Source organism: Ruegeria aquimaris (assembly GCF_025751555.1).
In the GTDB taxonomy this organism is placed as follows: domain Bacteria; phylum Pseudomonadota; class Alphaproteobacteria; order Rhodobacterales; family Rhodobacteraceae; genus Ruegeria_B; species Ruegeria_B aquimaris.
Window position 1 is genome coordinate 1 of sequence record NZ_JAOWLB010000028.1, and the last position, 46944, is coordinate 46944.

Below are 46944 nucleotides of genomic sequence, written 5' to 3' on the forward strand. Positions count from 1 at the left end.
TTGCCAAGGCGCCGGTCACGACCGAGGTGGTCCGCTTTTACTCCGCCCAATGGCCGGAAATTGCGCCGCCGTTGACACCGATCGCCCTTGGCTATGAAATCCCCGCTCCGCGAGCGCGTTGCCAAGGCCCTTTAGACTATCGCTGCGCGCCCAGGCGTCTTGAAGAACAGCTTTGATCTCACGCGGGTCGAGCTTCTGGCGCTGTGCTTGCTGCCATTCTTCGCGAGAAAAACTCAGCGGGCTTTTTCCGCCAATTGTCTTCAGCCCGTCAGGCAGACGCCAGCCATGCTCTAGATAAAGCTCCTTCGACACTGCGGTGAGCTTGTTCTTGGAGAAAGGTAGATTGATCGCTTTGAGATTGTCGCCGTCGATCCGGGACCAGACGACATGGGCATGCCGTCGCCCGTTCTTTTCGTGCATGACAATCGCGCGGGGTTGACCAGTTAGACCGAGCTCTTTTTCGGCCTTATCTGCCGCTGCGATGAAGGCAGCCTCCCTCACCTCCGCTTCCTTGGGCGGATTGAGAGACAGCGCAAACATGAACTGTTTGCACTTGGTTGCCTTGGCGACAGCCTGAATCTCTTGTAGCGCGCCAGTCAGATCGCCAGAGACAAAGCCGCGCAGCTCCAGCGTCGTGACATGATCATTGTCACGCGTATTCAGGAGATGCCGCGAGAGATTGCCCGCGCCTGCCCGTTGAGCTCCTTTGAGGATCATTGCTTGTTCCCCGGCTTTGGGAACATCGAGGGCCGTCTGGCCGCTGTCCGGTTGAAGCTCTGGGTCGTACTTTCTTTCGGCTTATCCGTCTCAGGCTCATCCACCTGGATACCAAGGCCACGCATGAGCAGAACGCGCATGGCATGCACGTCATCACAGGCGCGATTGAGGGCGATCTTCGTTCCCTCATCGCAATAGAGCGAGCCGGAGTTTGCGGCCTTTGCGAGCTGGTTCAAGTTGTTCGACAAGCGGGATGCGCCAAGACAGGCGAGCAGCTCAGCCAAGAGCTTCTCGTCGGCGGCTGGTGCACGCCGTCTCTGCCGGTAAACCGGTGCATCATCTGCAAACAGCAAGGATTTGATGTACGCCGATAGCGGCATACTCCCTGCTTGATGTTCAAGTTTTGCCCGTTCCTCGAAGGACAGGCGCAGCGAAAATGGGGCTTCGCGTTTCCCGATTGGTGTTTTTGTCATGGTCTGCTCTCCAGCCCATGACTGACCAACGATCTGAATTCGTTGGAAAAGACTGACCCTAGAGGTCAGCCCTTAGCCGACCTCTTCAGAGCATCCGTCAAGTCAGGGGCATTAAAGAGCAGGCCCAGAAAGTTGATTTCACGCTGTGAGGCTTGGTTGTAGCGGTGCGCAAGGTTGTGACCAAAACGCCCTCCCGCAACCAAACCCCCAAAGAAATACACCAAAAAAACAATGGCTTAACGCCTCCGCTCAAAAAGCGATCCTCGCCTGAACCCGCCCGTATCAGCCTCTCCTTGTACCGCACAACTCGCGAAGAAATTGCAAGCGTTCGGTCCGACCGCTACCCGTTCCATCGCCAGGGCAGTGAACCGCGCCGGGTTTGCCCGTGGCTGATTTGTCTTGGGTACCTGTCACCGAGATCATAGGGACCTCAGAAGAAGTCCCAGGTGATTGGCGTCACGCCCGGGTTCAACGCGCTGGGTAAAGCCAGTTCCACGGCATCGACACCGGACAAAAGGCTAACGGTCGCGATCAGCCGCAGGTTGGGTTCGCCTTCGCCGCGATACAGGATATCAAGCGCCGACGAGGTGCGATTGCCATCGGCGTCATAGATCTCTCCATCACCGCCCGCCCGCGCAAAAAAGGAATTCCGTGCGTAGAGATCGCCATCGACAATCAAACGATCCCCCTCGACGGGGTTGAAATCGACGATCGTCAGTTGACCCATGGGGTTCAGCAGAAAGGTATCCGCTCCCGCGCCGCCCTCGGCCATGTTGAGGCCAAAGTCGCCATACAGGAAATCGTCGCCATCGCCGCCATAAAGGCTGTCGTTGCCATCGCCGCCGGCCATCGTGTCGTTTCCGGCACCGCCGTGCATCTCGTCCTGGTGGCTCCCGCCCCGCAACTCGTCATTGCCATCGCCGCCGTCGATCGTGTCGTTGCCGTAGGCACCCTGCACGGTGTCGTTGCCTTCGCCGCCTTCGATCCGGTCAAAGGAACCCCAGTAATCCCAGATCTCCCAGGACTCGGCCAGCAGGTCGTCACCTACACCGCCATAGATCGTGTCGCGGCCTGCACCGCCCTCAATCGTATCGTTACCGTCCTGACCGCTGATCTGGTCATCGCCGCCCCCGCCGGTGATCGTGTCGGCACCCGCGCCGCCCGCGATGGTGTCTTGCGACAGGCCGCCGTCGATCTCGTCATTGCCGTTGCCGCCATCCAGCATGTCGGCGCCATCATTGCCCTGGATCGTGTCATCGCCGCCCAGCCCGTTCAGCACATCGCCCCGCGCGGTGCCGATCATCAGGTCGGCTTCGGGGGTTCCGTCCTCGATCAGACCGGGTTCCAGCACGCCATCCACGATGCGATACTGCCAGACCCCGGCAATCCCGGTATTGCCCGGCGTGTCGTCCAGCTCATAGCCGGGGATGCCGGAATCCCAGTGCTCGAAGACAACCGAGGATCCCCATTCCGCCGTCAGGCCGGCACTATACCATGGATCCCCCGTCTCGCCCATGTCGGCATAACGAAAGATCACCTCGGCATCACCCTCGCCCCGGTCGAGCAGCTCCATCTGGAATGTAAGAGGGGGATCGTAGTTCTGATAGTACCGCCCGATAAGGTTCCAGGTCACCACGACCGAATCCCGTTCGGTATTCAGGTCCACGAAAACACCGCTGGCCGGGTCGGGCGGGGTCCGGCTATCCAGGTCGCGTTGGAATGGAGCGATGTTGAAGGGGTCCCTCGGCGACGACCAGCTATCAGGGCCATTGAAAGACACACCGCCATTGGTCGCGACCCAGAAACTGTTGAAGGTCTCGCCACCGAACAGGAACCCATCCTCGAAGATTTCGCCAAGGAATAGCTCCGCAGATACGTTGTCATCCCCGCGCGGGATCTGCGCATCACCAAAGGGCAGCAATGTATTGTCGGTTACGGGTGTATAGTCGGTCATTGGAACCTCGCTTCTAAAAAATGGTCGCCTCACCTTGGGTGATGCGTCGGTGGAAATATTCTTGGATTATGGAATATGAGCGCCGGGAAACCGAGTCGTATTTCCCCGGTCTCCCGCCCCCGCTTCACAACAGCCACAGCCATGCCGCCGCTGCATGGCGGCTAGACCAAAGCGTCCCTTGCTGATGCTGCAATGCAGCACTATCTGCCTCTCATCAATGAAACGACCAAAATTCAGGCAGTTGGGAGAGGCCCTGCTGCATTCGTAAGAGGTAAGAAAATGGCATACGCAACCGTTACCGCTGACCGCGCACCGTCGATCGCCGCCCGCATCCTGGCCGCCGTGAAATCCACGCGCGACGCATGGGCAAAGAACGCGTCCTACAAGCGCACGTTCAATGAACTCGATCGTTTGTCGAACCGCGAACTGGCCGATATCGGCATCCGTCGCTGCGACATCAACGATATTGCCCGGTTCCACGTCTACGGCCGCTGATACGGCCTACAGACCGGACGCTGCACCGCCCTCGGAAACCCGGGGGCGTTCTGCTTCTCGGGGTGCTTGCATGCGCGGCGCACAGCGTCTATACGCCCCCGGTGGCCCTCTGTGGCTGCAGAATCAACAATCAAGAAACGCCGTGGTTGGCCTGTCACGCTTCGTGGGTCACATCCGGCAAGGAGAAGCGACATGAAACTGCATGAACTGCGCGACAATCCGGGCGCTGCCAAGAAACGGATGCGCATCGGCCGCGGCCCGGGCTCGGGCAAGGGCAAGACCGGTGGCCGGGGTATCAAGGGTCAGAAATCCCGTTCGGGTGTGGCCATCAACGGCTACGAAGGCGGCCAGATGCCGCTCTATCAGCGCCTGCCCAAGCGCGGCTTCAACAAGCCCAACCAGAAGAAATTCGCCGTCGTCAACCTGGGTCTGATCCAGAAGTTCGTCGAAGCCGGCAAGATCGATGCATCGGCCGCCGTGACCGAGGACGCCCTCGTCGCTTCGGGCCTCGTGCGCCGCAAGCTGGACGGCATCCGGGTTCTCGCCAAGGGTGACTTCAGCGCCAAGCTGAACATCGAAGTCACCGGTGCATCGAAAGCGGCTGTCGAGGCCGTCGAGAAAGCGGGCGGCTCGCTGAAGGTCACAATCGCTGCTGCGGCAGAGTAACGGGTTGTGAGCGGGCAAAGACCCGCTTACATAGACACCCAAGTTTTCCCGAAACGCCGCCCGAGCCGGAAAACGGTTCCGGGCGGCGTTTTTATCCAGAGAGACCGAGAATGGTATCAGCAGCAGAACAAATGGCGGCCAACACAAGCTGGGCTGCCCTGGGCAAGGCCACCGATCTGCGCAACCGCATCCTGTTTACCCTGGGGCTTCTGATCGTCTATCGCCTCGGCACGTTTATCCCCGTGCCGGGAATCGACGGCGTGGCCCTGCGCGAGTTCATGGAGCAGGCGGGGCAGGGCATCGGCGGTATGGTGTCAATGTTCACCGGCGGCGCGCTGGGGCGGATGGGCATCTTTGCGCTCGGCATCATGCCTTACATCTCGGCCTCGATCATCGTTCAGCTGCTGACGGCCATGGTCCCCTCGCTTGAGCAACTCAAGAAAGAGGGCGAACAGGGCCGCAAGAAGATCAACCAGTACACCCGTTTCGGCACCGTGGCGCTGGCCACCGTGCAGGCCTATGGGCTGGCCGTCTCGCTGGAATCGGGCGATCTGGCCACCGAACCGGGCATGTACTTCCGCTTTGCCACCATGATCACGCTGGTGGGCGGCACCATGTTCCTGATGTGGCTGGGCGAACAGATCACCGCGCGCGGCATCGGCAACGGCGTCTCGCTGATCATCTTCGTCGGCATCATCGCCGAGGTCCCCGCCGCTCTGGCCCAGTTCTTTGCCTCCGGCCGCTCGGGCGCCATCAGCCCCGCCGTGATCATCGCCATCATCCTGATGGTGATCGCGGTCATCACCTTTGTCGTGTTCATGGAACGGGCCCTGCGCAAGATCCACATCCAGTATCCCCGCCGCCAGGTGGGCATGAAGGTCTATGACGGCGGCTCCAGCCACCTGCCGGTCAAGGTCAACCCCGCAGGCGTGATCCCGGCGATCTTCGCAAGCTCGCTCTTGCTGCTGCCGGTCACCATCTCAACCTTCAGTCAGGGCTCGGCCAATGGCCCGATCATGTCATGGCTCCTGGCGAACTTCGGCCCGGGTCAGCCGCTCTACCTGCTGTTCTTCGTGTCGATGATCGTGTTCTTCGCCTATTTCTACACGTTCAACGTCTCGTTCAAACCCGATGACGTCGCCACCAACCTCAAGAACCAGAACGGCTTTGTGCCCGGCATCCGCCCCGGCAAGAAGACCGCCGAATACCTGGAATACGTGGTCAACCGCATCCTGGTGCTCGGTTCGGCCTATCTGGCCGCCGTCTGCCTGCTGCCCGAGATCATGCGCGGCCAGTTCAACGTGCCGTTCTACTTCGGCGGCACCTCGGTGCTGATCATCGTTTCGGTGACCATGGACACGATCCAACAGGTCCAGAGCCACCTGCTCGCGCACCAGTACGAAGGTCTGATCGAAAAATCGCAGCTTCGCGGCAAGAATCGCAAGCGCACGAACAGGAAGGGACCCGCGCGTCGATGAACATCATTCTGTTGGGACCCCCGGGGGCGGGCAAAGGCACCCAGGCACGGCATCTGGTCGAAACCCGTGGCATGATCCAGCTGTCGACCGGCGACATGCTGCGCGAGGCGCGCACCTCGGGCACCGAAATGGGCCAGAAGGTCGCCGCCATCATGGATGCGGGCAAGCTGGTCACCGACGAGATCGTCATTGGCCTGATCGAGGAACAGCTGACCACCAAGAAAGGTGCCGGTTTCATCTTCGACGGGTTCCCCCGTACCCTGGCCCAGGCCGACGCGCTGGCCGCGCTGCTGGCCAAGCATGGTCAGTCGCTGCATACCGTGATCGAGATGCGCGTCGATGACGAGGCGCTGGTCAGCCGGATCACCGCCCGTTCGACCTGTGGCGGCTGTGGCGAGGTCTATAACGATATCACCAAGCCGATTCCGGCCGACGGCAAGTGCAGCAATTGTGGCAGCACCGAGTTCAAGCGCCGCGCCGACGACAACGAGGACAGCCTGCGCACCCGGCTAATGGAATACTACAAGAAGACCTCGCCGCTGATCGGCTATTACTATGCCAAGGGCGATTTGCGCCCGGTCAACGGACTGGCGGAAATCAAGGAAGTGACCGCCTCGATCGAGGCGATCCTCGGCTGATATTGGTTAGGGGCTTGACGGCCCCGCCAAAAGCCCATATCGACCCCCATCCCCTATGGGAATCAACCGCGCGGACGGGATTCGTTTCATTTGCGCAAGACCACCTCAAAATGCTGGACCCTCTGGCGCCGCTGCCACGGTCAAGCGTTGTGAAAAAAGGTTCTGGAGCTACGGAACCGCAACGAAAAGGAAAGTGACACGTGGCACGTATTGCCGGCGTAAACATCCCGACTGCCAAACGGGTACCCATCGCCCTCACCTATATCACCGGTATCGGCCCGGCATCCGCCAAGGCCATCTGCGAAGCGGTGAACATCGAACAATCCCGCCGTGTGAACCAGCTCAGCGATGCTGAAGTTCTGGCGATCCGCGAGTTTATCGACGCCAACTTCACCGTCGAAGGCGACCTGCGCCGCGAAGTCCAGATGAACATCAAACGGTTGATGGATCTCGGCTGCTATCGCGGTCTGCGTCACCGCCGCAACCTGCCGGTTCGCGGTCAGCGCACCCACACCAACGCCCGTACCCGCAAGGGCCCGGCCAAGCCGATCGCCGGCAAGAAGAAGTAAGGGGGGCTGATCAATGGCACGCGACAAGACCCGCATCACCAAGAAAAAAGAGCGTAAGAACATCGCAACGGGCGTGGCCCATGTGAACTCGACGTTCAACAACACCAAGATCCTGATCTCTGACGTGCAGGGCAACGCCATCTCGTGGTCGTCGGCTGGCACCATGGGCTTCAAGGGATCGCGGAAATCGACCCCCTACGCCGCTCAGCTGGCCGCAGAAGATGCCGGCAAGAAGGCGCAGGATCATGGCGTCAAGACGCTCGAAGTCGAAGTTCAGGGCCCCGGTTCGGGCCGTGAATCGGCTCTGCGCGCTCTGGCTGCCGTGGGCTTCAACATCACGTCGATCCGCGACGTGACCCCGATCGCCCACAACGGCTGCCGCCCGCCGAAGCGTCGCCGCGTCTAAGCGACTCAGAATTTACGCTGGGGCTGTGTTTCGCACACGGCCCCAGTCCGCCGTTTGAAACCTCGGGCGTTTGCACCTTCCTGGACATGGGGTGCGAACAGGAATGGAGGGATTACATGATCCACAAGAACTGGGCAGAACTGATCAAGCCGACCCAGCTTGAGGTCAAGCCGGGCAACGATCCGGCACGCCAGGCCACCGTCATTGCCGAACCGCTGGAGCGTGGTTTTGGTCTGACGCTGGGCAACGCGCTGCGCCGCATCCTGATGAGCTCGCTGCAAGGCGCGGCCATCAGCAGCGTGCAGATCGACAACGTCCTGCACGAGTTTTCGAGCGTGGCCGGTGTGCGCGAAGACGTCACCGACATCATCCTGAACCTCAAGCAGGTCTCGCTGCGCATGGACGTCGAAGGGCCCAAGCGCCTGTCGATCAATGCCAAAGGTCCGGCTGTTGTCACCGCCGGTGACATCAGCGAAAGCGCCGGTATCGAGGTTCTGAACCGCGACCACGTGATCTGTCACCTGGACGATGGCGCCGACCTGTTCATGGAGCTGACCGTGAACAACGGCAAGGGCTATGTCTCGGCCGACAAGAACCGCCCCGAAGACGCACCCATCGGCCTGATCCCGATCGACGCGATCTATTCGCCGGTGAAAAAGGTCGCCTATGACGTGCAGCCCACCCGCGAGGGCCAGGTGCTGGACTATGACAAGCTGACCATGAAGATCGAAACCGATGGCTCGATCACCCCGGACGATGCCGTGGCCTATGCCGCGCGGATCCTCCAGGACCAGCTGTCGATCTTCGTCAACTTCGACGAGCCGGAATCGGCGAGCCGCCAGGACGACGACGACGGTCTGGAATTCAACCCGCTGCTGCTCAAGAAGGTGGACGAGCTGGAACTGTCGGTGCGTTCGGCCAACTGCCTCAAGAACGACAACATCGTCTATATCGGCGACCTGATCCAGAAGACCGAAGCAGAGATGCTGCGCACTCCGAACTTCGGCCGCAAGTCGCTCAACGAGATCAAGGAAGTGCTCTCGGGCATGGGTCTGCACCTCGGCATGGATGTCGAGGACTGGCCGCCCGACAACATCGAGGATCTCGCCAAGAAATTCGAAGACGCGTTCTAAACCGTCTTCGGGCGTGGCGGCGGGCTGAAATCGCCGCCACGGGTTTTGTACAAAACGGTCAATCCGGGTTCCGGGACCAGTACAAAACGGTCAAAACGATGGGCAATTCCGCCCCAAGGAGAGCGGCCCACACGCAGGGTCGCCGGACAAAGCAAAACACGAAAGAAGGATTGAAATCATGCGTCACGCACGTGGCTACCGCCGCCTGAACCGCACCCACGAACACCGCAAGGCCCTGTTTTCCAACATGGCCGGCTCGCTGATCGAGCACGAACAGATCAAGACCACCCTGCCCAAGGCCAAGGAACTGCGACCGATCGTCGAAAAGCTGATCACGCTGGGCAAGCGCGGTGACCTGCACGCCCGCCGTCAGGCCGCGGCCCAGCTGAAGGAAGACAAGGACGTCGCCAAACTTTTCGACGTACTTGCAGCTCGTTACAAGGACCGTCAGGGCGGCTATGTCCGTATCCTGAAGGCCGGCTTCCGCTATGGCGACATGGCGCCGATGGCGATCATCGAGCTGGTCGATCGCGATGTCGACGCCAAGGGTGCCGCCGACAAGGCCCGCGCCGCAGCAGAAGAGCTGGCCGCCGACGAATAAGCATTCCGGGACCTGTCCCGATGCAACCCCGTCCGATCTTTCGGACGGGGTTTTTCTTTGTTTTGCAAGGCATTGGATGTTGCCTCGCGGCCTCTCCGCCGGTTAGGGTCCGATCATGCCGAAACCCATCACCGCTGGATACTCGGGCAAACCGCTCTGGCAAAAACTGGGGTTCAAGCCCGGTTGGACCGTGTGCCCCGTCAATCCGCCCGCCCATTACAAGGACCTGATGACCGGGGCCGATGGCGTACTGTTCGACCCCGCGGCCACTGCTGCAAATGCCGCTCACCTGTTTCTCCACTGCCCCGAGGCAATCGCGACCGCAGCGGCGCAACAGATATCCCGACTCAGCCCCGGGGGCATGCTCTGGCTGTCCTGGGCCAAGAAATCCTCGCCCCTGCACACGGGCGTGACCGAAGACCTGCTACGCGCCGAAGTTCTGCCGCTGGGCTGGGTCGATGTGAAGGTCTGCGCCGTTGACGCGGATTGGTCGGGTCTGAAATTCCTGCGCCGGAGGAACTGACCGCGCGACTTGCATTTGCCGGGGCAACCCCGCATATCCGTTTGGCAGACGAAATCGGAGTTCCCATGATCCGCGCAACCCTGATCGCCCTGTCTATCCTGCTTTCCTTGCCCGCGAACGCTGAAACCCGCGTGCCCAATTCGCAGGCGGAAATCGGTCTCGGCTTTGCCCCGGTGGTGAAAAAGGCAGCGCCCGCCGTGGTCAATATCTATGCCAAGATCATCTCGGCCGGACGCGGCAGCACAATGTTCAACGATCCGTTTTTTCAGGATTTCTTTCGCGGTTTCGGAACGCCGCAACCCCGGGTGCAGAACTCGCTCGGTTCAGGTGTGATCCTGTCGGATGACGGCTTTGTCGTATCTAACTACCATGTGGTCGGCATGGCATCCGAGATCCGCGTGGTCACCACCGACCGCCGTGAGTTCACGGCTCGGGTCGTCTTGGGCGATGAGGAAAGCGATATCGCAATACTGCGGCTGGACGACGCGCGCGACTTGCCGAACCTGCCGCTGCGCGACAGCGATCATGTCGAGGTGGGAGAACTGGTGCTTGCCATCGGCAACCCGTTTGGCGTGGGCCAGACGGTGAGCAGCGGCATCGTCTCGGGCCTTGCCCGATCGGGAACTGCCACCGGCAATGCGCGGGGCTATTTCATCCAGACCGATGCGCCGATCAATCCCGGAAATTCGGGCGGCGCCCTGATCGACGTGAACGGCGACCTGATCGGCATCAACACCTCGATCCTCAGCCGGTCGGGCGGGTCGAACGGGATCGGCTTTGCCATCCCCGCCAATCTGGTGGCCGAGTTCCTGCGCCAGGCGCGCCAAGGCAATACCAGTTTCGCCCGCCCCTGGGCCGGTATGGCAGGCCAGCCGATGACCGCAGACATCGCCGAGTCGCTGGGCCTTTCGATCCCCGAGGGCGTGGTCATTTCCGACCTGCATCCGCAAAGTCCGCTGGCTGTGGCAGGCTTCTCAGTTGGCGACGTGATCACCGAGGTGGACGGGCAGCTGGTCAACTCGCCCTCTGAGATGAAGTTCCGCATGTCCGTCGCGGGTATCGGCGGTACGGCCAGGATGACGCGATTGCGCCAGGGCGAGCGGAGCGAGCTTCCGGTCGCCCTGACAGAGGCGCCCGACGATCCGCCGGCACAGGAAACCACAATGGGTGAGCGCACCGTCCTGCCGGGCCTGACCGTGGCCCGGTTGAACCCGGCGGTGATCGCGCGGCTTGGTCTGCCACTGTCGGCAAGCGGTGTCGTGGTTCTGGACCCCGGCCCCTATGGCGCGCGGGCGGGCGTACAGCCGGGTGATGTTCTGGGGGCGATCAACGGCGAAGAGATCGAGAGCACCGCCGATGTAGAGCGGGCGTTGACCGAGACCGGGCGTTGGGTGCGGATGGACTTGCAGCGGCGCGGCCAATGGGTGTCGCTGCGGTTCCGGCTCTGACCCATGGCGGACCTGTTCGATACCGGGGCCGCACGGCCGGAAAGAGAGCCGCCGCGCCCGCTGGCGGACAGGTTGAGGCCGCAGAGCCTGGCCGAGGTGATCGGGCAACAGCAGGTGCTGGGGCCCGAGGCACCTTTGGGCGTGATGCTGGCCTCGGGATCGCTGTCCAGCCTGGTGTTCTGGGGGCCGCCGGGGGTGGGCAAGACCACCATCGCGCGGCTGCTGGCGCAGGAGACCGACCTGCATTTTGTGCAGATCAGCGCCATTTTTACCGGGGTGCCGGACCTGAAGAAAGTGTTCGAAGCGGCACGCATCCGGCGTGGCAACGGGCAGGGAACCTTGCTGTTTGTCGACGAAATTCATCGGTTCAATAAGGCGCAGCAGGACGGGTTCCTGCCGCATATGGAGGACGGCACTATCCTGCTGGTGGGCGCCACGACCGAGAACCCGTCGTTCGAGTTGAACGCCGCGCTCTTGAGCCGGGCGCAGGTGCTGGTGCTGGAGCGGCTGAGCGCCCAGGATCTGGAGCATCTGACCGCACGGGCCGAGCGCGAGTTGGGCCGCGAATTGCCACTGACGCCCGAGGCGCGGCTGGCGCTTCAGGAAATGGCCGATGGCGACGGGCGCGCGCTGCTCAATCTGATCGAACAGGTGGCGGCGTGGAAGGTCGCGGCTCCGCTTGAGCGCGAGGCGCTGGCAGCACGGCTGATGCGCCGGGCCACCAAATACGACAAGAGCGGGGACGAGCATTACAACCTGATCTCGGCCCTGCACAAATCGGTGCGCGGCTCGGACCCGGACGCGGCCCTTTATTGGCTGGCGCGGATGCTGACCGGGGGCGAGGACCCGCGTTTCCTGGCGCGCCGGATCACCCGCATGGCGGTCGAGGATATCGGGCTGGCCGACCCGCAGGCACAGTCGGTCTGCCTGCATGCCTGGGAGGTCTACGAGCGGTTGGGCAGCCCCGAGGGCGAGTTGGCACTGGCGCAGGCGATTGTCTATCTGGCATTGGCCCCGAAATCGAACGGGGCTTATGTGGGTTACAAGGCGGCGATGCGGCTGGCCAAGCAATCGGGTTCGGCACCGCCGCCCAAGCACATCCTGAACGCGCCCACCGGGTTGATGAAGGATCAGGGCTATGGCGCGGGCTATGCCTATGACCATGATGCCGAGGACGGATTCTCCGGTCAGAACTACTTTCCCGACGGGATGGAGCGGCCGACGCTCTATCAGCCGGTCGAGCGGGGGTTCGAACGGGAGCTGAAGAAGCGGCTCGACTATTTCGCCCGACTGCGGGAGCAGCGGAACTGATAGGCGGGCAGCCTGCGGGCGCCCCACCCGCGCCCGCAGGCTGCCCTTGGTCCCTTGACTCTCGATGGTGTGCGGGCGACAGACGGCGATGTTTTCTTTCGATCAAGATATGCGCGTTGTCCGGTGTACCGGCCGGGATGCGCGGAGGATGCCTGCATGAGCGGCGTACAGATCATCACCGTAGAAGCGGGCGAAGGCGACCAGCGGTTGGACCGCTGGCTGCGCCGCCGGTTTCCGCATGTCGGGCAGGGCCGCATCGAGAAGATGTGCCGCAAGGGCGAGTTGCGGGTCGATGGCGCGCGGGCAAAACCGGCAACCCGTCTGGAAGAGGGGCAGCAGGTGCGAGTGCCGCCGCTGCCTGCCGAGGGGGAAAAGCCGCCGGTGCACAAGCCGCGAGTCTCGGAGGCGGATGCGCGGATGATCCAGGCCTGCGTCATTCACCGCGACGACCATGTGATCGTGCTGAACAAGCCCGCCGGTCTGGCGGTGCAGGGCGGCAGCGGCCAGAGCCGACATGTCGACGGGTTGAGCGAGGCGTTGCGCTTTGGCAATGACGAGAACCCGCGTCTGGTGCACAGGTTGGACAAGGACACCTCGGGTGTGCTGGTGCTGGCCCGCACGCGCGAGGCCGCGACCCGGCTGACCGCTGCGTTTCGCCACCGCAACACGCGCAAGATCTACTGGGCGCTGGTCGCAGGTGTGCCGACACCCTATCTGGGCGAGATCAAGACCGGTCTTGTCAAGGCGCCCGGCCACGGCGCGCGTGGAGAGGGCGAGAAGATGAATGTCGTACACCTAAACGATGTCGAGAGCACGCCGGGGGCGAAACGGGCGCATACATATTATGCCACGCTGTACCGCGTCGCCGGGCGCGCGTCCTGGGTGGCGATGGAGCCGGTTACCGGTCGTACCCACCAGTTGCGGGCGCATATGGCCGGGATCGGACATCCGATCATCGGTGACGGCAAATACGGTGGATCGGGGCAGGAGAACCTGGGCGATGGCTGGGGCGCACAACTTGGCGGCATCATCAGCAAGAAACTGCATCTGCATGCCCGCAGCCTGTCGTTCGAACATCCGGGCACGCGCAAGGTTGTCACCTATACCGCGCCGCTGCCGGAGCATATGCAACAAAGCTGGGAAACCTTCGGCTGGACCGAGGACCTAGCCGCGGACGATCCCTTTGCGGAGTTGATGTGAGCGACAAACTGCGTCTGATCCTGTTCGACGTGGATGGTACACTGGTCGATAGCCAGGCTGCCATCGTCAGTTCGATGACGTCCGCCTTTGACGCGCTGGGCCTGCCGGCGCCCGCGCGCCCGGCGATTCTGTCGATCGTCGGGCTTTCGCTGCCTCAGGCGATGGCGTGTCTGGCGCCGGAACTGGAGTCCGGCACTCAAAACAGGTTGGTTGAAGCTTACAAGCATTCCTATCACCAGACCCGGTTGGCACAGGGGGCCGCGCACTCGCCGCTGTTTCCCGGTGCGCGCGAGGTACTGGATGCCCTGCACGCGGTGCCGCATTTCCTGCTGGGCGTGGCGACCGGTAAATCCAAACGCGGCCTTGACGGGTTGATCGAGGCGCATGGTTTGGAGAAGTACTTTGTCACCCGGCAGGTGGCGGACCATCACCCGTCAAAACCGCACCCGTCGATGATCGACACAGCGCGGGCGGAAACAGGCGTGCGCGCCTGCGATACGGTGATGATCGGCGATACGAGTTTCGATATGGATATGGCCGCGGCGGCAGGTGTTCCGGGCATCGGGGTCAGCTGGGGGTACCACCCGCCGCAATCGCTAACGCGCGCGCAACATGTCATCGCGGCATTTGACGAGCTGCCGAACCTGTTGAACGAAGTCTGGACATGAACCGATGAGCGACTGGAAACCGAAACGATTCTGGAAACAGGCGACCGTGGAAGAGCACGATGGAGGTTTTGCCGTCGAGCTCGACGGGCGTCCGGTGAAAACCCCAGCCAAGACCCTGCTGTCCCTGCCTACGCGTCCTATGGCAGAAGCGGTCGCCGCCGAGTGGGATGCGCAGGAGAAAGAGGTCGACCCGCGCACGATGCCATTTACCCGGTCGGCCAATGCCGCGATCGACAAGGTTCGCGTTCAACATGCCGAGGTTGCCGACCTGTTGGCGGCCTATGGCGATTCGGATTTGCTGTGCTATCGCGCCGTCCACCCCGCCGAATTGGTCACCCGACAATCACAAATCTGGGATCCGGCGCTGGATTGGGCCTGTGATACATTCGGCGTCCGGCTGATTACGGTGAATGGCTTGATGCATCAGCCGCAGCCGGACTCCGTACAAGCTCAACTGTCGGTACGGGTGCATGATCTGTCCGATTTTCAGCTTGCCGCGTTTCACGATCTTGTCAGTTTGAGCGGCTCGCTTGTCCTGGGTTTCGCGGCGGCATTGGATTGGCGCGATCCGGATGAAATCTGGCGTATTTCGCGTCTCGACGAGCTTTGGCAAGAGGAACAATGGGGTCCCGACGAAGAAGCGCAGGCTCTTGCCGAGATCAAGCGGCAGGCGTTTTTACACGCAAAGCGGTTCTTTGACCTCTCATCCTGAGACCAATCTCGTCAATCTGATGGCAATGGCATTGATCGGGCAGTCAAAACCTGCACCAAAGCCTTGACCTTTGTTCACGATTGCGCCCAAACTTGCTGCCATTGAAGGGGCGACCCCCTTTCATATCCGCGCCGCCGCCGGGGAGCGGCGGTCGAACCGCCCCGCAAAAGGGGGGGAAAATCAGGAAGAGGTAAAAATGAAGAAATCCGTACTTTTGGGCGCTCTCACTGTCGCCGGACTGGCCGCAGGTGCTGCGGCAGCGGGCACAATTGATGACGTCAAGGCTCGCGGCAAGCTGAACTGTGGTGTGACCACCGGTCTGGTCGGCTTTGCGGCACCGGATTCGAATGGGGAGTGGAAAGGTTTTGACGTGGCTCTGTGCCGTGCCGTTGCTGCGGCGGTTCTGGGCGATGGCAACGCGGTCGAATTCGTTCCGACCACGGGCAAGACCCGTTTCACCGCCCTGGCATCCGGCGAAGTCGACATGCTGGCGCGTAACACCACCTGGACCTTCAGCCGCGACGTGGACCTGAAGTTCGAATTCGTGGGCGTGAACTACTATGACGGTCAGGGCTTCATGGTTCCGAAGGCGCTGGGCGTCAGCTCGGCCAAGGAACTGGATGGCGCAACCGTCTGCATCCAGACCGGCACCACCACCGAGCTGAACCTCGCGGACTTCTTCCGCGCCAACAACATCAGCTACGAGCCGGTTCCGATCGAAACCAACGCCGAAGCGCAGCAGCAGTATCTGGCTGGCGCATGTGACGTGTACACCACCGACGCGTCGGGCCTGGCCGCAACCCGCGCCACGTTCGAAGCTCCGGGCGACCATGTCCTGCTGCCCGAAATCATCTCGAAAGAGCCGCTGGGCCCGCTGGTCCGTCACGGCGACAACGAGTGGGCGGACGTTGTCCGCTGGACCCTCAACGCGCTGATCTCGGCCGAAGAGTATGGTATCACGTCGGCAAACATCGACGAGATGTCGGCCGGTACCAACAACCCGGAAATCAACCGCATCCTGGGCACCGAAGGCACCCTGGGCGAGATGCTGGGCCTGGATAACCAGTGGGCCATGCGCGCCATCAAGGTTGGCGGCAACTTCGGCGAAGTGTTCGCTCAGAATATCGGTGAAAGCACCCCGATCGGTCTGGCACGTGGCCTGAACGCCCAGTGGACCGAAGGTGGCCTGCTGTATTCGCCGCCGTTCCGGTAAGAAAACCCGCAGGAGGGCGTGGGGAAACCCGCGCCCTTTTTGCATCCATAACTAAGTACCTGGCCGATAAGAGTGGGGCAAACCCCGCCGGAGAGAGATTGGCCAGGATGTCACGGGGATTAAAATAGGTCATGACGACTCTCACTGACCCGCCAAAGGAGCAGTTCCGGCTGTCCATGCTCCTCTACGATACGCGGTATCGGTCGGCCACAATCCAAGTCATCGCGATGATAGGTTTCATGTTGCTGGCCGCCTGGCTGATCAGCAACACGGCCCAAAACCTTGCGGCGCTGGGCAAACCAATCGATTTCGGGTTTTTCTCGGAACCGGCAAGCTATGATATCAACCAGAGATTGCTGGACTACAGCTCTCGGGATACACATCTGAGGGCCGCACTGATCGGCCTGCTCAACACGCTTGTTGTTGCGGTGCTGGGGTGTATCACGGCGACCGTTCTGGGTGTCATAATCGGTGTTCTGCGCCTGTCCAACAACTGGATCGTCGCCCGCCTGATGACCATCTACGTCGAAGGGTTCCGTAACGTTCCGGTGCTGCTGTGGATCGTGTTCATCATGGCGATCCTCATCGAAACCCTGCCGGCGCCCAGTGCGTTCCGGGGTGACAACGCGACCGCCAGCATGGTCCTTGGCGACAGCGTGGCCGTGACCAACCGTGGTGTTTATGTTCCTGAACCGCTGTTTTCGAACAGCCTTGGAAACATTCATCTGTTCGGCGAAAGCAGTTTGCGCTTTGACATCAGCCTCGATCTAATGGCCGTCCTCGTGGTTCTTGGGGCTGGCATCTGGGTGTCGAATTTCATTCGCAAGCGCGCCGACCGTATTCAGGAACAGACTGGCGACCGGCCTGTAACCTGGTGGCAGCGCGTCGCCGTCATCGTTCTGCCGACCGGTCTTCTGCTGGTGCTTCTCGGGTTTCACCTGGGCTATCCCGAGTTGAAAGGCTTCAACTTCTCCGGTGGTACCCATCTGCGGAATTCGCTGATCGCACTTTGGTTGGCGCTGTCACTTTATACCGCGGCGTTCATCGCGGAAATCGTGCGCGCGGGTATCATGGCCATCTCCAAGGGCCAGACCGAGGCCGCATCCGCATTGGGATTGCGCTCGAACAAGATCATGTCGCTGGTGATCCTGCCGCAGGCGCTGCGGGTGATCATTCCGCCGCTGATCTCGAACTATCTCAACCTCACCAAGAACTCGTCGCTGGCGATCGCCGTGGGTTACATGGATATCACCGGCACGTTGGGTGGTATCACCATGAACCAGACCGGACGCGAGCTGGAAACGATCCTGCTCTTGATGCTGGTGTACCTGACCATCTCGCTGTCCATTTCGGCGGTGATGAACTGGTACAATGAATCCGTCAAACTGAAGGAGCGTTGAGATGTCTGACATCGGATTTGTCCGCACCGAAATGCTCCCCGAGCGCGAACCGCCGGCCTCGACCGTCGGCGCGCTGGGTTGGGCACGCGCCAACCTGTTCTCGAACTGGTTCAACAGCATTCTGACGCTGGCCTCGCTCTATGCGATTTACGCGATCCTCGCGGCGATTTTGCCTTGGGTATTCTCGCCTACCTGGAATGGAGCTTCGCTGAACAACTGCCGCGAGATCCTGACCGCCGCCGGTTCGGTGGGTGATCACGGTACCTCGGGCGCCTGTTGGGGCGTTATTCGCGAGCGCTGGATTCAGCTACTGTTCGGGTTCTATCCCTCCGAGCTGTACTGGCGACCGGTCCTGGCCTTCATCCTGCTGGGCGTAGCCCTAGCCCCGGTTCTGTTCTCCGACAACGTCCCGTCGAAAATGCTGATCTTCTCGGCACTCTACCCGTTCATCTTCCCCTGGCTTCTGTGGGGCGGTACCATCTGGGGCCCGATCGCGGCGCTGGCGGGTTTTGTCCTGGGGTGGGTCGTCTATTCGGCGGTCAGCAAGACGATGAGCAGCCTGATGGGCATCGTCTTGGGTGCCGTTGCTGCGTTGGTATGGTGGCTCTTGCTGTCCAGTTACTTCACTGGCGCGCTCAATTCGATCCTGCCGATCGGTATCGAGGTGGTGGAGAGCCGCAAGTTCGGTGGCTTCATGCTGTCGATCACCATCGGCGTCGTTGCCATCGCCTGTTCGTTGCCCTTGGGCATCGTGCTGGCGCTGGGGCGCCAGTCGGACCTGATGATCGTCAAATACATCTGCGTGGGCTTTATCGAGTTCATTCGGGGTGTGCCGCTGATCACGCTGTTGTTCGTGGCTTCGACGCTGTTGAACATCTTCATGCCGCCAGGCACGAATTTCGACATCATCCTGCGGGTGCTGATCATGGTGACGCTGTTCGCCGCGGCCTATATGGCCGAGGTGATCCGCGGAGGCCTCGCCGCGCTGCCGCGTGGCCAGTACGAGGGGGCGGATTCGCTGGGCCTCAACTACTGGCAAGCGCAGCGTCTGGTTATCATGCCACAAGCGCTCAAGATCTCGATCCCCGGCATCGTGTCGACCTTCATCGGGGTGTTCAAGGACACCACGCTGGTGTCGATCATCGGGCTTCTCGATCCGCTGGGCCTGTCGAACGCCATTCGTGCGGACGCCAACTGGAACGGCGTTGTCTGGGAACTCTACGGCTTCATCGCCCTGTTGTTCTTCATCTTCTGCTTCGGCATGTCCCGCTATTCCATGTATCTGGAGCGCAAGCTCCACACTGGCCATCGTTAAGGAGGGCCCAATGTCTGAACTCGCAATCGATCGTGAAATCGACCGTTCAAAAATGCAGGTGAGCGACGAGATCGCCATCGAAATCACCAACATGAACAAGTGGTACGGGGCCTTCCACGTACTGCGCGACATCAACCTGACCGTCAATCAGGGGGAGCGGATCGTCATCGCCGGGCCTTCGGGCTCGGGCAAGTCGACCCTGATCCGCTGTCTGAACGCCCTGGAGGAACACCAGCAGGGCAAGATCGTGGTGGACGGGACCGAACTGTCGAACGACCTTAAGAACATCGACAAGATTCGGTCCGAAGTCGGGATGGTGTTTCAGCACTTCAACCTGTTCCCGCATCTGACCATTCTGGAAAACTGCACGCTGGCCCCGATCTGGGTGCGCAAGACGCCCCGGAAAGAGGCCGAGGAAACGGCGATGCATTTCCTGGAAAAGGTGAAGATCCCCGAGCAGGCCAACAAGTATCCCGGTCAGCTTTCGGGCGGTCAGCAGCAGCGTGTAGCGATCGCGCGGTCGCTGTGCATGCGGCCCCGCATCATGCTGTTTGACGAACCCACCTCGGCGCTGGACCCCGAGATGATCAAGGAAGTGCTCGACACCATGATCGAACTGGCCGAGGAAGGCATGACCATGCTCTGCGTGACGCACGAGATGGGCTTTGCCCGTCAGGTCGCCAACCGCGTCATCTTTATGGATGCGGGCCAGATCGTGGAACAGAACGAGCCGGAAGAGTTCTTCAACAACCCGCAAAGCGAACGGACAAAGCTGTTCCTGAGCCAGATCCTGGGTCACTGAACAGGGTTTGAAAAGACACGGAAAGGGCGGGGTTTTCCCCGCCCTTTCTTATTCGATCAGTTCGCGTGGAACCACAAAGGACAGAACTTCGCCGCTGTGCCATCGGATATCCCGCCACGCGTCAACCGGGAACTCGATCACGGTAGTGGCACCAGTCGGATAATCGAAGAATCGCGCATGCGCGGGGGCTTCCTCGACGATATTGCCCGCGAACTCGGCGATACCCGGGTTGTGCCCCAGCAGCAGAACAATGCGCCCGGTGGCGCTTTTCAAGGTATCCAGAATCTTGGCCGGACCAGCATGATAGAGCGCATCGGTGTATGTTGGTTCGGGCGCTTCGAACCCCATGCAGGCCCAGGTTTCCCGCGTGCGCAGGGCCGACGAGGAAAGCACCTGATCCGGACTCAGCGCTTTCGTGCGCAACCATTCACCAAGCGCCACGGCAGATCTTCGGCCGCGTTTGTTGAGCGGCCGCTCATGATCGGACAGCGTTTCGCTGTCCCACGAAGATTTGGCATGCCGGGTGAGGATCAGAGTAAGGGTCATCTGCGAAAAAACGCCTTCATATGCAACGCGGACTGGGCAGGGTCCCGTTGCGCGCCCGCGCTGAGCGGGCAGGCGAGTCGGGCGGCACAGCCTGACCCCATACAAGCAGACCCAGCGGCGGTGTCCAGATATCCGCGGCAGGCATCGACATCATAGGCGCGATCCGCTGCAAGTGCACCAACCGGGCAGGCCCCGGTACAGGGCGCAGCGCAGCTGTCGCAGGGCGAGGGGGCCTCGGCCACAGGCAGGTCGATCCGGTCGGGTAGCAAGAGCGCGCCGCGAAGCGAGATCATCAGACCGACCTGGTCATGCACCATCATCCCGACCGGGCTGGTATGAAACCGGCCCGAGGCCAGCGCCCAGGCGATGAAGGGCGGATAGGGCGGCCCGTCCGAGGGATAGGCGGTGCTTGCCCCCAGATTGGCGGCCATGGCGCCGATCACCCGTTTCGACCAGCGGTCGACCGGGTCACGCTGGCCGTCTGCATATTCCGGCGCCGCGCTGAAGACCGACCAGAAACCGGGGCCGGTACCCAACAAGACGACGGTGCCTGCCTGATCGGCCGGATTGAGCGATCCCATGACAATCAGGGCCGAGGCGGCGGCCTCTGCCGAAATCCGCGCCAGCGTCATCGGCGGCGAAACGGCAACAGCAGGCTCCAGCCCAGCCGCGCGGGTCGGTCGTCCTGCCATGCCAGCCCGATGGTCATTTTGTCATGTCCCTTGGCGGGTTGTGCAACATAGGTTCCCATCATCCGGTCCCAGATCGACAAGGCAAAGCCGTAATTGCTGTCATGCTCCTCGCGCAGCACCGAATGGTGTACACGATGCATGTCGGGGGTCACCAGAACCTTGCGCAACGCGGCGTCGAGCGCAAGCGACAAGCGGAGATTTGAGTGATTGAAGAGCGCGGTGCCGTTCAACAGGATCTCGAACAGGACCACCGCCAAGGCAGACGGCCCGAGCAGATAGACAAGACCGATCTTGAGCAGCATCGACAGCGCGATTTCAACCGGGTGAAACCGGATCGCGGTGGTGACGTCGATATCGGTATCTGCGTGATGCACTCGGTGCAGCCGCCACAGCACCGGCACCTTGTGTGTAATCAGATGCTGCGCCCAGATCGTGAAGTCGAGAACCAGCACAACAAGCACGACTTCGACCGAGGCTGGCCAATCCAGGTGGTTGAACAGACCCCAGCCATGTGCCGACGCATCAAGTGCCGCGCCGACCGCGAGCAAAGGCAAACCAACGGCCATGGTCCGCAGTGTTATGGTGTTCAGCAGCGAGATGGAGACATTCGTCAGCCATCGGCGAGATCGACGCGGATGTGGTTGGCGGCGTGGAGCGAGCCGTTCGAAGACCGCGAACAGCACAAACAGGCCGATAAAAACGGCCAAACGGATCAGGCTCTCGTTTTCCACCTATTCACATTCACGCATGTGATGGCGGATGACAACCCTGCCCGCGTCACAACCCGGTTACTAGGCCCTGATCAACGAGCCGGCGCCGTGTTCGGTGTAGAGCTCCAGCAACACCGCATTGGGTGCGCGCCCATCCAGGATGACCGCCGCCCGTACCCCTTTGTCGAGCGCATCAAGCGCAGTTTCGGTCTTGGGGATCATGCCGCCAGCGATGGTGCCATCTGCAACCATCGCACGGATTTGCGCGGCTTTCAGCTCGGTTAGCACCTCGCCTTGGGCGTTCTTGACACCAGATACATCGGTGAGCAGCAGCAGGCGGTCGGCCTTGAGCGCACCAGCAATCGCACCGGCCGCGGTATCGCCGTTGATGTTGAACGTCTCGCCATTTCGGCCCGCGCCCAGGGGCGCAATCACCGGGATGATATCATGGGCAAAGAGGTTGCGCAGCAGGTCGGGGTTCATCTCGGCGGGCGTACCGACAAAACCCAGATCGGTGTCGGTCTGGTCGCAGACCATCAGATTGGCATCCTTGCCCGACAAACCGACCGCCTTGCCGCCCTGCCGGTTGATCGCCTGTACGATGCGTTTGTTGACCACGCCCGACAACACCATCTCGACCACCTCGACCGTGGCGGCGTCAGTGACCCGCTTGCCGTTCACGAATTCGGACTGGATGCCAAGCTTGTCCAGCATCGCGTTGATCATTGGACCGCCGCCATGCACCACGACCGGGTTCACGCCAACCTGCCTCAAAAGCACCACGTCTCGGGCAAAACTCTCCATGCCCTCGTCGCTGCCCATGGCATGACCGCCCAGTTTGATGACTACAATCGCGTCATCATAGCGCTGAAGATAAGGCAGCGCGGCGTTCAGGGTGGCGGCGGTGGCAATCCAGTCGCGATTCATGTCTCGTGTCTTCATGGCAAGGGTCCCTTTGATGCCTTGTGTTAGGGCTTTTGGCGGCATCTGCCAAGAGCATTGCCACTGATCGCCGCTGTGCTAGTCTCCGCCCGAACCAGCAGGCGAGGGCCCCGATGGCACAGAAAACACTTGTCCTGACCGGTGCCAGCCGGGGAATCGGCCACGCGACGGTGCGCCGGTTTGTCGCCGAAGGGTGGCGGGTGATCACCTGTTCGCGCGAACCGGTTCCGCCGGGCTGCCCCTGGAGCAATGGCGAGCGCAACCATGTCGAGATCGACCTGAGCGACCCGCAAGCGACCATCGCGGCCGCAGAAACCATCCGGCAAAAACTGAATGGCAGATTGGACGCGCTGGTGAACAACGCCGGCATCTCGCCCAAGGGTCCGAATGGCGAGCGGCTGAGCACGCTCAGCACCGATCTTGCGGATTGGGGGCATGTGTTTCACGTCAACTTCTTTGCCCCGGTGGTGCTGGCCCGATCGCTCAAGGACGAGCTGGCCGCAGCGAAGGGATCGGTGGTCAACGTGACCTCGATCGCCGGGTCGCGGGTGCATCCGTTTGCCGGGGCGGCCTATGCCACGTCAAAGGCGGCGCTGGCGGCGCTAACCCGCGAGATGGCGCATGATTTCGGGCCGCTCGGCGTGCGGGTGAATGCAATTGCCCCGGGTGAGGTCGAAACCTCGATCCTCAGCCCCGGCACCGACAAGATTGTCGAGAAGCTGCCGATGCAACGGCTGGGCCAGCCCAGCGAGGTGGCCGCCGCGATCTATTTCCTGTGTTCGCCGGAAAGCTCTTACATCTCGGGCACCGAAATCGAGGTGAACGGCGCGCAGCACGTCTAGCGACCGGACCCCGCTCGGGGTCCGGTCCGGGGCCAGTACTCAGGCCAGCGCGCGCCGAAGCGCGGGAATGTTGCTCAGGATCAGCACGTCAAAGGCCAGCGCCACAATCAGAGCCAGTCCCGCCAGCGGGAACATCAGCGATACCAGCACCGCCACCAGCGCGGCGCCTTTCCACATCGGCATATCGGCGGGTTCGGGCGGTGCGGCCAGCCGCAATGCCCGCGCCGGGCGGCGCTTGACCCACATCACCACGCCGGAGACGCAGAGAAAGATCACCGACAGGCAGAACACGATGTTGAGCGCGAAGTTCCAGCCGCCCATCAGCCCCATGTGAAAGGGGATGCCCACCGCCATCGCCTTGCCCGCCCACGAGTAATCGTCATAGCGCACATCGGCCAGCACCTTGCCGGTATATTGGTCGACATGGATGGTACGGTCGATGAACGGGTCATCGGAATCGCCGCTCATGCTGTCGCGGTTGATGGTCCAGACCCCGGTTTCGCCCGACGGATAGGCCAGACGGAACCGCCCCTCCATCCCCATCGCGCGACCGAGCGCGATGAGGTTCTCGGCGTTGACCGGCTGGCCCTCGGGCAGACCGGTGGCACCGGCCTCGGCGCCCGAGGCGGGCAGCGGTGTCAGTTCCAGCGCCCAGGGCACGTCATTGGTATGGCCGTGGTTCATGCTGGCATGCACATCGTCCGACAGGGGGACATTGTCCCATTTCTCGGCCGGAAAGGTCGACCAGGCCTGCACCAGCTTGCCGCCCCAGATACCGGCCCAGGACAGGCCCGAAACCAGGAACACCAACAGCAGGGCCGAGATCCAGAACCCGGTGACCGCATGCAGGCTTTTCCACAGGGCCCGGCCGCGTGCGCGCAGGTTGGGCACCAGCGCCGACATCGCATCGCCCCGCGGCCACCAGATATAGAGGCCGGTCAGGATCACCACGATACCCAGCCCGGCGGCGACCTCGATCAGGCGGTCGCCCAGATCGCCGATCAACAGGGTCGAATGGATGTTGTCTGCCAGATCGTACCAGCCCGCGCGGCGGTCCCAGATAGACAGCACCTCGCCGCTATACTGGTCAAGCGCGACCAGGCGCTGGCCCTCGGGGGTCTTGACCCGGAACACGGCGGCCAGATCGGGGGCCTTGGGGCCGATCCACTCGACGATGGTGCCGGGCTGTGCCTGAAGCACCGCAGCAGTTTGCGCGTCAAAGGACAACGCGCTTGCTTGCGGCTCAACGGCGATTTTCTCGCCATCGCGGCCGTCGACCTGGGTGATGAACATCATCATCAGTCCGGTCACCGCCAGGATCAGCAGAAAGGGGATCACGTAGAGCGCGGCGTAGAAATGCCAGCGCCACGCGGCGAAATAGAATTTCTGTGCCAGCGGGCGCATGGTGCCCCGGGCATTGGTTTGGCTGTCAGCCATTGTTGTTTCTCCATATCAGAAGCGATCCGCCAAAGAGGCGGCGGCGTCAGGGTGTTTCTGTCTGATCAGGAGAGGTTCGGTGGCCCGCGCGCGTCATAGAGGGGAAAGAATCCGGCACTGCGATGGGTGAAATCCAGATTGTCCCAGCGGGTGCGCTGGGCATGGTTCAGGGTCATCAGCAGCGGCGGCTGGGCCAGGATCGCGACCTGGTTCAGTCCGCCGAAATGGCAGCTGGGCCGCGAGTCGCTTTCGTCTTCATGGGCGGGGTTGTCAGGATTCAGGTCGACCCATTCCCGGGATTCCCCTTCTGCGGTACAGATCACCAGCAGGATCCGGTCGTCCTTGCGCATGGGCATCCAGCCCTGCGGGATCGCGCTGGTCAGCACCACCGCAAGCAGGGACAGGACAGCAGAGACATACGTCAGGAATGTCATTCCAGATGGGCGATGATGGACCTTAGAGTCGCGATACCATCGCCCTTTTCCGACGAGGTCAATACAATTTCCGGATAGGCGGCGGGGTGTTTGGCCAGAGCGGTGCGCACTTGCGAGAGCACCTTGTCGCGCTCGGCGGCCTTGACCTTGTCGGCCTTGGTCAGTACGCATTGAAAGGTCACCGCGCTGGTGTCGAGCAGCTTCATGATCTCGTCATCGACCGCCTTGACCCCATGGCGGGCGTCGATCAGCACAAAGGCACGGCGTAGGGTCTGACGACCGCTGAGATACTGTTTCAGCAGCTTCTGCCATTTCTCGACCACTTTCAGGGGCGCGTTGGCATAGCCGTATCCCGGCAGGTCGACCAGATAGAGTTCGGGCCCTTGGGTGAAGAAGTTGATTTCCTGTGTGCGGCCCGGCGTGTTCGAGGCGCGCGCCAGCCCCTTGGTGCCGGTCAGCGCGTTGATCAGGCTGGATTTGCCCACGTTCGAGCGGCCCGCGAAACAGACTTCGACCCGGTCGGCGGGGGGCAGGCCGGACATGGCGACCACGCCTTTGACGAATTCAGATTGTCCGGCAAACAGTTTGCGTCCGGTCTCGGCCGCAAATTCGTCTGGTTCAGGCACAACGGGGAAGGGGAGTGTCGTCATAGGGCGCGTACCTCGTCCCCGATGCGGATATCTCCGCCTTGGATGACTTCGGCCCGGACGCTGAAATCGCGATGACCCCAAGTGTCGAGCGTGCCCAGTGTTTCGGCATCGCGAATCCCGGTTTCCGGGTTGGTGTTGACCGACATGCAGCGCTCCGTTCGTTCGCGGATGGCAAAAACCACCTCGCCCACTTGTACCTCGCGCCCGATCCAGTCGAACTCCTCCCAGACGGGAAGGCCATCGAACCAGATGTTGCTGCGCCAGCGAAGAGGGGACAGGTCGCGGCCCATCTTTTGTTCCACGGCCCGGTGTGAAGACATGTTGCACAACGTGACCGACGGGAAATCGCTGTCGGTCATTCCACGACCGGGAACCCGGACGATACGGGTCGATTGCGCGCGGTTCTCAGGCATCAGCGGCTTGACCCAATCCAGGAACAACGCCTCTTCCCGATCCGGGGCAAAGGTAAGATCAGGCCGGTTCGGGTGGCTCAATGTCACGTCCTCACCCCGCAGGCGCGCGCGCATCGCCATCAGCGCTGGAACCTTGGAGACTAGGGTGAAGTTCTGACAAGGGGCCCAGGCCGAGTTGTCGGCGCGCGACTTTTCGTGGGCGACCGCCCAAACGCGATCCCCGGGCATGGTCTGCCCGGGGCTGAGGGTGACGCTGTTCAGCGCTTCGCGTCCATGGCTCTTGATCGGATGCCGCCAGAGCCCGGTGACCTTTCCGGTCATTTCTTGTCCGCCTTCTTGCCACGGGAGAAACCCGAGCGGATGTTGCCGAACACGTCCGGTTTGTAGCCGTGGCTGCGCATGATGATGTACTGCTGGGTAAAGGTGATCGTGTTGTTGGCGATCCAGTACACCACGAGGCCGCTTGCGAAACTGCCCAGCATGAACATGAACACCCAAGGCATCCAGGCAAAGATCATGGCCTGCGTCGGGTCGGTGGGTGCCGGGTTCAGTTTCTGTTGCAGCCACATCGAAATACCCAGAAGCAGCGGCAGGATGCCGATCAGGATAGTCGCCGCCAAAGAGCCTACCTCGGGCCCAGACCACGGCAGCAAGCCGAAGAAGTTCATGATCGAGGTCGGGTCAGGCATGCTGAGGTCGCGGAACGGTCCGAACCACGGGGCCTGGCGCAGTTCGATGGTGACAAAGATCACCTTGTAGAGCGAAAAGAAGATCGGGATTTGCAACAGGATCGGCAGACAGCCGGCGGCCGGGTTCACCTTTTCCTTCTTGTAAAGCTCCATCATGCCTTGCTGCATCTTCTGACGGTCATCGCCGGCAGCCTCTTTCAGCGCCTCCATCTGCGGCTGAAGCTCCTTCATCTTGGCCATCGAGACATAGGATTTCAGCGCCAGCGGGAAGACGATCGCCTTGATGATCAGGGTCAGACCGATAATCGACCAACCCATGTTGCCGATCAGCCCGTTGAGCTGATGCAACAGCCAGAAGATCGGTTTGGTCAGGAAGAAGAACCAGCCCCAGTCGATGCTGTCGAGGAACTTCTGCACGCCATCCTTCTGATAGGCGCGGATGGTCTCCCATTCCTTGGCCCCGGCAAACAGGCGGGTGGTGACTTGCGCGGTTTCACCCGGAGCGACGGTCATGGTCGGCAGGACGGTTTCGGCCTGATAGATCTTGCGCCGGTCGTCGTACTTCGCCGCCGCCTTGAAGGCGCTGCCTGAGCCGGGGATCAGGGTGGCCATCCAGTAGTGGTCGGTGAACCCGATCCAGCCGTCGGACTTGTTCTGGAACACTTCGGCCTGCGCGCCCTCGTTCGGGTCGATGTCGAACTTGCGCACATCCTTGTAGTCGATTTCGGACAGGGTGCCGTCATTCATGGCTACGACGCCCTCGTGCAGGATGAAGAAGTTCTTCAGCCCCGGAAGATCGGCATCCTCGCCGACGCCGTGCCGGGCGAGGATACCATAGGGCGCGGCGCCGATCGGTGCGGCGGACCCGTTTTCGACCGACTGGGTGACGGTGAACATGTAATCCTCGTCCACCGCCAGGGTGCGACGGAAGGTAACGCCGCCGCCATTGGACCAGCGGAGGGTGACCGGGTTGCCCACGCTCAACGTCTCACCGGATTCCAGCGACCACTCGGTCAGCGGCCCGGGCACGTCGGCGGCGTTCAGGCCAGTGCCAGGGGCCCACCCATAGAGCGCGTAGTAAGCCGAGGCGGATCCGGCGGGGGTCAGCATCTCGACGATCTCTGCATCCGCGTCGAGAGAGACGCGATAATCCTTGAGCGACAGCTCATCGATGCGGCCACCCAGCAGCGACACGCTACCCTTGAGGCGCGGGGTGTCGATTGCGACCCGCGGTGCCTCTGCGGTCGTCGGGGCATTGGTGTCGAGGGCCGGAACCTCTCCCGAACCGGACACGGGTGTTGTCGCGGCAGGGGTCTGCACGGCAGTGCCGTCTGTGGCGGTGATCTCGGTCGCGGGCGCTTCGGTCTGTTCCGGGGGCGGGAACAGGATGAACCAGACCAGGATCACCAGAAAGCTGAGCGCTGTTGCGAGGATGAGATTCTTGTTCTGATCGTCCATCGGGGACAGCCACCTTGTGCAGTGAAAGACCAGGCAGGGTTCAACAGAGTGAAGGCACAAAGGTCAAGCGGAATCGCCCGTTTCAGGGGAGCCAAATCGACGGGTGCGGCAACATTCCGGCCGCTTCAGCCAGTTTCCCGTCCAATCTGCGGCGCGTCCTGCAATTTTGCCTCATGCTGCGCAATCCAGTCGAGGGTCTGGTCGAACGGCATCGGTTTGCCAATTCCAAACCCCTGAACATGGTCGCAACCCAGTTGCGCGAGGACTGCATGCTCGCCCACGGTTTCCACCCCTTCTGCGAGGGTTTCCAGTTCCAGACGTTCCGCCATTGTGAGAATCGCGGCGACCATTCTCTGCTGTTCGGGGTCCCGGTCGGCTTTCTTGACGAAGGAGCGGTCAATCTTGATACGGGTTATGTCAAAGCGCCGGATTGAGGCGATCGAGGCGTGACCGGTTCCAAAATCGTCCAGGTCAATACGGCATCCCATCTTGCCTAGACCAGAGATGTTTCGGGTAATCACGTCATCGGGGGTATTGGAAAACACGGTCTCAAGTATCTCGACCGCCAGCCGATCCGGTGTCAGGTCGAACCGGTCGAGCTCCCAACGGATTCTTTCGACAAGACCGGGATTGCGTAGCTCATCCGAGGCAAAGTTCACACCCACACGCGGTACGTCGACCCCCGCGCTGTCCCATGCCTTGAGAGCCGTCAGCGCATTGAAGAGCATGACCTGCCCAAGACGCTCCATATATCCGGCCTGTTCGATGACTGGCAGAAACACATTGGGGGTAAGTACGCCCCTCACCGGATGAATCCAGCGGGCCAGCGCCTCGAATCCTGTGATTTTTCCGGTATCGGTAGAAATCTGCGGCTGGTACCAGGGCTGGATCTGACCTTTATCCAGCGCCATCTCGATTTCGTTTCTCAGGCGCGCGTGATCATCGGCGGGTTGTGCCATGTCGGGGGAGTAGGCGCGAATCCCCGAGGGGCTCGCCTGCTGAGCGGTGAAGAGTGCGGCCTCAGCTGCGCTGAGCCAAGAGCTGGCGTTTTGACCGGGCACGCGGTTGCTTTGGCAGAATCCGATCGAACAGGAAACGTATACGGCCGCTGCGCCAAGCGATATTGGGTCTTCGACTTTTGCCTGCATGCGTCCGGCCAACTGGATACATAGTTCCAGATCCAGCTGCGGAACCGGAGCAAGGCAGATTGCAAAGCGGTTTCGCCCAAGTTGCGAGACAATATCGTTGTCTCGCACCGCCGAGAGGAGACGTTCACCAACCCGGCGCAGGACCAGATCGGTGTCGGCGTGGCCGTGTTGGTGCAAGAACTCTGGAAAGTCATCCAACTCTACGACGAAACAAGCTGACTTACGTCCGGAACCACTCGCCGAAGCGAAGATCTCATGCGTAGCCGCCTCAAATTCACTGGGTTGTACCATACCCGAGCCGACAGCGCCGGTGCGGCGGTCCGCCATCGGCCATTTACCCAATGCGCCAGCGAGGGCAAAGAGAAGTGGCAAGCCCAGTGAGGTCAGCAAAAGGGCAATTTCACCACCCAGCCAAAAGGCGCCGAGGGTTATGGCCGGCAGAAAGGCCAGGATCGGCGGCCCTGTCAGGATCGGAATGATCTCGTCTCGGATACGTGTCAGGAGCGACTTTGTCTGCATGTGATGACTTGGCCTTTCGCAAGACGCAACGCGCGCCTTGTCGAACCCTAGGCAACCAGTCTGAGTCAGACGTTAACGCAACCGCGGAACTTCGCCAAAATTTTCTTCATTCTGTCCAGGGGTCAGTTGCAGGCCCTGAAAGTCGAAGAGTTTCGGGTCCAGAAGATGCGAAGGCCGCGCGTTCATCAGGGCCCGGAACATCACCTGCCTGCGGCCAGGCCGGTTCTTTTCCCATCCGTCGAGGATCTGTTTGACCTGCTGACGCTGCAATCCGTCCTGGCTTCCGCACAGGTCGCAGGGAATGATCGGATAGTTCATCGAGGTCGCGAACTTCTCGCAATCGGCTTCGGCCACATGTGCCAGCGGGCGATAGACGAACAGATCGCCTTCTTCGTTCACCAGCTTCGGTGGCATGGTTGCCAGGCGACCGCCATGGAAGAGGTTCATGAAGAAGGTTTCCAGAATGTCGTCGCGATGATGCCCCAGGACGACGGCTGAGCATCCCTCTTCGCGGGCGATACGATACAGGTTGCCACGCCTCAGGCGCGAGCAGAGCGCACAGTATGTGCGACCCTGGGGCACCTTGTCGACCACGACGGAATACGTGTCCTGATACTCGATCCGATGCGGGACGCCCATGCGTTTCAGAAACTCGGGCAGAACGGTGGCGGGAAACCCCGGCTGCCCCTGATCGAGATTGCACGCCAGCAGATCGACCGGCAGCAACCCGCGCCATTTCAGCTCGTACAGCACCGCCAGCAGGGTATAACTGTCCTTGCCCCCAGACAGGCAGACCAGCCATCGGGCGCCCCGCTCGACCATACCGTATTGCTCGATCGCCTCGCGCGCCTGACGCACGATGCGTTTCCGGAGCTTCTTGAACTCCGTTGTCGAAGGCGCGCCTGCGAACAGGGGGTGAATGTCGTCATTCTCGTCCAGCATGTGCGGGCCTTACAGGCTTTGGCAAAACCACTCAAGAGGAGTCACTGTTTCGATGTCAGGTCAGGTTGCGGGCTGTTTCAGAACCTTCTCGGCCGTGATCACACCGTTCACGTAATCGCTCCATTTCGAGACGAACTGCTGCGTGATCAGGGATTGAGGGTGATACTTGGGCGTCACGATGGAATAGCCGAATGGAACGGCTGGTTCGAAGCGGGCAAAGCTGACCCGCATTTTGCCCTGGTTCATGCGGCGATAGGTTTCCGCGCTCAAGGGATCGAGGATCGTGCAAATCTGCCCTGCTTCGACGAAATGAAGAAGCGGGACGAAATACTGCGCTTCGACGCTCAGGTCGAACTGTATGCCTTCCTGTTCGAATGCTTTCTTTGTGGAGCGATGCGTGGAATGGCTGGCGGCCAATGCGCCCATCTTCTCACCGTCAAGGTCGCGGGCATGAACCACGGGGCGTCCTGCCAGCGGATGATCCAGCGGCAGCGCGCACAGGCAGTTGCACATTATGATTTCGGATTGGAAAAGGCCGAACTGGGGGTTGTCTTCGGTTGTATCGAGGAAACCGATGTCGCAAAAACCGACGTCAAAGCTTTGGGCGGCGACCAGATTGATGATCTGCGGAGAACTGCGGGTGGACAGCGTTATGTTGAGATCCCCGGCATCTGCCTTGAATCGACTGACGAAATCGGGAAGCAGAAAAACCGATGGCCCGGGCATGGCGACAATACGCAGCGTGCCCCTGGCGCGGTTCCGCATGCCGGCCATATTGGCTTCGGCCGTATGGAGTCTGTCAATTATTTCAATGGCTTCTGACAAGAGATAATGTGCTTCGGGCACAGGAAGTAGGCGCCTTCCTTCGCGGCGGAACAACTCCATGCCGACGCTTTCTTCCAATGTTTTCAGCGAAGCACTGATCGCCGGCTGCGTTCGGTTCAGGTTTCGGGCCGCGGCGCTGACCGAACCTGTTTCCATGACTTCCCGAAAGACGATCAGTTGCTGAAGGTTCATAGCTGCATATCAAAATTTCTTATCTAAACCATAGAATTACAAATTTGCTTTTATCATGCAACTGCCACACAGAATTTGATGGAGCGCAGGAGTGCCGTGACCCGGCATTTCCCATCTGAAACGGCTCAAACAGGGAGTATGAACATGGGACTATTCAAGCATCTCACCGGCGCAGCGCTGGCGACGCTGGTCACCGCGGGTGCGGTGGCGGCACAGAACCCGACCTTTTTCCGCATCGGGACGGGCAGCGCCGGGGGCACCTATTTTCCGATCGGTGGCACGATCGCCAACGGGATTTCGGCCCCTCCGGGCTCTCGCCCTTGTGAAGAGGGTGGTCAGTGTGGGGTGCCGGGGCTGATTGCAATCGCCCAATCCACCACGGCATCGGTCTATAACAACACCGCCGTGCAGAATGGTGAACTCGAAGCCGGGCTGGCCGCCGCCGACGTGACTCGGGACATGTATCTGGGCGAAGGCAAGTTCGAGGGCAAGAAGCACGAGAAACTGCGTGTTATCGCCAACCTCTTCCCCGAAGATCTGCACCTTGTGCTGCCCAAGGGGCAAAAGATCGGAAATCTGGGCGACCTCGCGAACAAGCGTGTGGGTATCGCACAGGCGGGATCCGGCACCCAGGTTGCCGTTTTGCAGATGCTCGAGGTCTGGGGCGTAAACCGTGACAACATGGACGAAGCTGAACTGAACAACAGCCAGTCGGCTGAACGTCTGGCCGACGGGCAGCTTGACGCCTATTTCTATGCGGCCGGTTGGCCGGTGGCGGCAATGGTGCAGCTTGCTTCGACCAAGGGGATGGAACTGCATTCCTTCACCGACGAGGATATGGCCAAGATCAACGAGATCATCCCGGCCTACATTCCATCCAAGATACCGGCTGGCGTGTACGAGGGGATCGATTATGACGTGCACACCCCGGCCGTGAGCGCGTTGCTTGTCGTATCGTCGGACCTCGACGAGGAACTGGTCTATGGCATCACCAAGGCGCTCTGGAACGACAACACCCGGACGCTGCTGGACAACGGGCACGCCAAGGGCAAGCTGATCACACTGGACAGCGCCCTGGATGGTATGGACTCACTTGGGGTTCCGCTGCACGCAGGTGCCGAGAAGTTCTATCGGGAAATCGGCGCTCTGAAGTAGCCTTCGGTTGCTAGCTTTCCAACCCTGGGGACAACCCAAGCCGGTTGTCCCCGACACTAACTTCAAACAATTCGCGCTGAACAGCCGGGAGACCCGATATGAACCTTGTCAAAGGCGGGATAAACATTTGTGGCGTTTCGATCGGCGTGCTGTCGCTTGAATCCTACTTCCCGAAACCGCCAGGTCATATCAAAAATCCCTCGAGTCTGCCGTTCACGCTGACCTATGAAATCATCGAGGGGCTGACGGTTTCGAAGCTGTTGAATTCCCCGACACCCGATATGCTGGCCCCCTTGCTCGACGCGGCGCGGCGTCTTGAACGCAGCGGGGTCAAGGCGATCACCGGGTCCTGCGGGTTTCTGGCCTTGTTCCAGGCCGAGATCGCACAGGCCGTATCCGTACCGGTCTTTGTATCGTCGCTGGTGCAACTGCCCATGATCCACACAATGACCCAGCGCCCGGTGGGTGTGCTGACCGCCTCCGCTTCGGCCTTGACCGACCGGCATCTTGCCGGAGCCGGGGCGGCAGGGGTTCCGGTCGTGGTTCAGGGTATGGAAGACAGTACCGAATTCGCCGACGTTATCCTGCGGGGCGCGCGCGACGACATGGATCTCGACAAGGTCGAGAGAGAGCTTCTGACAGCTGGTCGCCAACTGGTGGCCAGAGACCCGGAAATCGGGGCGATCCTGCTGGAATGCACCGATCTGCCGCCTTACGCGCATGCGCTGCAACGTGAACTGCAACGCCCCGTTTTCGATATCATAACATTGGCCAGCATGGTCCACTCCGCGGTTCTGCGCGGTTCCTATGCCGGCTTCATTCGTTGACCGTGCAACCGGTTCGAGGTGACAGACAATGAGCGTGCAAAAGACAGATGATGCCCAAGACCGGACGCTGACCGCCGAGGAGCTGGCGGCCATCGAGGAGAAATACGACGAAAGCGCGCCGACACGGCCCGTGTCGCCGGGTTTTGCCCTGTTTCTCAAGGCGGTCGCCCTGAGTTTTGCCGTCTATCACTACCTGACAGCCGGGTTCGGATTGCCGACCGATTATTGGCACATGGGCTGGCACCTGTCGGGGCTGTTCATTCTGACCTATGCGCTGTTTCCGATAGTCCGCACCCGCAATTCATATGATATGAAGACCGGCCTGATGCATTATGGCGGGGTACCGTATCTGGACCTGCTCCTGATGGTGCTGGGGGTCGCATCGGCTCTCTACCTAGGGTTGGCCTGGCATGGTGTGCCCTGGCTTGGCATCGAAGAGCAGACGTTCCGGATGGGCAACCCGAACGGGTATGACATGGTGTTCGGCTGCATCCTGATCGTGCTGGTTCTGGACATTGCGCGACGCACGCTTGGCTGGGTCCTGCCGGCCATCATCTGTGTCTTTATGGCCTATGCGCTGTTCGGACCGATCTTTCCCGGCATCCTGCAACATCCCGGGGTCAAGTTCCGGACCTTTGTTTCGTCGATGTACTTCCCGCAAGAGGGCATTTTCGGCGTCACGCTTTGGGTGGTCTCGACCATTGTCTTTCACTTCGTCCTGTTTGGTGTCATCGCGCAACGCACCGGACTTGGGCAGCTCTTTATCGACAATGCGACCATCCTCGCCGGTCGCTACACTGGCGGGCCTGCCAAGGTCTCGGTGGTGTCCTCGGCCTTCTTTGGCACCATCTCGGGATCCTCGGTGGCCAACACCGTTTCGACCGGGTCGCTGACCATTCCAAACATGAAACGTCTTGGTTACCCGGGTCATTTCGCGGGCGGGGTCGAGGCCGCGGCCTCAGCCGGGGGGCAGATCACCCCGCCGATCATGGGGGCGGCGGCCTTTATCATGGCCGAGTTTCTGGAGGTTCCGTACACGACCATTGTCATTGCCGCCATCTTTCCGGCGCTGCTGCACTATGTCGGCGTGTTCAGTGTCGTTCACCTGATGGCGCGGCGCCTGAACTTGCAGGGCATGACGAAAGATGCGCTTCCGAAATTTGCGGCCGTCTGGCGCGATGGCTGGGCCAATCTGGTGCCGTTGGTAGGGCTTCTTGTTGTGCTGTTCTCAGGCTACACGCCTTACATGTCGGCCTTCTGCGGCATTTCGCTGGCACTGGTTACCGGCATGTCGCGGGTCAAGGCGCCGGTCACCCTGATCTATCCGGCGGCGTTCATCGCCTTTGTGATCTGGAAGTATTCCGACCAGGGCTTCGACCTTACGATGTCGGCGGTGCTGATCGCCTGTGCGGTTCTGGGCGCGTTCAATCCGCAAGAGCGTATTCGTCTGCCACAGATGGCCGAGACCTTTGAAACCGGCGTTAAATACGCGTTGGCAGTTGGCGCGGCGTCGGCTGCGGTGGGTCTGGTGGTCGGTGTGATCAACACCACCGGGGTCGGCTTCCGAATCGGTTTCATGGTAACGCAGGGCGCCGGGGCGCTGGGCGCCGATCTGGCGGGGTTGTTCAGCTTTGGGGGGTATGAACTGTTCTCGGTCGACCAGATCACGCTGTTCCTCAGCCTGATCTTCATCGCGCTCGCTTGTATCCTGATGGGCGCGGGCATCCCGACGACGGCGCTCTACATCATGCTGGTATCGGTGGCGCAACCCGCACTGGCGCAATTGGGGGTGCCGCCCATCGCCAGCCATATGTTCGTGCTCTACTACGGGGTCGTGGCCGAAATCACGCCGCCGGTCTGTACCTCGGCCTATGCGGCGGCGGCGATTGCGAACTCCAATCCTTTCCGGACCGGGATATCCGCCTTTACCCTTGGCCTAGGCAAGGTCGTGGCCCCAATGGCCTTTGTCTATGCGCCGGTCCTGCTGTTTGTCTCGCAGACCGGGTTTGATCTCTGGACCTTCAGCTATGCTGCGACCAGTTGTATCTTGGGGGTGATCTGCCTGTCCTCTGCCGTTGTTGGCTACTTGTTGGTACCGATGGGGGTTCTGTTCCGGGTGTTGATGGCCATCGCCGGTATCGTATTCATTGCCCCCTCTCTCCAGGCGGATCTGATTGCAGCACTGATCGCCGCCCCTGCGGTGCTGAGCCAGATCGTGCAGCGCAAGGGGGCGACCCATGTCGCCTGATGCCGGGGAAGTCACCGTTCTCGGCGCCGGGATCGTCGGGATCTGCACCGCGCTGGCGCTGACGGAGCGGGGGGTCAAGGTCACCCTGATCGACCGGGATGAGCCGGGGCAAGCGACATCCTTTGGCAACGCGGGCATCATTTCGCCCTGGTCGGTAGTTCCGCAATCCATGCCGGGGATCTGGCAAAAGGTGCCGGGCTGGCTGCTGGACCCCTTGGGTCCCGTAACCGTGCGGCCCTCTTACCTGCCGCGCCTTGCGCCCTGGGGCTTGCGTTTTCTGTGGCAAGGGCGCGAGCAGAAGGTAAGGCAGATCTCGTCCGCGATGGATTTGTTGAACCGGGATTGCATCACCTTGTTTCGCCGCCATCTGACGGGCACAGGGCACGAGGACCTGATCCGCGACAGCTACTATGTGCATGCCTATCGTGATCCGGATGCCGCCCGGCTTGATACGCTGGATGCCGAGTTGCGCCAGGCAATCGGTGCGGACCTGGAACGGATCGGAGCCGAGGGCTTGCGTTCGCTCGAACCGGCCCTGTCGCCCGAGTTTCGCGCGGCGATCCTGATCAAGGGACAGGCGCGGGCGCTGTCGCCGGGGCGCGTGGGCAAGGTGCTTGCCGAGAAACTCCAGCGTATGGGGGGCGAGATTCGGCGTGCCACTGTGCAAGCTATTCTGCCTTTGGAAGGTGGGGGTTGGTCGGTTGGCACGGATCAGGGTGAAATGACTGCTCCCCGATTGGTGCTGGCCATGGGGGTCTGGTCGACCGAACTTCTCAGGCCTTTGGGCATTCGGATCCCGTTGGAAGCCGAGCGCGGGTATCATGTCTGCTTTACCCGCCCGGGTATCACGCTGAATCACTCGGTGATGGATGCCGACATGAAGTTCGTGGCCTCCACGATGGAGGACGGGCTGCGGGTGGCGGGAACCGCAGAGTTCGCCGGTCTGGATGCGCCGGTCAATGAAAAGAGGCTCAAAGGGCTGGTTGAACTTGCCAAGCGCTTGTCACCTGATCTGAACAGCACGGAGTACACCACTTGGTCAGGTCAACGGCCCAGCCTGCCCGACAGTCTGCCTTGTATTGGAGAGATTGAGGGCTTTCCCGGCCTGATCGCCGCATTCGGGCACAGCCATTATGGGCTGATGATGGCGCCCAAGACCGGCGAGCTGGTGGCCGATATCGCAACAGGACGCAAGGCGAACACCGACCTTTCGCCGTTTCGTGCCCTGCGCTTTGGCTAGGTCCCGCCCAGCCTGGCCAGAACGCCGCCCACATCACAGGCGGCGATAGCGCCGGGAATGCGTCCGCTGTCACCGGCCAGCCGGGTCGCCGTGTACATGTCGGCAACCGCGGCCGGGCCCTGACGGATCAGCAGCGACGCGGTCAGCAGTTGTGCCGTCTGCTCGGCATACCAGCGCGCTTCTGCCTCGGGCGGAAGCGCGGGCCATCGTGCGGCATGCTCGATCAGGGCGGCATCATAGCGCGCATCCACGCCACGCGCAGCCAACAGTTCCGCCCGCAGCACTTCGGCGGCCAACGGATCACGCGCGAGGCTGCGCAGGATATCGAGGCAGATCACATTCCCCGAACCCTCCCAGATTCCGTTCAGCGGCGCCTCACGATAGAGGAGCGGCAGGCCGGTCTCTTCGACATATCCCATGCCGCCCAGAACCTCCATCGCCTCGACGACAACCACCGGGCAGCGTTTGTTGGCGAGGAACTTTGCCAGCGCCACGCCGATGCGGGCAAAGGCGCGGTCGGCCGGGTCACTGCTGTCAAAGGCCTGTGCCACCCGCAGGCCCAGTGTCAGGGATCCTTCCCAGTCGAGCACCAGATCGGCCAGCACCGCCCGCATGAGCGGCTGGTCGATCAGGCGGCGCTGAAAGGTGCTGCGATGCTGGACCCAGTGATGCGCCTCGGCCAGCGCCGCGCGCATCAGCCCGGCGGGGGCCATCGCGGTATCCAGTCGCGTATGATGGACCATCTCGATGATGGTGCGCACCCCGTCGCCTTCACCGCCCAACTGATAAGCCAGCGCATCGTGGAACTCGACCTCGGCGGAGGCATTTGCCTTGTTGCCCAGCTTGTCCTTCAGGCGCATCAGGTGGATCGCGTTTCGCTCGCCCTCCAGCCAGCGGGGCAGCAGGAAGCAGGTCAGCCCGCCCGGCGCCTGTGCCAGCGTCAGAAACCCGTCCGACATCGGGGCCGAGCAGAACCACTTGTGACCCTTGAGCCGCCAATGGCCGTCGTCGCGCCGGGCGATGGTGATGTTCGCCCGCACGTCCGAGCCACCTTGTTTCTCGGTCATCGCCATGCCCAGCGTCGCGGCACGCTTTTCGCCGACCGGGGCAACTGTTGGATCATAACTGCGTTCCATCAGCTTGGGTCGCCAATCCGCCGCAATGGCGCTGTCGGCGGAGAGGGCTGGGATCGCGGCATAAGTCATTGTCATCGGGCAGCAATGGCCGGGCTCTACCTGGCTGGCGAGGTAGACCATCGCGGCGTGCGTGGCGTGACCGCCCGGTCCGCCCTCCCACGCGATGGCGGCGTAGCCCGCAGACTGGCTTGCCTCCATCAACCGGTGATAGGCGGGATGGAAACGGACCTCGTCCAACCGGCGGCCGCCCCTGTCAAACAGCTCCAGCCGAGGCGGATTGGCATTGGCCTCGCGCCCGGCCTCGCGCATCTCGGACGCGCCCATGGTGCGGCCATAGTCGGCAAGCACCTGGGGTTGCGCCCCGGCAAGGGTGGCGGTTTCCCGCAATACCGGATCGCTGGTCCAGAGGTCGATGTCGCCGCGCACCTCTGGCTGATTAAGGACCTCATGTGTGGCGAGACGGGTCAAGGGGGCAGAGCGCATGGCGACCTCGGGTAGTTGAGTTGCCGCGATGGTCAGCCGGGCGAATGCAGACGGTCAAGCGTGACGACCCGTCACTTGTCCCCGCGGTCGGGGACGGGGTCGTAGCCATCGCCGCCCAACGGGTGGCAGCGCCCGATGCGGCGCATGGCTAGCCAAGTGCCGCGCAGCGCACCGTGTTTTTCCAGCGCTTCCAGCGCATAGGCCGAACAGGTCGGTTGATACCGGCAGTTGAACCCCACCCAGGGGCTGAAAACCAGCCGATAGGCGCGCACAGGCAGCGCAAGGATATGGGCGAGAGGCGTCATGATCTGTAACTTATGGCGCGCGTGCCAAGGCGCCAACAGGCATTGCGACGCATGGTGTCAGCTCTTGGGGGAATGCAGTTTGATCAGCGCCTTGCGCAGATCGTTTTCCAGCATGTCAAAGGGTCGCGCAGCGGTGTCGCCGGGCTTACCGATCAGGACATAGTCCCAGCCATCGTGTCCAATCTCGGGCAGCACTCTGCGCGCAATCTCCCGCAAACGCCGTTTGGCACGATTGCGGGCGACGGCATTTCCGACTTTCTTGGAGCAGGTGAAACCGACGCGAATGCCCTCCGCCTCGCCCGGTACGCGGCGTCGGGCCTGCACCAGCATCGACGGTGCTGGTTGCCTTCTGGCGCGGGCAGCTTTCAGGAAGTCGCTGCGCTTGCTCAGGACTGTCAACTGGGCAGGTGCACAAACGGACACCGCCGGAGGCAATTCCCCCGGTTTGGCAGAGCCATCCATGGGGGCCTCCGGCGGTGTCATGTCCGTCAGAACGGGCTGTATGCGCTTACGCGCTCAGCTCCTTGCGGCCACGGGCGCGGCGTGCGTTCAGGATCTTGCGGCCGCCCTTGGTTGCCATGCGGGCGCGGAAACCGTGGCGGCGTTTGCGAACCAGGTTCGAAGGCTGATAGGTGCGTTTCATCGCTCCGTACTCCAATCTTGCGGTCGGGTGCGGCGCGGATTCGCCTCCCGGGTCTAATCGAAGCCCGTCCTCTAAAGCGAGATCCCGGGCAAGTCAAACCCTCTGCGTCGGGTTTTGCGGGCTTTTGCAACAATTTCCCGGACGACACCAGCCCAAAGGTTTCAGAATCCGCCCGATCGGGCAAAAATCTCACGTTTTGAACGTTGTTGGATCAACCGGGCGTGATGGGGCTGTTTGTGGACCCATTGCAACTGCATGTTAGACGGACAATGCCACGAAACAACGACTCGGATCCGGATCGCCCTGCAATGAGTGATACAGCAAACGCATCTGCCATCGGGCGCTTGCGGCATATGCCGCTGATTGTCATCGCATTTGTCGCGCTGGTTGGCGGGTTCCTGATGCGCGACTATCTGACCTTTGACATGCTGGCCGCGAATCGCGAGGCATTGGTCGCCTATAGGGATGCCCATTATGTAGCTATGGCGGCGATCTTCGCCTGTGTCTACGTGACGATCGTGGCTTTCTCTCTCCCTGGTGCTGCGTTGACCTCGATGACAGGCGGGTTCTTGTTCGGCCTGGTGGCTGGCACCGCCCTGAACGTTGTTTCGGCCACTATCGGAGCGGTGCTGATCTTTCTGGCCGCCCGCGCGGGTCTTGGTGCGGCGCTGTCCGCGCGCCTCGACGCCTCGGAGGGCACGGTCAAACGGCTCAAGGACGGTCTGCGGGAAAACGAGATATCCGTTCTGTTCCTGTTGCGGCTGGTGCCTGCGGTGCCCTTCTTCGCCGCAAACCTGATACCCGCCCTGGTCGGGGTGAAGCTGCGGAATTACGTGCTGACCACGGCTCTGGGCATCATCCCGGGCGCCATCGTTTTCACCTGGATTGGGGTCGGGCTGGGTGAAGTGTTCGACCGCGGTGAAACACCCGATCTATCGCTCTTGCGCGAACCCTTCGTGATTGGCCCGATCCTGGGACTTTGTGTGCTGGCCGCGTTGCCGATCGTCCTCAAGGCATTGCGCAACCGCAAGGGAGCCTGAGCCGTGCAGCGGATCAAAACCGACCTCCTGGTAATTGGCGCCGGTTCCGGCGGTTTATCGGTTGCCGCGGGCGCCAGCCAGATGGGCGCCAAGGTGGTGCTGCTGGAAGGCCACGAAATGGGCGGCGATTGCCTGAACTTTGGTTGCGTGCCCTCCAAGGCGCTGATCGCCAGCGCCAAGGCCGCACATGGTCAGTCGCATGCGGCGGTGTTTGGTGTAGCAAACCAGTCGCCTCAGGTGGACTATGGCGCGGCCATGAGGCATGTGCGCGAAGTTATCGAGCAGATTGCGCCGGTGGACAGTCAGGAACGGTTCGAGGGTCTGGGCGTAAGGGTGATCCGCGAGTATGGCCGGTTCATCTCGAAAACCGAGGTTCAGGCAGGTGACCATGTGATCACCGCGCGTCGCATCGTGCTTGCCACGGGATCCTCTCCGCTGGTGCCGCCGATTCCCGGGTTGGACAAGGTGCCATTCCTGACCAACGAAACGCTGTTCGACTTGCGCGAACGGCCTGGCCGTCTCTTGATCATCGGCGCGGGGCCGATAGGGCTGGAAATGGCTCAGGCGCATGTGCGGCTGGGGTGCCCGGTGACCGTGATCGAGGCCGATCGGGCGCTGGGCCGTGAAGACCCTGAAGCGGCATCGCTGATTCTGGACCATCTGCGGGGCGAAGGCGTCGAGATTGTCGAACAGACAATGGCGGCGCAGGTTCGCGGCAACGGCGGGGCCATCGAGGTCGTCAGTACCGAGGGCTGGATATTCGCCGGTACGCATCTGCTGGTTGCGGCCGGGCGCAAGGCCAATACTGATCGTTTGAACCTCGAGGCCGCGGGCATCGAGACCACGCGTTCCGGCATCCGGACCGATGCCGGGCTGCGCACCACCAACAGGCGGGTCTATGCCATCGGAGATGTCGCCGGTGGGCTGCAATTCACCCATGTGGCAGGCTATCACGCCGGTATTGTCATACGGTCGGCGTTGTTTGGATTGCGGTCGAAATCTACCTCGGTTCACATTCCGCGATCCATCTATACCGATCCGGAACTGGCGCAAGTCGGCCTGACCGAGGCCGAGGCCCGCGACCGGCACGGTGACCGGGTCGAGATCGCGCGCTTCGACTACCACCACAACGACCGGGCCATTGCCGAGCGCAGGACCGAAGGTTTTATCAAGGTCATGGTGGTTCGGGGGCGCCCCGTTGGTGTCACCATCGTTGGACATCAGGCAGGCGAACACATTGGCTTGTGGTCGCTTGCCTTGGCCAATACCCTCAGGATGAGCCAGATTGCCGCGATGGTTTCACCATATCCCACATTTGGCGAGGTTAACAAACGCGCCGCTGGAGCCTATTTCTCTCCACGGCTGTTCGAAAACCAGACGGTAAAACGGGTGGTTGGGTTGGTCCAGCGCTGGCTGCCCTGACCGGAAAAGGAGATCATGCTGAACTCGCTTTCAGGTCGGTTCCTGATCCTGACCGTGGTCTTTGTGATGCTGGCCGAAGTGCTGATCTTCGTGCCGTCCATTGCCCGTTTTCGCCAGGATTTCCTTCAGAACAGGCTGGAACGGGCGCAGATCGCATCGCTTGCGCTTCTGGCGGACGACATGCTGGCAACCGAACTCGAAGCCGAACTGCTGGCCAATGCCGGGGTGTATAACGTCGTGCTGCGTCGCAACGAGGTTCGGCAGCTCATGCTGAGCTCTCCGATCCCATCGCAGATCGAACATACCTATGACTTGCGGCAGGCGGCCCCATTCCCGCTGATGCGGGATGCGCTCAAGCGCTTCTTTTCTCCGGGAAATGAGGTGATCCGGGTCATTGGCGAGCCGGTGAAGGGAGCCGGATCGCTGATCGAGGTGACCATGGACAGTGCTCCGCTGCGCATGGCGATGATCGACTATGGCATACGCATCCTGATCCTGTCTCTGGTGATCTCGATCATCACTGCCTTTTTCCTGTTCCTGGCGGTGCGGGCGACGCTGGTCCGTCCCATTACTGGCGTTGTCGATTACATGCAGCGCTACGCGCGTGCCCCCGAAGACGTTCGGGGGATAATCACCCCGAGCGCAGGTGTGACGGAACTGCGTGAAGCCGAGGAGGCCCTGAAGATGTTGCAGGTGCAACTGACACAGGCCCTGAAACAGCGTGAGCGTCTTGCGCAACTCGGCGGTGCCGTGGCCAAGGTCAGCCATGACCTGCGCAATATCCTGACCTCTGCCCAGCTGTTCACCGACAGGATCGAAGCGAGCGAAGATCCTTTGGTGCGACGTATGGCGCCCAAACTGGTGAACTCGATCACCCGCGCCGTATCGCTCTGCGAAAGCACGCTAGCCTTTGGGCGGGCCGAAGAGCCGGCACCGATGCTCAACATGGTGCGTGTTCGTGCAATTGCCGAGGACGTTTCCGCCAGTGAGCGCCTCGCCCTTGTCGAAGGCAAGATCGAAATCGCAAACCATGTCCCCGAAGACATGTCAGCGCGCGCGGACCCCGAACAGCTTTTCAGGGTGGTGATGAACCTTGTGCGGAATGCGCGCCAGGCCCTCGAGGTTCTGGATCGACCCGGGCAGGTTATCATCAGTGGATATGAGACCGAGCGGGACTGGTTTATCGAGGTGTCCGACACCGGTCCCGGTTTGCCCCCCAAGGCACGTGAGAACCTGTTCACCCCGTTCCAGGGTGGAGTACGCAAAGGCGGCTCCGGTCTCGGGCTGGCAATCTCTGCTGAATTGGTGCGTGGCCATGGTGGCGAATTGGTGTTGAAAGACAGTGGTCCTGAGGGAACCACCTTTGAAATACGGCTGCCAAAAGGCGAAAAAACTTTTTGACAGAATTCGGCAGAATCGGGTTGCGTGGCCCCAGTGTAACGTCTAGATAGCGCGTCACCACGCGGACCGATAGCTCAGTTGGATAGAGTACTTGACTACGAATCAAGGGGTCGGGGGTTCGAATCCTCCTCGGTCCGCCATGGTGCCCCCATAAGATATTGAAATAAATCAATTTTTTGATAGGCGCGGATTTCTTGCCACCAAACGTGCCACCAATAATCTTTCCATTGACTGAAACGATATGCAATGGTTTGCGGTTCCCAGGTTGATCGGACCGTCATCTCATAATTGACGATGCCATCGACCGGTCACTCTCCAAAATCTACCGCTTCAGACTTGTAGGGCTCTTCTGATCCGCCCCCCCAACAGCTTTCGGCGGAAAATGTCGAACTCTCTCAGAATTCTCTCGAATTCTCAGGGAAGTCGCCAAAAATTCTGCTATAAGGGAAACATACATCAACGTGCACATGAACGACCCTGCCGGACGAGAAATACTCTCCGCAGCAGGTTGCCTTTGCGTGCCTGAACAGGAGATCATCGACAGTGACTGCCCATGCAAATTCCCTCTACCTTTCCGTTGACCAGGTCGCCAATCGCTTTGGCGTATCCAAGGACTCGATCTGGCGCTGGAAGCGCAACGGTAATTTCCCTGCACCCGTAAAGCTGGGTGGGACCACCACCCGTTGGCGGCTTTCCGACATCGAGGAATGGGAAGGACAGCTGGCCTGTGGTCTTGTCGCGTTCATGCAGTTCGAGCCGGACGCCTTGATGGCGACCTGACGGCACCCTCCACAGCCTCATCCTGATCTTTCGTCCCGAAGAACGGGACGCTGAGTTTCTGACAGCGCGGACTTGGTCGCGCTGAACAACCCGCCTTTGCCTCGGAGAGACCTCATCATGACCGAACAGAGCAGCACCTTGCGTCCGGCCGCCGGCGCGGCCAACATTTTCACATTCCCGGGAAGGGTCGGAGAGCAGGCAAGCTCCGTGCTGCGGGGGATCACGAAGCCCGCGTCGGACGGTATGCCCAGCGACTTCTCGCTGGCCACAGATGGCATCTACCAGCTACGGCCCGGTGAAGGCGAGGATCTGCTGCCGGTCCGGATCTGCTCACCCTTGATCGTGCAGGGGATCTGTAGTCGGCCGAATGGCGGCGGCTGGGGCCGGGTCGTGGCAGTTGAGGATCCGGACGGGAAATGGCATGAGCTGATCCTGGATGCGCGGGATGTATCGAGGAGGTCGGCCTCGTCCTTGAACGCCTTGTTCGATCAGGGACTGGAGTTGGCACCGGTCGAAAAGGCCGCTCAGAGCGTTGCCGAGTTGCTCGCAAACTGGCGCCCGGATACCCGGTATCTGCGCTCGGATCGGCTGGGATGGGCCGACCCCTCTTTCAGCGCATTCACTTTGGGGAACGGTCATGTGCTCGGTGACGGTTTGGTGATGACCGATGCAATCTCTGGCGATATTGCGGCCTCGATGCATGCGAAAGGTAAGTTGGTGGATTGGCGCGCTGCTGTGGCACAGCCGTGTGATGGCAACCCGCTGATGGTTTTGGCGCTGTCACATGCGTTCACCGGGCCGCTCCTGTCGTTTCTGGGGCGTGACGGAGGTGGCTTTCATCTGCGCGGTGTCTCGTCACGGGGCAAGTCCACGCTTCTTGGTGTGGCAGCCTCGGTTTGGGGTGCGCCGTCCTTCGTGCAGAGCTGGCGCAGCACCGACAATGGGATCGAGGGCATCGCAGCTGCTTGCAACGACAGCCTGCTGGTGCTCGACGAACTGCACCAGGTGGAGCCTAGGGCTGCTGGTGACATCGTCTACATGCTGGCCAATGGGCGTGGGAAGAACCGTATGAGCTCCAACGGCAAGGCTCAGCCGACGCGGCGCTGGAACGTGCCGGTGCTGTCGAGTGGCGAGCTCTCCCTGGAGGAGCACATGGCGAGCGGCGGCCGGACCATGTATGCGGGGCAGGACATCCGGTTGATCGACCTCGTGGCCGATGCCCGGAGGTATGGTGCTTTCGATTGCCTTCATGGAGAACCCGATGGTCGTGCGTTCGCGGAGCGCATGCAGAGGGCCGGGCGTGAGACCTATGGCGTCGCCGGCCCGGTCTTCGTTGAGGCCCTGATGAAAAACCTGGATAAGCGGGACACGTTCACGCGTCTTGTCGATAGTTTTTGCCGCGAGTGGGGAACAAAAGCTGATCTCCCGCCGGATGGACAGATCCAGCGCGTGATGGCCCGGTTCGCCCTTTCCGCCCTGGCTGGGGAGACGGCGACCAAGTTCGGTCTGACCGGCTGGCGGGTCGGCACGGCGCGTTCGGCCGCGTTCGAGCTCTTCATGGGGTGGCTGGACGCACGTGATGGATCGACCCGTGCCGAGATTGACAGCGCTGTGGAACGGAGCAAGGACTATGTGTCTCGGAATCTGGAGCGTTTCCAGCTCTTGGGAGGGTCCGCCGGTGAGCCTCTCGACGGATGGCGGGACGAAGCTTGGGTCTACATCCAGCCCGAGTGCTGGAAGGTCATCCATGGTGCGAAGGATCCTTTAGAGGCGGCCCGTCTTCACCAGGCGTCCGGCCTGTTGAGAACCCAGGGCGCCAGTGGCCTGCAGTTCAGGATGGGGCGCGAAGTCCAGGACCGTCCGCGTGTCTATGCCGTGCGCGCGTCTGCGCTGATCGGGACGACCGGCAGCTGAGAGCTGGAGAACGAAATACAGGTGCGCGTCCGAGCGGCGCGCGCTCGTATCAAGTTGGGTTTTTGGACCACTTGGACCACTTGGACCAGACTTGACACTCGACCCTTCCCTTGGTCCAAGCGGTCCAAGCGGTCCAAGCGGTCCAAGCGGTCCAAGCGGTCCAAGCGGTCCAAGCGGTCCAAGCGGTCC

Annotated in this window: 47 protein-coding genes and 1 tRNA gene; 29 read left to right on the forward strand and 19 right to left on the reverse strand. The window is 61.4% G+C overall.

Features of this window, described 5'->3' with window-relative positions; translation table 11 throughout:
• Positions 1 to 15: 15 nt before the first annotated feature.
• From OE747_RS22515 to OE747_RS22525, 3 genes are all read right to left on the reverse strand, one after another.
• Positions 16 to 717, reverse strand: coding sequence for a relaxase/mobilization nuclease domain-containing protein (locus tag OE747_RS22515; protein ID WP_263830707.1), 702 nt, complete (start codon positions 715 to 717; stop codon positions 16 to 18).
• Entirely contained in the window at positions 714 to 1190 is a 477-nt protein-coding gene (locus OE747_RS22520) for a MobC family plasmid mobilization relaxosome protein (RefSeq protein ID WP_263830708.1), read from the reverse strand. Before OE747_RS22520 ends, OE747_RS22515 begins: the two co-directional genes overlap by 4 nt.
• A 430-nt stretch (positions 1191 to 1620) precedes the next feature.
• A complete protein-coding gene (locus OE747_RS22525) occupies positions 1621 to 3144 on the reverse strand; it encodes a calcium-binding protein (RefSeq protein ID WP_263830709.1) in 1524 nt (507 codons plus the stop codon).
• Positions 3145 to 3423: 279 nt separating this feature from the next.
• On the opposite strand from OE747_RS22525, the gene OE747_RS22530 reads away from it, so the two are divergent.
• From OE747_RS22530 to OE747_RS22615, 18 genes are all read left to right on the forward strand, one after another.
• The gene (locus OE747_RS22530; RefSeq protein ID WP_263830710.1) at positions 3424 to 3639 is read left to right on the forward strand and encodes a DUF1127 domain-containing protein; all 216 of its coding nucleotides are present in this window, start codon (positions 3424 to 3426) and stop codon (positions 3637 to 3639) included.
• A 192-nt stretch (positions 3640 to 3831) separates the two neighbouring features.
• Entirely contained in the window at positions 3832 to 4305 is a 474-nt protein-coding gene (rplO, locus tag OE747_RS22535) for a 50S ribosomal protein L15 (RefSeq protein WP_263830711.1), read from the forward strand.
• Between the two features lie 110 nt (positions 4306 to 4415).
• Positions 4416 to 5783: a preprotein translocase subunit SecY gene (secY, locus tag OE747_RS22540; RefSeq protein ID WP_263830712.1), complete on the forward strand. Its 1368-nt coding sequence runs from the start codon at positions 4416 to 4418 to the stop codon at positions 5781 to 5783.
• A complete protein-coding gene (locus OE747_RS22545) occupies positions 5780 to 6421 on the forward strand; it encodes an adenylate kinase (protein WP_263830713.1) in 642 nt (213 codons plus the stop codon). The genes secY and OE747_RS22545 overlap by 4 nt, the downstream gene beginning before the upstream one ends.
• A gap of 200 nt (positions 6422 to 6621) precedes the next feature.
• The gene (gene rpsM, locus OE747_RS22550) at positions 6622 to 6990 is read left to right on the forward strand and encodes a 30S ribosomal protein S13 (protein ID WP_263830714.1); all 369 of its coding nucleotides are present in this window, start codon (positions 6622 to 6624) and stop codon (positions 6988 to 6990) included.
• Between the two features lie 13 nt (positions 6991 to 7003).
• Positions 7004 to 7396, forward strand: coding sequence for a 30S ribosomal protein S11 (rpsK, locus tag OE747_RS22555; RefSeq protein ID WP_263830715.1), 393 nt, complete (start codon positions 7004 to 7006; stop codon positions 7394 to 7396).
• Between the two features lie 116 nt (positions 7397 to 7512).
• The gene (locus OE747_RS22560; RefSeq protein ID WP_263830716.1) at positions 7513 to 8529 is read left to right on the forward strand and encodes a DNA-directed RNA polymerase subunit alpha; all 1017 of its coding nucleotides are present in this window, start codon (positions 7513 to 7515) and stop codon (positions 8527 to 8529) included.
• Positions 8530 to 8707: 178 nt separating this feature from the next.
• Positions 8708 to 9130: a 50S ribosomal protein L17 gene (gene rplQ / locus OE747_RS22565; protein WP_263830717.1), complete on the forward strand. Its 423-nt coding sequence runs from the start codon at positions 8708 to 8710 to the stop codon at positions 9128 to 9130.
• Between the two features lie 115 nt (positions 9131 to 9245).
• Positions 9246 to 9653 (forward strand): hypothetical protein, encoded by a 408-nt coding sequence (locus OE747_RS22570; protein ID WP_263830718.1) that lies wholly within the window; start codon positions 9246 to 9248, stop codon positions 9651 to 9653.
• A gap of 65 nt (positions 9654 to 9718) precedes the next feature.
• On the forward strand, positions 9719 to 11101 hold the full coding sequence (locus tag OE747_RS22575) for a trypsin-like peptidase domain-containing protein (RefSeq protein WP_263830719.1): 1383 nt from the start codon (positions 9719 to 9721) through the stop codon (positions 11099 to 11101).
• Between the two features lie 3 nt (positions 11102 to 11104).
• Positions 11105 to 12412, forward strand: coding sequence for a replication-associated recombination protein A (locus tag OE747_RS22580; RefSeq protein WP_263830720.1), 1308 nt, complete (start codon positions 11105 to 11107; stop codon positions 12410 to 12412).
• 156 nt (positions 12413 to 12568) lie between these two features.
• A complete protein-coding gene (locus tag OE747_RS22585; RefSeq protein WP_263830721.1) occupies positions 12569 to 13612 on the forward strand; it encodes an RluA family pseudouridine synthase in 1044 nt (347 codons plus the stop codon).
• Entirely contained in the window at positions 13609 to 14280 is a 672-nt protein-coding gene (locus tag OE747_RS22590) for an HAD-IA family hydrolase (protein ID WP_263830722.1), read from the forward strand. The genes OE747_RS22585 and OE747_RS22590 overlap by 4 nt, the downstream gene beginning before the upstream one ends.
• Positions 14281 to 14284: 4 nt before the next feature.
• The gene (locus OE747_RS22595; protein ID WP_263830723.1) at positions 14285 to 14992 is read left to right on the forward strand and encodes an ATP12 family chaperone protein; all 708 of its coding nucleotides are present in this window, start codon (positions 14285 to 14287) and stop codon (positions 14990 to 14992) included.
• 196 nt (positions 14993 to 15188) lie between these two features.
• Positions 15189 to 16205, forward strand: a complete 1017-nt coding sequence (locus tag OE747_RS22600; protein ID WP_263830724.1) for an amino acid ABC transporter substrate-binding protein — start codon at positions 15189 to 15191, stop codon at positions 16203 to 16205.
• Between the two features lie 131 nt (positions 16206 to 16336).
• A complete protein-coding gene (locus OE747_RS22605) occupies positions 16337 to 17605 on the forward strand; it encodes an amino acid ABC transporter permease (protein ID WP_263830725.1) in 1269 nt (422 codons plus the stop codon).
• A gap of 1 nt (position 17606) precedes the next feature.
• The gene (locus OE747_RS22610; RefSeq protein ID WP_263830726.1) at positions 17607 to 18920 is read left to right on the forward strand and encodes an amino acid ABC transporter permease; all 1314 of its coding nucleotides are present in this window, start codon (positions 17607 to 17609) and stop codon (positions 18918 to 18920) included.
• A gap of 10 nt (positions 18921 to 18930) precedes the next feature.
• The gene (locus tag OE747_RS22615; protein ID WP_318527331.1) at positions 18931 to 19722 is read left to right on the forward strand and encodes an amino acid ABC transporter ATP-binding protein; all 792 of its coding nucleotides are present in this window, start codon (positions 18931 to 18933) and stop codon (positions 19720 to 19722) included.
• 48 nt (positions 19723 to 19770) lie between these two features.
• Here OE747_RS22615 and OE747_RS22620 read toward each other — a convergent pair whose 3' ends face one another.
• From OE747_RS22620 to argB, 4 genes are all read right to left on the reverse strand, one after another.
• Positions 19771 to 20268 (reverse strand): SixA phosphatase family protein, encoded by a 498-nt coding sequence (locus tag OE747_RS22620; RefSeq protein ID WP_263830727.1) that lies wholly within the window; start codon positions 20266 to 20268, stop codon positions 19771 to 19773.
• Positions 20265 to 20960 (reverse strand): ferredoxin, encoded by a 696-nt coding sequence (locus OE747_RS22625; protein ID WP_318527332.1) that lies wholly within the window; start codon positions 20958 to 20960, stop codon positions 20265 to 20267. The genes OE747_RS22620 and OE747_RS22625 overlap by 4 nt, the downstream gene beginning before the upstream one ends.
• Positions 20897 to 21526, reverse strand: a complete 630-nt coding sequence (locus OE747_RS22630) for a sterol desaturase family protein (RefSeq protein ID WP_263830728.1) — start codon at positions 21524 to 21526, stop codon at positions 20897 to 20899. Before OE747_RS22630 ends, OE747_RS22625 begins: the two co-directional genes overlap by 64 nt.
• A gap of 225 nt (positions 21527 to 21751) precedes the next feature.
• Positions 21752 to 22612 carry an acetylglutamate kinase gene (gene argB / locus OE747_RS22635; RefSeq protein WP_263830729.1) on the reverse strand — a complete coding sequence of 287 codons (861 nt, stop codon included), beginning with the start codon at positions 22610 to 22612 and terminating at the stop codon, positions 21752 to 21754.
• Positions 22613 to 22725: 113 nt separating this feature from the next.
• On the opposite strand from argB, the gene OE747_RS22640 reads away from it, so the two are divergent.
• Positions 22726 to 23454 carry an SDR family NAD(P)-dependent oxidoreductase gene (locus OE747_RS22640; protein ID WP_263830730.1) on the forward strand — a complete coding sequence of 243 codons (729 nt, stop codon included), beginning with the start codon at positions 22726 to 22728 and terminating at the stop codon, positions 23452 to 23454.
• A gap of 39 nt (positions 23455 to 23493) precedes the next feature.
• Here OE747_RS22640 and OE747_RS22645 read toward each other — a convergent pair whose 3' ends face one another.
• The 8 genes from OE747_RS22645 to OE747_RS22680 all read right to left on the reverse strand — a co-directional run bounded on the left by OE747_RS22645 (position 23494) and on the right by OE747_RS22680 (position 32161).
• Entirely contained in the window at positions 23494 to 24891 is a 1398-nt protein-coding gene (locus tag OE747_RS22645) for a PepSY-associated TM helix domain-containing protein (RefSeq protein ID WP_263830731.1), read from the reverse strand.
• A gap of 65 nt (positions 24892 to 24956) precedes the next feature.
• Positions 24957 to 25325, reverse strand: coding sequence for a DUF2946 domain-containing protein (locus tag OE747_RS22650; protein WP_263830732.1), 369 nt, complete (start codon positions 25323 to 25325; stop codon positions 24957 to 24959).
• Complete coding sequence (gene yihA, locus OE747_RS22655) at positions 25322 to 25975, reverse strand: ribosome biogenesis GTP-binding protein YihA/YsxC (RefSeq protein ID WP_263830733.1); 654 nt, start codon at positions 25973 to 25975, stop codon at positions 25322 to 25324. The genes OE747_RS22650 and yihA overlap by 4 nt, the downstream gene beginning before the upstream one ends.
• Positions 25972 to 26709 carry an MOSC domain-containing protein gene (locus OE747_RS22660; RefSeq protein WP_263830734.1) on the reverse strand — a complete coding sequence of 246 codons (738 nt, stop codon included), beginning with the start codon at positions 26707 to 26709 and terminating at the stop codon, positions 25972 to 25974. The genes yihA and OE747_RS22660 overlap by 4 nt, the downstream gene beginning before the upstream one ends.
• Positions 26706 to 28535 carry a membrane protein insertase YidC gene (gene yidC, locus OE747_RS22665; protein WP_263830735.1) on the reverse strand — a complete coding sequence of 610 codons (1830 nt, stop codon included), beginning with the start codon at positions 28533 to 28535 and terminating at the stop codon, positions 26706 to 26708. The genes OE747_RS22660 and yidC overlap by 4 nt, the downstream gene beginning before the upstream one ends.
• A gap of 125 nt (positions 28536 to 28660) precedes the next feature.
• Complete coding sequence (locus OE747_RS22670; RefSeq protein ID WP_263830736.1) at positions 28661 to 30202, reverse strand: putative bifunctional diguanylate cyclase/phosphodiesterase; 1542 nt, start codon at positions 30200 to 30202, stop codon at positions 28661 to 28663.
• Positions 30203 to 30274: 72 nt separating this feature from the next.
• Positions 30275 to 31144, reverse strand: coding sequence for a tRNA 2-thiocytidine(32) synthetase TtcA (ttcA, locus tag OE747_RS22675; RefSeq protein WP_263830737.1), 870 nt, complete (start codon positions 31142 to 31144; stop codon positions 30275 to 30277).
• 60 nt (positions 31145 to 31204) lie between these two features.
• Entirely contained in the window at positions 31205 to 32161 is a 957-nt protein-coding gene (locus OE747_RS22680) for a LysR family transcriptional regulator (protein WP_263830738.1), read from the reverse strand.
• Between the two features lie 144 nt (positions 32162 to 32305).
• Between OE747_RS22680 and OE747_RS22685 the strand changes: the two genes are divergently transcribed.
• The 4 genes from OE747_RS22685 to OE747_RS22700 all read left to right on the forward strand — a co-directional run bounded on the left by OE747_RS22685 (position 32306) and on the right by OE747_RS22700 (position 37631).
• Complete coding sequence (locus OE747_RS22685; RefSeq protein ID WP_263830739.1) at positions 32306 to 33316, forward strand: TAXI family TRAP transporter solute-binding subunit; 1011 nt, start codon at positions 32306 to 32308, stop codon at positions 33314 to 33316.
• Between the two features lie 98 nt (positions 33317 to 33414).
• Positions 33415 to 34143 (forward strand): aspartate/glutamate racemase family protein, encoded by a 729-nt coding sequence (locus OE747_RS22690; RefSeq protein ID WP_263830740.1) that lies wholly within the window; start codon positions 33415 to 33417, stop codon positions 34141 to 34143.
• A 28-nt stretch (positions 34144 to 34171) separates the two neighbouring features.
• On the forward strand, positions 34172 to 36391 hold the full coding sequence (locus OE747_RS22695; RefSeq protein ID WP_263830741.1) for a TRAP transporter permease: 2220 nt from the start codon (positions 34172 to 34174) through the stop codon (positions 36389 to 36391).
• Positions 36381 to 37631, forward strand: coding sequence for an NAD(P)/FAD-dependent oxidoreductase (locus OE747_RS22700; protein ID WP_263830742.1), 1251 nt, complete (start codon positions 36381 to 36383; stop codon positions 37629 to 37631). Before OE747_RS22695 ends, OE747_RS22700 begins: the two co-directional genes overlap by 11 nt.
• On the opposite strand, the gene OE747_RS22705 is transcribed toward OE747_RS22700, so the two are convergent.
• The 4 genes from OE747_RS22705 to rpmH form a co-directional block, all read right to left on the reverse strand.
• Positions 37628 to 39250 carry an acyl-CoA dehydrogenase family protein gene (locus OE747_RS22705; RefSeq protein WP_263830743.1) on the reverse strand — a complete coding sequence of 541 codons (1623 nt, stop codon included), beginning with the start codon at positions 39248 to 39250 and terminating at the stop codon, positions 37628 to 37630. The genes OE747_RS22700 and OE747_RS22705 overlap by 4 nt on opposite strands.
• Positions 39251 to 39321: 71 nt before the next feature.
• The gene (gene yidD / locus OE747_RS22710; RefSeq protein WP_263830744.1) at positions 39322 to 39555 is read right to left on the reverse strand and encodes a membrane protein insertion efficiency factor YidD; all 234 of its coding nucleotides are present in this window, start codon (positions 39553 to 39555) and stop codon (positions 39322 to 39324) included.
• A gap of 57 nt (positions 39556 to 39612) precedes the next feature.
• Positions 39613 to 40038: a ribonuclease P protein component gene (gene rnpA / locus OE747_RS22715; RefSeq protein ID WP_263830745.1), complete on the reverse strand. Its 426-nt coding sequence runs from the start codon at positions 40036 to 40038 to the stop codon at positions 39613 to 39615.
• A 25-nt stretch (positions 40039 to 40063) separates the two neighbouring features.
• Positions 40064 to 40198, reverse strand: coding sequence for a 50S ribosomal protein L34 (gene rpmH / locus OE747_RS22720; RefSeq protein WP_164131559.1), 135 nt, complete (start codon positions 40196 to 40198; stop codon positions 40064 to 40066).
• A gap of 308 nt (positions 40199 to 40506) precedes the next feature.
• On the opposite strand from rpmH, the gene OE747_RS22725 reads away from it, so the two are divergent.
• From OE747_RS22725 to OE747_RS22750, 6 genes are all read left to right on the forward strand, one after another.
• Positions 40507 to 41238: a TVP38/TMEM64 family protein gene (locus tag OE747_RS22725; protein WP_263830746.1), complete on the forward strand. Its 732-nt coding sequence runs from the start codon at positions 40507 to 40509 to the stop codon at positions 41236 to 41238.
• Between the two features lie 3 nt (positions 41239 to 41241).
• Complete coding sequence (locus tag OE747_RS22730; protein ID WP_263830747.1) at positions 41242 to 42660, forward strand: dihydrolipoyl dehydrogenase family protein; 1419 nt, start codon at positions 41242 to 41244, stop codon at positions 42658 to 42660.
• Positions 42661 to 42675: 15 nt separating this feature from the next.
• Positions 42676 to 44061, forward strand: a complete 1386-nt coding sequence (locus tag OE747_RS22735) for a sensor histidine kinase (RefSeq protein WP_263830748.1) — start codon at positions 42676 to 42678, stop codon at positions 44059 to 44061.
• A 63-nt stretch (positions 44062 to 44124) separates the two neighbouring features.
• Positions 44125 to 44201 (forward strand) — tRNA-Arg (locus OE747_RS22740).
• A 403-nt stretch (positions 44202 to 44604) separates the two neighbouring features.
• Entirely contained in the window at positions 44605 to 44841 is a 237-nt protein-coding gene (locus tag OE747_RS22745; protein WP_263830749.1) for a helix-turn-helix transcriptional regulator, read from the forward strand.
• Positions 44842 to 44958: 117 nt separating this feature from the next.
• The gene (locus tag OE747_RS22750; RefSeq protein ID WP_263830750.1) at positions 44959 to 46755 is read left to right on the forward strand and encodes a DUF927 domain-containing protein; all 1797 of its coding nucleotides are present in this window, start codon (positions 44959 to 44961) and stop codon (positions 46753 to 46755) included.
• The last annotated feature ends 189 nt before the right edge of the window (positions 46756 to 46944 follow it).

Coding starts and splice junctions, on each gene's coding strand:
- OE747_RS22515 (WP_263830707.1), bottom strand. CDS start 717: ATGATCCTCAAAGGAGCTCAACGGGCAGGCGCGGGCAATCTCTCGCGG.
- OE747_RS22520 (WP_263830708.1), bottom strand. CDS start 1,190: ATGACAAAAACACCAATCGGGAAACGCGAAGCCCCATTTTCGCTGCGC.
- OE747_RS22525 (WP_263830709.1), bottom strand. CDS start 3,144: ATGACCGACTATACACCCGTAACCGACAATACATTGCTGCCCTTTGGT.
- OE747_RS22530 (WP_263830710.1), top strand. CDS start 3,424: ATGGCATACGCAACCGTTACCGCTGACCGCGCACCGTCGATCGCCGCC.
- rplO (WP_263830711.1), top strand. CDS start 3,832: ATGAAACTGCATGAACTGCGCGACAATCCGGGCGCTGCCAAGAAACGG.
- secY (WP_263830712.1), top strand. CDS start 4,416: ATGGTATCAGCAGCAGAACAAATGGCGGCCAACACAAGCTGGGCTGCC.
- OE747_RS22545 (WP_263830713.1), top strand. CDS start 5,780: ATGAACATCATTCTGTTGGGACCCCCGGGGGCGGGCAAAGGCACCCAG.
- rpsK (WP_263830715.1), top strand. CDS start 7,004: ATGGCACGCGACAAGACCCGCATCACCAAGAAAAAAGAGCGTAAGAAC.
- OE747_RS22560 (WP_263830716.1), top strand. CDS start 7,513: ATGATCCACAAGAACTGGGCAGAACTGATCAAGCCGACCCAGCTTGAG.
- rplQ (WP_263830717.1), top strand. CDS start 8,708: ATGCGTCACGCACGTGGCTACCGCCGCCTGAACCGCACCCACGAACAC.
- OE747_RS22570 (WP_263830718.1), top strand. CDS start 9,246: ATGCCGAAACCCATCACCGCTGGATACTCGGGCAAACCGCTCTGGCAA.
- OE747_RS22575 (WP_263830719.1), top strand. CDS start 9,719: ATGATCCGCGCAACCCTGATCGCCCTGTCTATCCTGCTTTCCTTGCCC.
- OE747_RS22580 (WP_263830720.1), top strand. CDS start 11,105: ATGGCGGACCTGTTCGATACCGGGGCCGCACGGCCGGAAAGAGAGCCG.
- OE747_RS22585 (WP_263830721.1), top strand. CDS start 12,569: ATGAGCGGCGTACAGATCATCACCGTAGAAGCGGGCGAAGGCGACCAG.
- OE747_RS22595 (WP_263830723.1), top strand. CDS start 14,285: ATGAGCGACTGGAAACCGAAACGATTCTGGAAACAGGCGACCGTGGAA.
- OE747_RS22600 (WP_263830724.1), top strand. CDS start 15,189: ATGAAGAAATCCGTACTTTTGGGCGCTCTCACTGTCGCCGGACTGGCC.
- OE747_RS22605 (WP_263830725.1), top strand. CDS start 16,337: ATGACGACTCTCACTGACCCGCCAAAGGAGCAGTTCCGGCTGTCCATG.
- OE747_RS22610 (WP_263830726.1), top strand. CDS start 17,607: ATGTCTGACATCGGATTTGTCCGCACCGAAATGCTCCCCGAGCGCGAA.
- OE747_RS22615 (WP_318527331.1), top strand. CDS start 18,931: ATGTCTGAACTCGCAATCGATCGTGAAATCGACCGTTCAAAAATGCAG.
- OE747_RS22620 (WP_263830727.1), bottom strand. CDS start 20,268: ATGACCCTTACTCTGATCCTCACCCGGCATGCCAAATCTTCGTGGGAC.
- OE747_RS22625 (WP_318527332.1), bottom strand. CDS start 20,960: ATGGCAGGACGACCGACCCGCGCGGCTGGGCTGGAGCCTGCTGTTGCC.
- OE747_RS22630 (WP_263830728.1), bottom strand. CDS start 21,526: ATGGCCGTTGGTTTGCCTTTGCTCGCGGTCGGCGCGGCACTTGATGCG.
- argB (WP_263830729.1), bottom strand. CDS start 22,612: ATGAAGACACGAGACATGAATCGCGACTGGATTGCCACCGCCGCCACC.
- OE747_RS22640 (WP_263830730.1), top strand. CDS start 22,726: ATGGCACAGAAAACACTTGTCCTGACCGGTGCCAGCCGGGGAATCGGC.
- OE747_RS22645 (WP_263830731.1), bottom strand. CDS start 24,891: ATGGCTGACAGCCAAACCAATGCCCGGGGCACCATGCGCCCGCTGGCA.
- OE747_RS22650 (WP_263830732.1), bottom strand. CDS start 25,325: ATGACATTCCTGACGTATGTCTCTGCTGTCCTGTCCCTGCTTGCGGTG.
- yihA (WP_263830733.1), bottom strand. CDS start 25,975: ATGACGACACTCCCCTTCCCCGTTGTGCCTGAACCAGACGAATTTGCG.
- OE747_RS22660 (WP_263830734.1), bottom strand. CDS start 26,709: ATGACCGGAAAGGTCACCGGGCTCTGGCGGCATCCGATCAAGAGCCAT.
- yidC (WP_263830735.1), bottom strand. CDS start 28,535: ATGGACGATCAGAACAAGAATCTCATCCTCGCAACAGCGCTCAGCTTT.
- OE747_RS22670 (WP_263830736.1), bottom strand. CDS start 30,202: ATGCAGACAAAGTCGCTCCTGACACGTATCCGAGACGAGATCATTCCG.
- ttcA (WP_263830737.1), bottom strand. CDS start 31,144: ATGCTGGACGAGAATGACGACATTCACCCCCTGTTCGCAGGCGCGCCT.
- OE747_RS22680 (WP_263830738.1), bottom strand. CDS start 32,161: ATGAACCTTCAGCAACTGATCGTCTTTCGGGAAGTCATGGAAACAGGT.
- OE747_RS22685 (WP_263830739.1), top strand. CDS start 32,306: ATGGGACTATTCAAGCATCTCACCGGCGCAGCGCTGGCGACGCTGGTC.
- OE747_RS22690 (WP_263830740.1), top strand. CDS start 33,415: ATGAACCTTGTCAAAGGCGGGATAAACATTTGTGGCGTTTCGATCGGC.
- OE747_RS22695 (WP_263830741.1), top strand. CDS start 34,172: ATGAGCGTGCAAAAGACAGATGATGCCCAAGACCGGACGCTGACCGCC.
- OE747_RS22700 (WP_263830742.1), top strand. CDS start 36,381: ATGTCGCCTGATGCCGGGGAAGTCACCGTTCTCGGCGCCGGGATCGTC.
- OE747_RS22705 (WP_263830743.1), bottom strand. CDS start 39,250: ATGCGCTCTGCCCCCTTGACCCGTCTCGCCACACATGAGGTCCTTAAT.
- yidD (WP_263830744.1), bottom strand. CDS start 39,555: ATGACGCCTCTCGCCCATATCCTTGCGCTGCCTGTGCGCGCCTATCGG.
- rnpA (WP_263830745.1), bottom strand. CDS start 40,038: ATGACACCGCCGGAGGCCCCCATGGATGGCTCTGCCAAACCGGGGGAA.
- rpmH (WP_164131559.1), bottom strand. CDS start 40,198: ATGAAACGCACCTATCAGCCTTCGAACCTGGTTCGCAAACGCCGCCAC.
- OE747_RS22725 (WP_263830746.1), top strand. CDS start 40,507: ATGAGTGATACAGCAAACGCATCTGCCATCGGGCGCTTGCGGCATATG.
- OE747_RS22735 (WP_263830748.1), top strand. CDS start 42,676: ATGCTGAACTCGCTTTCAGGTCGGTTCCTGATCCTGACCGTGGTCTTT.
- OE747_RS22750 (WP_263830750.1), top strand. CDS start 44,959: ATGACCGAACAGAGCAGCACCTTGCGTCCGGCCGCCGGCGCGGCCAAC.